Consider the following 57,671-nt stretch of genomic DNA (forward strand, 5'->3'; position numbering starts at 1 on the left):
CAGGTCGAGCAGGCCCGACTCCATCCACGCGGCGGCGGCCAGCGTGCCGGGCAGCAGGGACCGCTCGACGGTCGCGGCCCGGTGCAGCAGCGCCACGGTGACGTCGTGGTCGGGCCGGTGCACGACGGTGATCGGATCGCCCGCGCGTACCTCGCCCGGCACGATCACCCGCAGCAGCGCGCCCGGCCCCGCCTCCGAGCGCGTGAACCGCTTGACCCAGCCCTTCTCGCCGAGGAAGCCCGCGAACGTACGGCACGGGATGCGGCCGCCGGTCACCTCCAGGACCACCTCGTCGCCGATCCGCCACCGCTCACCGATCAGGGCGTTGTTGACGTCCAGGCCCCGGGTGGTGAGGTTCTCGCCGAAGGAGCCGTTGGCGAGCTCGCGGCCCAGCTCCCGCTCCCACAGGTCCATGTCCTCGCGGGCGAAGGCGTACGCGGCCCGGTCGGCGCCGCCGTGGAAGCGCAGGTCGCAGACGTCGTCCCCGGCGAGCCCGCTCCGCCCGACGCCGAGCGGCCCCGGCGCCTCGATCCGCACGGCCCCCTCGACGGGGCGCTTGTCGATGGCCGTACGGCCGGCGGGGGCGTCGGTGTAGTCCACGGCCCTGGCGCGGCCCACATTCACACTCAGCAAGGTCATGTGGGCACTTTACGGGCGTCTCTCTCAAAGCCGTTAAGCGGTATTCGAACCCTTTCCCAAGAATCGCTTATGCTGGATCCATGATCGAGGCCCGCCACCTCCGCGTCCTGCGCGCCGTCGCCGCCACCGGCTCCTTCTCGGCCGCCGCGCGCGAACTCGGCTGCACCCAGCCCGCCGTCAGCCAGCAGATGAAGGCGCTCGAAGCCTCCGCCGGCACGCCGCTGCTGATCCGCACGGGCCGCGAGATGCGCCTCACCCAGGCGGGCGAGGTCCTGGTGCGCCACGCCTCCGGCATCCTCGCCGGGCTCACCGCCGCCGAGGAGGAGGTCGCCGCGATCGCCGGGCTCCGCGCCGGCCGGGTCCGCCTGGTCTCCTTCCCGAGCGGCAGCTCCACCCTCGTCCCCACCGCCCTGGCCGCCCTGCGGGCCGCGCACCCCGGCACCCGGGTCTCCCTGGTCGAGGCCGAACCGCCGCGCTCGATCGAGATGCTCCGCGAGGGCGACTGCGACATCGCCCTCGCCTTCCGGTACGGGGCGGGGCGGGCCGAGTGGGACGACCTGGTCGTCCGGCCGCTGCTCGCCGACCGGCTCGTGGGCCTGGTCCCGGAGGGGCACCGGCTCGCCGGGGCCGGTTCGGTCGGCATCGCGGAGCTGGCGGACGAGTCCTGGATCGCGGGCTGCCCGCGCTGCCGCCGCCAGCTCGTGGACGTCTGCGAGGAGGCGGGCTTCACGCCCCGCATCGACTTCGCGACCGACGACTACCCGGCCGTGGTGGGCCTGGTGGGGGCGGGGCTGGGCGTGGCCGTCCTGCCGGCCCTCGCCATCGAGTCCGTACGGCCCAAGGGGGCGCGGACCGTGGCCGTGGAGCCCGCCGTGGAGCGGGAGATCGTGGCCCTGACCCTGCCGGACCTGGCGCAGGTCCCGGCGGTCGCCGCCACGCTGGACGAGCTGGCACGCGCCGCCACGCGCGCGTAGGCACCCGTCCGGTGCCCTCGCGCGCGTGGGCGCGGTGGGGGTCGCTGTTCTCGGTTCCTGGCTCTCGGATCTCGGTTCTCGTCGGACCCCGGAGCCGCCCGGGGCCTCAGGGCCCCGAAGCCGTTCGGGGCTGCGGGAAGCTACCCGGAGAAACGTTCCTTCACATGGACGCCGGCGCGGCCGTCGAGGCCGTGGGCGCCGTCGTGATCAGACGGTTGCGGGCGCGTCCCATGAGCTCTTCGCGTTCGTCCTCGGTGAGGCCGCCCCAGACGCCGTAGGGCTCCCGCACGGCGAGTGCGTGTGCCGCGCACTCCGCGCGCACCGGGCACCGCATGCAGACCTCTTTCGCCGAGTTCTCACGCGCACTCCGTGCCGCGCCGCGCTCTCCCTCGGGGTGGAAGAACAGAGAGCTGTCGACCCCGCGGCAGGCCGCGAGCAGTTGCCAGTCCCACAGATCGGCGTTGGGTCCGGGAAGGCGGGAGAAATCTGCCATTGCGCTTGTCCCCTTGAAACCGTGTCGAACGGATAGGTGGGCGGGTTGATGGCTGACGGCCGGGGCTCCTTCCGGTCCCCGACAGCTCGGGTCGTTACACCTACTGTCTAAGTAGATGTAAATATGACTCATTGCGAATCTAGGCACAGACACCTCGAAAAGGGAAGAAATCCCGCTAAATGGGGCATACCTTTTGATCTCCGGACGGAAGGGCCGCGTCGCTCTTCTCCGCGCACGGTCCCTCACGTAGAGTGCCGAAGCCTGCCGTCCGACCCGTAACTCTTTCGAGTGACCGTCGTTGAGAGTGCGGAGGCGGTTGGAGGAATAAGCGATCGGGCAGGTGTCCGAGAGCGTCAACCGCACAGGTGACGATACGTACAGCCCTGGAGGCTCAAGGTGACGCGCAACAGCTGCGAGAGCCGCGGAGGTCAGGCATGACATCCGTCCTCGTCTGCGACGACTCCCCGCTTGCCCGAGAGGCGCTCCGCCGCGCGGTCGCGACCGTGCCCGGCGTCGAGCGCGTGACCACCGCGGCCAACGGCGAGGAAGTCCTCCGCCGCTGGGGCGCGGACCGCTCGGACCTGATTCTGATGGACGTGCGCATGCCCGGCCTGGGCGGCGTGGAAACCGTCCGCCGGCTGCTCTCGGCGGACCCCGGCGCCCGCATCATCATGCTCACGGTCGCCGAGGACCTCGACGGCGTCGCACTCGCGGTCGCCGCGGGTGCCCGTGGCTATCTGCACAAGGACGCCTCGCGCGCCGAGCTGCGGGCCACGGTCACCCAGGCGCTCGCCGACCCGACCTGGCGGCTCGCCCCGCGCCGCCTCCGCTCGGCCGAGATGGGCGCCGCGCCCACCCTCACCGCGCGCGAGATCCAGGTCCTCGAAGGCATGAGCCACGGCCGGTCCAACGCGGAGATCGGGCGCGAGCTCTTCCTCTCCGAGGACACGGTCAAGACCCACGCCCGGCGCCTCTTCAAGAAGCTGGGCGCCTCGGACCGCGCCCACGCCGTCGCGCTCGGCTTCCGCTGGGGCCTGGTCCGCTGAAGTCGCAGGTCACCTGCCGCATCCCCGTCCCCGTCCGCGTCCTTCGCGGGGTGGACGGGGTGGGCTTGTGTCACTTCCCCGCCGGATGACGCATCCTTGAGATGTGGAGTTCCTCGGGGACGAGTCGATCGAGCGGGAGGGGAGGGCGCGGGAGATGAGTTCCGGCGCACCTGCTCATAACGCTTCGGTGCACAACTACGGACACGGTGCCACGAGCGCGGAAGCGTCGGGGCACCATGGAGCGATGCGCGACGACGAGACCGCGGGGTCCCCCATGCCTTCCGGGCAGGGGGAGATCGGCGCGCTCGTCCGCCGCGCGGTCGACGGCGACGCGCAGGCCACGCACGATCTCCTCGCGCGCGTGCATCCGCTCGCCCTGCGGTACTGCCGCACCCGCCTCAACCGGCTGCCCGGCGACGCCCGGCACTTCGTCGAGGACCTCGCCCAGGAGGTCTGCGTCGCCGTCCTGATGGCGCTGCCGCGCTACAAGGACACGGGCAGGCCCTTCGAGGCCTTCGTCTTCGCCATCGCCGGACACAAGGTCGCCGACCTCCAGCGGGCCGCCATGCGGCACCCCGGGTCCACGGCCGTGCCCTCCGACGAGATGCCCGAGCGGCCCGACGACTCCCTCGGGCCCGAGGAGCGGGCGCTGCTCAGCGACGACGCCGAGTGGGCCAAGAAGCTGCTCGCCAACCTCCCGGAGAACCAGCGCGAACTGCTCGTGCTACGGGTCGCCGTCGGGCTCACCGCCGAGGAGACCGGGCAGATGCTCGGCATGTCCCCCGGCGCCGTCCGGGTCGCCCAGCACCGCGCCCTCAGCCGGCTCCGCGCGCTGGCGGAGCAGTGACCCCGAGGCCTTCGGCGGCCCTGGCCGGTCGGTAAGCCCCGCCGGGTTCCGTCATCCCTTTCGTCCACGTGCGAACGTCCAAAGCTGCCCGCTGATCTTGATCGTGGAATGAGACACCGCTCGGGCCCGTTAGCATGGACATCCCGCACCGATCAAGGCCATTTGGGAAGGTGTCATGACTGCCAACGTCGACGGAGTGCCCGGTAAATTCGCGACACTCGGGCTGACCTACGACGACGTGCTGCTGCTGCCGGGAGCCTCCGAGGTCCTCCCCAACGCGGTCGACACCTCGTCCCGCATCTCGCGCAACGTCCGCGTCAACATCCCGCTGCTCTCGGCGGCGATGGACAAGGTGACCGAGTCCCGGATGGCCATCGCGATGGCCCGCCTGGGCGGCGTCGGCGTGCTCCACCGCAACCTGTCCGTCGAGGACCAGGTCAACCAGGTCGACCTGGTCAAGCGTTCCGAGTCCGGCATGGTCACCGACCCCATCACGGTGCACCCGGAGGCGACGCTCGCCGAGGCGGACGCGCTCTGCGCCAAGTTCCGCATCAGCGGCGTCCCGGTCACCACCCCCGCCGGCAAGCTGCTCGGCATCGTGACCAACCGCGACATGGCCTTCGAGAGCGACCGCGAGCGCCAGGTCCGCGAGGTCATGACGCCGATGCCGCTGGTCACCGGCAAGGTCGGCATCTCCGGCGTCGACGCCATGGAGCTGCTGCGCCGCCACAAGATCGAGAAGCTGCCGCTGGTCGACGACGAGGGCGTCCTCAAGGGCCTCATCACCGTCAAGGACTTCGTCAAGGCGGAGAAGTACCCGAACGCCGCCAAGGACGCCGAGGGCCGCCTGCTCGTCGGCGCCGCCGTGGGCGCCAGCCCCGAGGCCCTGGAGCGCGCCCAGGCGCTCGCCGCCGCCGGTGTGGACTTCCTGGTCGTCGACACCTCGCACGGCCACAACAGCAACGCCCTGAGCTGGATGGCGAAGATCAAGTCGAGCGTGGACGTCGACGTGATCGGCGGGAACGTCGCCACCCGCGACGGCGCGCAGGCGCTGATCGACGCCGGCGTCGACGGCATCAAGGTCGGGGTGGGCCCCGGCTCCATCTGCACCACCCGCGTGGTCGCCGGCATCGGCGTCCCGCAGGTCACCGCCATCTACGAGGCCTCCCTCGCGGCCCGCGCCGCCGGCGTCCCGCTGATCGGCGACGGCGGCCTGCAGTACTCCGGCGACATCGGCAAGGCGCTCGCCGCCGGCGCCGACACCGTGATGCTCGGCAGCCTCCTCGCCGGCTGCGAGGAGTCGCCCGGCGAGCTGCTCTTCATCAACGGCAAGCAGTTCAAGTCGTACCGCGGCATGGGCTCGCTCGGCGCCATGCAGTCCCGCGGCCAGGGCCGGTCCTACTCCAAGGACCGCTACTTCCAGGCCGAGGTCTCCTCCGACGACAAGCTCGTCCCCGAGGGCGTCGAGGGCCAGGTGCCCTACCGGGGCCCGCTCTCCAACGTCCTGCACCAGCTCGTCGGCGGCCTCCGCCAGACCATGGGCTACGTGGGCGCGGCCACCGTCGCGGAGATGGAGTCCAAGGGCCGCTTCGTGCGGATCACCGCGGCGGGCCTCAAGGAGAGCCACCCGCACGACATCCAGATGACGGTCGAGGCGCCGAACTACAGCAGGAAGTAACGCGCACGCGGGTGAGGGGCGGTTCCGGGACGTGGCCGGAACCGCCCCTCCCACGTGTGTCGGGGATACTGGTAGGCGCAGACGTAGAGGGAAAGGCCACACATCGTGACTGAGATCGAGATCGGGCGCGGCAAGCGCGGCCGCAGGGCGTACGCGTTCGACGACATCGCCGTCGTGCCCAGCCGGCGCACCCGGGACCCGAAGGAGGTCTCGATCGCCTGGCAGATCGACGCCTACCGGTTCGAGCTGCCGTTCCTGGCCGCTCCCATGGACTCGGTCGTCTCGCCGCAGACCGCCATCCGGATCGGCGAGATGGGCGGCCTGGGCGTCCTGAACCTCGAAGGCCTGTGGACCCGGTACGAGGACCCGCAGCCGCTCCTGGACGAGATCGCGGAGCTGGACGAGGCCACCGCGACCCGCCGCCTCCAGGAGATCTACTCCGCCCCCATCCAGGAGGAGCTGATCGGCAAGCGCATCAAGGAGGTGCGCGACTCCGGCGTCGTCACCGCCGCCGCGCTCTCCCCGCAGCGCACCGCGCAGTTCTCCAAGGCCGTCGTCGACGCCGGGGTGGACCTCTTCGTCATCCGCGGCACGACGGTCTCCGCCGAGCACGTCTCGGGCGCGGCCGAGCCGCTGAACCTGAAGCAGTTCATCTACGAGCTGGACGTCCCGGTCATCGTCGGCGGCTGCGCCACGTACACCGCGGCCCTGCACCTGATGCGCACCGGCGCCGCGGGCGTCCTGGTCGGCTTCGGCGGCGGCGCCGCGCACACCACCCGCAACGTCCTGGGCATCCAGGTCCCGATGGCGACCGCCGTCGCGGACGTGGCCGCGGCGCGCCGCGACTACATGGACGAGTCCGGCGGCCGGTACGTGCACGTGATCGCCGACGGCGGCGTGGGCTGGTCCGGCGACCTGCCGAAGGCGATCGCCTGCGGCGCCGACGCGGTCATGATCGGCTCCCCGCTGGCCCGTGCCACGGACGCGCCCGGCAAGGGCCACCACTGGGGCATGGAGGCCGTCCACGAGGACGTGCCGCGCGGCAAGCTGGTCGACCTGGGCATCGTCGGCACCACCGAGGAGATCCTCGCGGGCCCGTCGCACACCCCGGACGGCTCGATGAACTTCTTCGGCGCCCTGCGCCGCGCGATGGCCACCACGGGCTACAGCGAGCTCAAGGAGTTCCAGCGCGTCGAGGTCACGGTCGCGGACGCGCAGCACAAGCGCTGACCGTTCCCGACATGTGGAGGGGCCCCGCACCGACCGGTGCGGGGCCCCTCCGCGTGTCCGCTCAGAGGCGGTGGGCCGCGCCCGCCGGGGTGGCGCCGCGGGTGTCGAGGAGGAGCTGCGCCTTCACCGAGAGGCCCTGGAGGTCGTAGGTGCGGTGGTGCTGGAGCAGGACCGTCAGGTCGGCGTGGGCGGCGGCCTCGTAGAGGGAGTCCGGGCGGGGGACGGGGAGTTCGCGGACGCGCCAGTCGGGGACGTACGGGTCGTGGTAGCTGACGGCCGCGCCCAGGTCCATCAGGCGGCGGGCGATCTCGTCGGCGGGCGAGCCCTGCCGGTCGGGCAGGTCAGGCTTGTACGTGATGCCGAGCAGCAGGATCCTGGCCCCCCGCGCCGACTTCCCGTGCTCGTTGAGGAGGGCGGCGGCGCGTTGCACGACGTACGCCGGCATGCGCTCGTTGACCTGGCCCGCGAGTTCGACCAGGCGGAGCGGGCGGTGGGCGCCGACGGTGTCGACGGGGACGCCGTGGCCGCCGACGCCGGGTCCCGGGCGGAAGGCCTGGAAGCCGAAGGGCTTGGTCTCGGCGCAGCGGATGACGTCCCAGAGGTCGACGCCGAGTTCGTGGCAGAGGACCGACATCTCGTTGACGAGGGCGATGTTGACGTGCCGGAAGTTGGTCTCCAGGAGCTTGACCGTCTCCGCCTCGCGGGGTCCACGCGCGCGTACCACCTTGTCGGTGAGGCGTCCGTAGAAGGCGGCGGCCGACTCGGTGCAGGCGGGGGTGAGGCCGCCGATGACCTTGGGGGTGCCGGCGTAGCCGTGGGTGCGGCTGCCGGGGTCGAGCCGGCCGGGGGAGTACGCGAGGTGGAAGTCGCGGCCCGCGCGCAGTCCGGAGCCCGTTTCGAGGACGTCGCGGAGCAGGCCCTCGGTGGTGCCCGGCGGGACGGGGGACTCCAGGACGACGGTGGTGTGCGGGCGCAGCCGGCCGGCGAGCGCGCGGGCGGCGTCGGTGACGGCGGTGAGGTCGAGGGCCCGGTCGGGGCCGAGGGGGGTCGGGGGGCAGAGGACGGCGGTGCGGACCCGGCCGAGTTCGGCGGGGTCGTGGGTCGGGCGGAAGCCCCCCGCGAGCATCCGGCGGACCTCCGGGACGGTGAGGGGGCCGTCGGCCGGTGTGCGGCCCGCGGCGAGTTCGGCGGCGGGCCGCGGGTCGGTGTCGTAGCCGATGGTGTCGATGCCCGCGGCGGTGGCGGCACGGGCGAGGGGGAGTCCGTGGTGGCCGAGGCCGATGACGGCGAGATCAGCGGGCATGGGGGGTGGGCCGTCCTTCCCAGTAGCCGTAGGGGGCGCGACGCGCAAGCCCGGTGGGCGGAACGGGTCGCGCGCAATGTCAGACTAGGCGTAAATATGACCGTTATGTCGCATTGAGGCGGTTGTGGATCACCGAGTGTTGTCCACAGGTTGGTGGTGAGGCGGTGGCTGAAGTCGCCGGGGCGGGACAGAATCGAGCTGTGAGCCGGACCGCACGGTCCCGGCTCGCTCGCGGGAAGGGCCGTGCGCTCGTTCGCGGGACGGGCGCGCACCCGTCCGGGACGGGCGCGTACCCGCTCGCGGGAAGGGCCGTGTACGGGAGCCGGACGCGGGAAGCCGCGTGCGGAGAGGCCCGTGCGCGGGACGGACGGGGGACGACGGGAGGCGGCACACGTGAGGACAGCGACACTGGGACCGGCCGAGCGCGTCGAGGCGCTCGCCGCCATGGCCGAGCGCGAGCTGGACGTGCTGGTCGTCGGCGCCGGAGTGGTCGGCGCGGGAACGGCCCTCGACGCCGTCACGAGAGGACTCTCCACCGGCATCGTCGAGGCCCGCGACTGGGCCTCGGGCACCTCCAGCCGGTCCAGCAAGCTCATCCACGGCGGCCTGCGCTACCTGGAGATGCTGGACTTCGCCCTGGTCCGGGAGGCGCTCAAGGAGCGCGGACTCCTCCTGGAGCGGCTCGCCCCCCACCTGGTGAAGCCGGTCCCCTTCCTGTACCCCCTCCAGCACAAGGGCTGGGAGCGGTTCTACGCCGGATCGGGCGTCGCGCTGTACGACGCGATGTCGCTCTCCTCCGGGCACGGCCGGGGCCTCCCCGCCCACCGGCACCTCTCCCGGCAGGGCGCCCTGCGCGTCGCCCCCTGCCTCAAGAAGGACGCCCTCGTCGGCGCCCTCCAGTACTACGACGCCCAGATGGACGACGCCCGCTTCGTCACCACCCTCGTGCGCACGGCCGCCTCCTACGGCGCGCACGCCGCGAGCCGGGCCCGCGTCGTCGGCTTCCTGCGCGAGGGCGAGCGGGTCGTCGGCGCGCGCGTCCAGGACGTCGAGGCCGGGGCCGAGTACGAGATCCGGGCCAAGCAGGTCGTCAACGCCACCGGCGTGTGGACCGACGACACCCAGGCCCTCATCGGGGAGCGCGGCCAGTTCCACGTCCGCGCCTCCAAGGGCATCCACCTCGTCGTGCCCAAGGACCGCATCCACTCCACCACCGGCCTGATCCTGCGCACCGAGAAGTCCGTCCTCTTCGTGATCCCCTGGGGACGCCACTGGATCGTCGGCACCACCGACACCGACTGGGACCTCGACAAGGCCCACCCGGCCGCCTCCAGCGCCGACATCGACTACCTCCTGGAGCACGTGAACACCGTGCTCGCCACCCCGCTCACCCGCGACGACGTCGAGGGCGTCTACGCGGGCCTGCGCCCCCTGCTCGCCGGCGAGTCGGAGGCCACCAGCAAGCTCTCGCGCGAACACACCGTCGCCCACCCGCTCCCCGGCCTGGTCGTGGTGGCCGGCGGCAAGTACACGACGTACCGCGTGATGGCGAAGGACGCCGTCGACGAGGCGGTCCACGGCCTCGACCAGCGCGTCGCCCCCTGCGTCACCGAGGACACCCCGCTCCTCGGCGCCGAGGGCTACCGGGCCCTGTGGAACGCGCGGGCCGGGATCGCCGCCCGGCACGGACTGCACGTCGTGCGGGTCGAGCACCTCCTCAACCGGTACGGCTCCCTGACGCAGCAGCTCCTCGACCTGATCGCCGAGGACCCCCGGCTCGGCGAACCCCTCCCGGCGGCCGACGACTACCTGCGCGCCGAGATCGTCTACGCCGCCTCGCACGAGGGCGCGCGCCACCTCGACGACGTCCTCACCCGGCGGACCCGGATCTCCATCGAGACCTTCGACCGGGGCACGCGCAGCGCCCGCGAGTGCGCGGAGCTGATGGCCCCGGTCCTCGGCTGGGACGCCCGCCAGATCGACAAGGAGGTCGAGCACTACGAGAAGCGGGTGGAGGCCGAGCGCGAGTCGCAGCGCCAGCCCGACGACCTGACGGCGGACGCGGCGCGGCTGGGGGCGCCGGACATCGTGCCCATCTGACCACGACCGGATCCGACCGCGAGTGAACGTCCGTGTCCGTATGCCCGCGCCTGAACGCCCGCGTCCGAACGCCGGTATCCGTACGGCTGTGGACAACTGACGGAACGTCCGGTCCCGCGGGGCGTCCGGGTCGTCCGCATACCGGCGGGAACCTCGGAGGGGTGCGGCGGCGTCGTCATCCCGGAGTACGGACCCGGGGGCGCCGCCGGTCCCGAGGTGAGGGACAATGGGCTCTCTTCCAGGGCGGGTTAACGCATCACGCGGGAAGCGGCAGACGCGGCGAAGACCAGGGATCGCAGAGGGGACGCATGTCGGAGGCGGAGCAGTCGCGGGACACGGCGAAGGACCCCGGGCGGGACGCCGCCGCGGGGGCCGCGACCGACGGCGACCGAGGAACGGTCCCGGCCGCGCGTGAGCCGGAGCGGGACGCGAAGGACGCGCAGGTCGGACGGGGTGCGCAGCCCACGGAGGACGGCGCGGAGCCGGGACCGGGCGGCGGGGCCGCCCCGGACGCCGGTGCCGGTGACGGGCCGGCCCCGGACGGCGGTTCGGCTTCGGACGCCGGGTCGGCCGCGGACGCGGTGTCCGGTTCGGGCGCCGAGTCCGGTTCGGGTGGCGCGTCGGGTTCGAGCGGTGCGGGCGGGAAGTCCGCTTCGGGTGGCTCGGGTGGCTCGGGTGGCTCGGGTGGCTCGGGCGTTTCGGTCGTGAAGGGCCACGGGGATCCGCGGTCTGACGGCGCGACGGTTTCCGGAGCGGGTGACGGCGGTGCCGACGCGGCCGGACGGCTGCGGGGGACCGAGCCGTCGACCGGACGGGCCGGGTTCGGCGCCGGGGACGGCGACGGCGGAAGCGGTCGCGGGACGGCCGCGACCGGCGCTGCGCGCGGCGGCGACAGGCTCCGCAAGGCCCCCGCCGGCGAAGGACGGCTGCTCGCCGGGCGCTACCGGCTCGGCGCGGTCCTCGGCCGCGGCGGCATGGGCACCGTGTGGCGCGCCGTCGACGAGACCCTCGGCCGCACCGTCGCCGTCAAGGAACTCCGCTTCCCCAGCAGCATCGACGAGGACGAGAAGCGCCGCCTCATCACCCGGACCCTGCGCGAGGCGAAGGCCATCGCCCGGATCCGCAACAACGGCGCCGTCACCGTCTACGACGTCGTCGACGAGGACGACCGCCCGTGGATCGTCATGGAGCTCATCGAGGGCAAGTCCCTCGCGGACGCCGTGCGCGAGGACGGCACGCTCACGCCCCGGCGCGCCGCCGAGGTCGGCCTCGCCATCCTCGACGTGCTGCGCTCGGCCCACCGCGAGGGCATCCTGCACCGCGACGTGAAGCCGTCCAACGTGCTGATCGCCGAGGACGGCCGGGTCGTCCTCACCGACTTCGGCATCGCCCAGGTGGAGGGCGACCCCTCGATCACCTCCACCGGCATGCTCGTCGGCGCCCCCTCGTACATCTCGCCGGAGCGCGCCCGCGGCCACAAGCCCGGCCCGGCCGCCGACATGTGGTCGCTCGGCGGCCTCATCTACGCGGCGGTCGAGGGCAGCCCGCCGTACGACAAGGGCTCCGCCATCGCCACCCTCACGGCGGTGATGACCGAGCCCGTCGACCCGCCGAAGAACGCGGGCCCCGACCTGGAGAAGGTCATCTACGGCCTCCTCGCCAAGGACCCGGCGCAGCGCCTCGACGACGCCGGCGCCCGGGTCCTGCTGCGGGCCGTGCTCGACGCCCCGGAGGCGGCGCCCGCGCCCTCCCCCGAGGTCACCAGGGTCGTACCGCTGCCGCCGAGCCCCGAGCAGGCGCCGGCGGCCCGGGCGGCCGACCGGGCCGGAGCCCCCGACGCGGCCGCGGACCGGGTGCGGGGCGCCCTGAAGTCCGTGCGCAACGCGGCGGCCTCCGCGAAGGCCGAGCCGAGGCCGAGGACCGTGCCGGTCCAGGGCGGCGGCAGGCAGACCCCGGCCCGCGCGCCGCTGACCGACGTCGTACCGCGCCGCACCCTCGTCATCATCGCCGCGGTCGTGGTCGTCGCCCTGCTCGGGACGATCCTGGCGGTCTCCCTCGGCGGCGGAGGGGACGAGGGCGACCAGGGCAAGGGCAAGGAGGGCACCACGGCCTCGGCCGGCGCCTCGGCGGGCGGAGAGTCCAACGGTTCGGGCGGCTCCGACGGCGGCAAGGGCCAGGGCTCGGCCGACCCCGGCCAGCAGGGCGGCGCGCAGCCCGGCGACAACGGCTCGGCGGGCACGGACGGCGCGACGGGTGCGCCGGGTTCGACGGGGACGACCGACGGCGGGAACGGCGCCACGCCGTCCGGCAAGCCCGGCGGCGGCACCGGTACCCAACTGCCCGCCGGGTACGCCCTCGTCACCAGCGACCGCTTCCACTTCTCCATGGCGATGCCGTCGACGTTCAAGCTGAGCACCATCCCGGGGTACTCCCTCGGCGGGATCTTCAGCGAGAACGGCGGCTTCCCGCGCGTCCAGGTCGACTACAACAACAGCCCGAAGGACAACGCCGCGAGCGCCTGGGAGCTGGCCAAGGTCGGCGTGGCCGCCACCAGCAAGGACTACAAGCACCTCGGCATACGGCCCGTCTCCTACAAGGGGTACCCGACCGTCGCCGACTGGGAGTTCGAGCGCACCCAGAAGGGCGTGCGCGTCCACGTGCTCAACCGCGGCTTCAAGGCGGACTCCGCGCGGGGCTACTCCATCATGATCAGCTGCAAGGCGGACGAGTGGAACGGCGAGGAGTGCCGGACCCTGCGGGAGACGGCGTTCGCCACGTTCAGCCCCAAGGACTGACCGGTGCCCCGTATCGTGGGGAACCGGGTGTCGTACGCAATCGAACAGAGCCGTTGACCGCACGGCCCCGGACCGGACCGACCGGACCCGACGGACTCGCGTGATCCCGCACGTTCCGGGGTACCCGCGGGTCCACGGGGGACAGCGCGGGCGTGGGGAGGCGTCGTGGACGACTACGCGGGAAGGGTGCTCGCGGACCGCTACCGTCTGCCGCTGCCGCCGGAGGACGGGTCCGGGGACGGACACGACCTGACGGAGACGCGGGCCTTCGACACGTACAGCGGCCAGGAGGTGCTGGTCCGTCAGGTCCCGCTGCCGGAGTTCGTCGACGCCGAGGTGCTCGACGGCCCCGGTCCCGGAGGCCCCGGCGGCCCCGCCGGCCTCCACGGCGGCGCGGGGCGGGCCACCCGCCGGCCCGCCGAACCGGTCGTGCGCCGGGCGATCGAGGCGGCCCAGGCCGCCGCCCAGATCCCCGACCACCCCTTACTGGACCAGGTCTTCGACGTCTTCGCGGAGGCCGGTTCGCTGTGGATAGTCAGCGAACGCGTACCGGCCCGCCCGCTGGCCGCGCTCCTCGCCGAACGGCCGCTCAACCCGTACCGGGCGGCCGAGATCGGCGCCGACGTCCTCACCGCCCTGCGCGCCCTCCACGCCCACGGCTGGGTGCACCGGAACATCACCTCCCGGACCGTACTCGTCTGCGACGACGGCCGGGTGGTCCTCTCGGGCCTCGCGGTGGGCGCCGCCGAGGAGGCCCTGTGCGGCTACGCGCCGGTACCGGAACAGGACCTGCCCGACGAGTTCGCGCACCCGGGGCCCTCCTCGTCGTACGAGACGGAGGAGACCGCTCCGGAGACGTACGAACCGGGGGTGTACGAGGCCGAGACGTACGAGCCTGAGGCGTACGGGGACGGGACGTACGGATCCGGGGCGTACGAGGCCGAGGACTACGGGCCGGAGACGGACGAAACCGAGGCGCGCGGGGACGGGACGCGTGGGACCGGGACCGAGACGTACGGGACCGGTGCGTACGCCCTTGAGACGTACACGCCGGGCACGTACGCGCCGGAGACGTACGTGCCCGAGGTGTACGCGCCCGAGCCGTACGAGCCGGAGGCGTACGCGCCCGAAGGGCCCGCGCCCGCCGAGGAGTACGGCCCCGCCCCGTACGGGTCCGGAACATACGGATCAGGGGCTTACGGGTCGGGGGAGTACGGGTCGGGGGAGTACGGCCCCGATGCGTACGAGCCCGATCCATACGGCCCCGAGACGTACGGCTCCGAGGAGCACCGGCCCGGGCAGCACCCTCCCGAGCCGCACCGTCCCGAGCCGTACGCGCTGGAGGCCCCCGAGGGGGCGGGGCAGGGCGATGACGCGCCGGGCGACGGACCGGACGAAGCGGCGCCGGACGAGAGGCCCGGACCCGGCCCCGACGCCTACGGTGCCGACCCCTACGGGAAGTCGGCGCCGGCCCCCTCCGGGCCGCGGCCCCCGGTCACGCCGCCGACCGCCGACGTACGGGCCGCGCGGGCCGGTGCCATCGCCGCCTACCGGGCCGGCGCGCGGGCCGCCGCCCGGCTCGGCGAGACGGGGGCGCTGCCCGTGCAGCGTCCCGCGCCCCCGGAGCCGCAGGGCCCGCCCCCGCCGCCCCCGCCGCCGCCGACGGCACCGGCGGCCGGTTCGCCCGAGCCGCAGTGGTGGGCGCGGGTGGCGGATGACGACGAGGACGACGAGGACGACGGCGACGAGCCGTACGGCGACGGCCCCCGGAACGGTCCGCCGCCGCGCGCGATGCTGACCGGAAGCTGGAGCGACGGCCCGCACGCCGCGCGGGACGGCTCCGGGCCGATACCGGCCGGGGGCGGTTCGGTGCTGCCCGGTTCGGGGCGCCCGGCGCTGCCCGCCGGATACCGGGCGGCGGCCCCGGACCCCGACCGCCTTCCGGTCCCCGCCGGTGTCCCGGAGCCCCGGCGGGGGGAGGCGGCGGTCCCGGCCGAGTCGTACCGGGGCCCGACCACGCGCCTCGCCGCGGAGCGGGCCCGCCAGACCCGGATCGCGGTCGTCGGCGCCGTCACCGAGCGCTGGGCGCCCGAGCAGGCCGGTCCCGTCCACGAGAACTGGCGCCTCGCGGCGCCCATCGGCCCGGCCACCGACCTGTGGGCGCTCGGCGCGCTCCTCTACCGGGCCGTCCAGGGCCACGCCCCCTATCCGGAGGACAGCGCGGTCGAGCTGGTCCAGCTCGTCTGCGCCGAGCCGCCCGCCTTCGCCGAGGAGAGCGGGCCCCTGCGCCCGGTCGTGGAGTCGCTGCTCCGTCAGGACCCGACCGAGCGGCCCGACTTCGAGGAGCTGCGCGGCTGGCTGCGCTCCCTCGTCCGCTCGGCGCCGGAGCCGGACGCCGGTGTCGGCGTCGTACCGCTGCCGTCCTTCGACGAGACCCGGCTGCCGATCGTGCGCCGGCGCGGCGAGCTGGTGCGCCGACGGCGCAAGGGGGAGGGCGCGGGCCGCCGTCGCCACAAGCGCGGCAAGGACCCGCGCGCGGCGGCCGGGTACGGGGCCGAACGCGCGCACGTCCACGAGCACGCGCGCGTACGGGACGATTTCCGCGAGGAGGCCGACGCCGGATACCACGAGGAGCTTCCGCAGCGCGCCCCGCGCGCGCCCCGGCCCCCGCGCGCCCCTTCCGGCTCCTCGGGCTCCCCGCGCGCCCTGGGGCGCACGCTCCTGATCCTGATCTTCCTCCTGCTCGCGGGGGCCGTCGCGTACGCCGTCCTCTTCATGCCGCGCGAGGGGGAGGCGCCCGCCGGGCAGGGCAGGCCCACGGCCGGTCCGACCCCCGGCACCACCGCGCCGGGCACGGGCGGCGGCACTCCGGAGCCGACCGGCGGCACCCCCTCCACGGCCGGCCCCTCCGCGACCACCCCACCGGCCACGACCCGGCCCCCGGCGGACCCGTCGGCCCCCGCGCTCGCCGCCGGGTACGCCCTGCGCCAGGACCCGGAAGGGTTCCGGATCGGGGTGCCGGACGGCTGGCGGCGCAGCCCGGTCAACGACTCCGGGCAAGTGCGCTACACGGGCGGCGACTTCACGATGATCGTGGTCCCCGGCCGGGACAGCGTGAAGGACAACGGCTCCGACCCGCTGGTGTACCAGAACGCCAGGGAGCGCGAGCTGGAGCCGTGGCGGGCGTCCAGTTGGTCCGGTGCGGAGCGGACGCTCCGGGTCGACATCGGCAGCACGGCGACGGCCACGGGCAGTTACTGGTGGCTGGACGGCACGGGGCGCGAGGTGTTCGTCCGCAACCTCGCCCTGATCGACGGCGGCCGCTACCACGTCGTCCAGGTCATCGGCCCGTACACCGAGCGGGACAAGGTCTCCGAGATCTACGACGAGGCCACGAAGGCGTTCCGCCCCGGCCGCTGAACCCGGACCGGTCCACCGGCCCCCGGTCACAGTGCTGTTCCTATGACCGCCCCGAGGTTTCGCGGTCCGTGCTCCCCTCCGTAACCTGGCGTCAGAAGGAACGGGCGGGGGCAAGTGGAACATTCACAGGGCACAGGGGCGGGGCTGCTGCTCGCCGGACGCTACCGGCTGGGCGAGTCCATCGGCCGCGGCGGGATGGGCAAGGTCTGGCGCGCGCACGACGAGGTGCTGCACCGCGTGGTGGCGGTGAAGGAGCTGACGGCGGGCCGGTTCGTCGCCGAGGCCGACCGGCTCGTGCTGCACGCCCGTACGCAGAAGGAGGCGCGGGCGGCCGCGCGGATCACGCACCCGGGCGTGGTGACCGTCCACGACGTGCTCGAACACGACGACCGCCCGTGGATCGTCATGCAGTACGTCGACGGGCCCTCACTCGCCGACGCCGCCAAGGAGACGGGCAGCATCGAGCCGCGCGAGGCGGCCAGGATCGGGCTGCACGTCCTCGGCGCGCTGCGCGCCGCGCACGCGGCCGGAGTGCTGCACCGGGACGTCAAGCCGGGCAACATCCTGCTCGCGCGCGACGGGCGCGTCCTCATCACCGACTTCGGGATCGCGGCGATCGAGGGGGACTCGACGATCACCCGGACCGGTGAAATCGTCGGCTCCATCGACTATCTGGCGCCCGAGCGGGTGAAGGGCGGCGATCCGGGCCCCGCCTCCGACCTCTGGTCGCTCGGGGCCACGCTCTACACGGCGGTGGAGGGCACCTCGCCGTTCCGCCGCACCTCCCCGATCAGCACCATGCAGGCCGTGGTGACCGAGGAGCCGCCGCACCCGGAGAAGGCCGGGGCGCTGGCCCCCGTCATCGTGGCCCTGCTGCGCAAGGACCCGGAGCAGCGGCCGCGCGCGGACGAGGTCGGGCGGATGCTCCTGGAGGCGATGGAGGGGCGCGCGTCGGCGTCGGCGCAGGCGTACGTACCGACCCAGCGGGTGACCAGGGAGGACCTGGACCCGGCGGAGGACCCGGGCGACCGGAACGCGCGGACCGGCGAGGCGGGCACGGCGGACCGGCCGGACCAGGCGCATCAGCCGCACCCGGCGCACCCGGCGCACCCGGCCGACCGGCCGGACCGGACGCAGCACCGGCCCGAGCCGGGGACCTCGGGGGCCGCCCCGCGCGGCTCCACCGCCCAGTGGCCCCAGCCGCCCCGAAGCCTCCCGCAGTCCCCGCAGTCCCGGCCGCCCCTGGTCTCCCCGCCGTCCCCGTCGTCCCCCACCCTGGTGCCGGGCCCCGCCCATCCGCCGTCCGGCCGGGGCCGCCGGCGCACCGTCGTCCTCGCGGCCCTGCTCGCCGGACTCGTCGCGGGCGGCGCCGTCTTCGCCGCCATGAACTACGCGGGCGGCGACCGCGGCACCGGCGCCACGGGGGGAACGGCCACCGCCACGGCCCCGACCCCCTCGGCCGGGGGCGACGGGAAGGCCGGGAAGGCCGGGATTCCGGCCGGCTGGCACCGCGTCGACGACCCGGAGGGCTTCAGCCTCCTCGTCCCGGACGGCTGGAAGCGCCAGACGGAGGGCGACCAGATCGACTACACCCCGGACAACGGCAACCACCGCATCCGGATCAGCATCGACCGCAGCCCCGACTTCGAGAACCCGTACATGCACGCGCTCGACCTGGAGCGCGTGCTGGCGAAGCGGATGGACTACGCCCGGATCAAGCTCCTCCCGACCACCTACCGCGACCAGACCCTCTCCTGCCTGTGGGAGTTCACCTGGACGGAGAGGAAGACCTTCCCGGGGCCCCGGCGCGCGATCGACCAGATGTACTACGGCGACGACGGCACCGAGTACGCCATCTACATGTCCTCGCCGGAGTCGAGCTGGGAGACCACCCGGGAGCAGTTCGACATCGTCCTCCGGCACTGGCGGGAAGCGGGGGAGCAGGGAGGGGAGCAGGCGGGCGGGTAAAGGGCGGAAAAATCTCCGTGACCGGCCCCCGGCAGCCGTAAGCCGCTGATCAGGGCTTATGTGCCAGTGATCGCTGGCGCTATGTGCACCCCCGGTGAAAACGCGTTACCGACGGGTACCCAAAGGGCGGACGGCGGCTTACGCTCGCCCTCATGACGGACTCGCAGGCCCCCGCCGCCCCTTCGGCTCCCGACGCCACCGCCCCCGACGCGCCCGCCGCCCCGGCCGGGGCGACCAATCCGGTCGCGCCCGCGCCCGCCGGTGTCCGGACCGCCGCCGACGTCGTGACGCCCGACCTGGTCGCCCGGTTCTCCCGCGGCGTGGTCGGCTCCGGCCGGACCGCCAACCACACCCCCTTCACCGGGGAGAAGCTGGCGGACCTGCCCGAGTCCACCCCCGAGGACGTCGCCGAGGCCTTCGCCCGCGCCCGCGCCGCCCAGCCGGTCTGGGCCGCGACGCCGGTACGGGCCCGCGCCGCCGTGCTCCTCCGCTTCCACGACCTGGTCCTCGAACGGCAGGCCGAGGTCCTCGACCTCATCCAGCTGGAGACGGGCAAGGCGCGCCTGCACGCCCACGAGGAGGTCATGGCGGTCGCCGTCGCCGCCCGCCACTACGGCCGCAAGGCCTCCTCCTACCTGCGCCCCCGCCACCACACCGGCGTCGTGCCGACCCTCACCAAGGTCACCGAACTGCGCCAGCCGCGCGGGGTCGTCGGCCAGATCGCCCCCTGGAACTACCCGCTCGAACTCTCCGTCGGCGACGCGCTGCCCGCCTTCGTCTCGGGCAACGCCGTCGTCATGAAGCCCGACACCGAGACCGCGCTCACCGCCCTGTGGGCCCGTGACCTGCTTATCGAGGCCGGACTGCCCGCCGAGGTCTTCCAGGTCGTCCTCGGCGAGGGCCCGGTCGTCGGTCCCGAGGTCGTCCGGCACGCCGACTACGTCTCCTTCACCGGCTCGACCCGCACCGGCCGCGAGGTCGCGCAGGGCGCCGCCGCCCGCCTCGTCGGCGTCTCCCTCGAACTCGGCGGCAAGAACGCCATGCTCGTCCTGGCGGACGCCGACGTCGAGAAGGCCGCCGCCGGCGCCGTCCGCGCCTGCTTCTCCTCCGCCGGCCAGCTCTGCATCTCCATCGAGCGCCTGTACGTGCACGAGTCCGTCGCCGACGACTTCGTCGCCCGGTTCGCCGCCCGCACCAAGGCGATGCGGCTCGGCACCTCCCTCGCGTACGGGGCCGACATGGGCTCCCTCGTCGGCGAGCGGCAGCTGGAGACCGTCAAGCAGCACGTCGAGGAGGCCGTCGCCAAGGGCGCCAGGCTGGTCGCGGGCGGCGTCGCCCGCCCCGACGTCGGCCCCCTCTTCTACGAGCCGACCATCCTCGACGGCGTCGAGGCCCCGATGGCCGTCTGCAACGAGGAGACCTTCGGCCCGGTCGTCTCCATCTACCGCTTCACGGACGAGGACGAGGTCGTCGAGCTCGCCAACGCCACCCCGTACGGCCTCAACTCCTCAGTCTGGACGAAGGACTCGCGGCGCGGCCACGCCGTCGCGGCCCGGCTGCGCACCGGCACCGTCAACATCAACGAGGGGTACGCGCCCGCGTACGGCAGCGTGCAGTCCCCGATGGGCGGCATGAAGGACTCCGGGCTCGGCCGCCGCCACGGCTCCGAGGGCATCCTCAAGTACACCGAGGCCCAGACCGTCGCCCAGCAGCGGCTGATCCCGCTCGCGCCCTCCTTCGGGATGGACGACGAGAAGTACGCGGCGTTCATGAGCCTGTCCCTGAAGGCGATGAAGGCCCTGCGCCTGCGCTGAGGCCTCCGGGCCCCCGCTCGCGGCGGGGGCCCGCGCCCCTCCCCCTTCCACCCCTTTCCGTACTCCGTACGAGGAGAGCCATGACCGCGGTACCCCCTACCCAAAATCAGGAGCAGGCGGAGGACGGCGCGTACGACTACGACGTCCTCGTCGTCGGCTCCGGCTTCGGCGGTTCGGTCACGGCCCTCCGCCTCACCGAGAAGGGCTACCGGGTCGGCGTCCTGGAGGCCGGGCGCCGCTTCACCCGCGAGACCCTGCCGAAGAACTCCTGGGACCTGAAGAACTTCCTGTGGGCCCCCGCCCTCGGCCTCTACGGGCTCCAGCGCATCCACCTGCTCGGCAACGTCATGGTGCTCGCGGGCGCCGGCGTGGGCGGCGGCTCCCTCAACTACGCCAACACCCTCTACGTACCGCTCAAGGCGTTCTTCGACGACCCGCAGTGGAAGGACATCACGGACTGGGAGGACGAGCTGCGGCCGTACTACGACCAGGCCAAGCGGATGCTGGGCGTCCGGCTCAACCCGACGATGACCCCCTCCGACGTGCACCTGAAGTCGGCCGCCGAGGCGATGGGCATCGGCGACACCTTCCACATGGCGCCGGTCGGCGTCTTCTTCGGGGACGGCGAGGACGCCGACGGCAAGGCGCGGACCAAGCCGGGCGGCGAGGTCCCCGACCCGTACTTCGGCGGCGCGGGCCCCTCCCGGCGCGCCTGCGCCGAGTGCGGCGAGTGCATGACCGGCTGCCGCCACGGCGCCAAGAACACCCTCAACGAGAACTACCTCCACCTCGCCGAGAAGGCGGGCGCGACCGTCCACCCCATGACGACCGTCGTCACCGTCACCGAGGACTCGCGCGGCGGCTTCGCCGTGAAGACCCTGCCCACCGACAACCGGAAGAAGGGGAAGGGCCGCACGTTCACCGCCCGCCGGGTCGTGATCGCCGCCGGCACGTACGGCACGCAGACCCTGCTCCACCGGATGAAGGACACCGGCCTGCTGCCCCGGATCTCCGACCGGCTCGGCGAGCTGACCCGCACCAACTCCGAGGGCCTGGTCGGCGCGCAGACCACCGACCGCCGCTACCGGAAGAAGCACGGCAGGGAGAAGGCCGACTTCACCCGGGGCGTCGCCATCACCTCCTCCGTCCACCCCGACGAGAACACCCACATCGAGCCGGTCCGGTACGGCAGGGGCTCCAACTCGATGGGCAGCCTCACCGTCCTCCAGGTGCCCTACGGCGCCCACCGGGTGCGCAACTGGTTCCTCAACATGCTCCGGCACCCCACGCTCGCCGCCCGCTCCCTCTCCAACCGGAAGTGGTCGGAGCGGACCATCATCGGCCTGGTCATGCAGTCCCTCGACAACTCCCTGACGACCTACCGCAAGCCCGGCGGCCTCGGAAAGGGCCTGCTCACGGCCCGCCAGGGCCACGGCGCCCCGAACCCGGTCCAGATCCCGGCGGCCACCCGGGCCGCCTCCCTCCTCGCCGAGGAGATCAACGGCTTCGCGGGCTCCAACGTCGGCGAACTGATGGGCACCCCGCTCACCGCGCACTTCCTGGGCGGCTGCCCGATCGGCGCGGACTCCGGGTCCGGCGTCATCGACCCGTACCACCGGCTCTTCGGCCACCCGGGGATCTCCGTCGTCGACGGGGCGGCCGTCTCCGCCAACCTCGGCGTGAACCCGTCCCTGACGATCACCGCCCAGGCGGAGCGGGCCATGTCCTTCTGGCCGAACAAGGGCGAGGAGGACACGCGCCCGGAGCAGGGGGAGGGGTACGTACGGCTCGCGGCGATCGAGCCGAAGTCCCCCGCGGTCCCGGCCGAGGCCTTCGGCGCGCTGCGCCTGCCGTTCCTGGGGATGCCGAAGATCCCGTCGAGGACCACGCCGGAGGTCCCGCTGGAGGTCCCGTCCAAGCAGGAGTGACGCGGGCCCCGGGCCGGGACGACAGAAAGGGCGCTGCATCCCCCTCCGAATGCAGCGCCCTTCCGGCTTTTTTGTGGTGCTGCATGGTTGACCCGCGATCCCCGCGATGGGTTGTAGCGGTTGCACGGGATCTTCGTGTGACGCGCGTCACGTCACGGAGGGGCGGGCGTACGCACGAGGGCCCCGTGCCGCGATTCCGGTCGCGGCACGGGGCCCTCGGGGGTCGGCACCGGTGCCGGGGAAGCCGCGGTGTCGAACGGAGCGGCGCCGGGGGCTGCGCCGCTGGGGGAGGGGAACGGAGTGGGGGGAACTGGGGGACGGGGTCTTCACGGGTCTTCGCGACGGTGCCGGGGCCGCGGGAACGCGGCCGGATGAGCCGGTTGCGGTCGGCCCCGGGCGTCCCCGGGACCGACCGCCCTTTCTGGGTGACCGGACCGCTGTCCCCTGCTGCCCGGTCACACGCGCTGGTGCGAGGTCCCACGACGTACCGGAGAGGTACGCCACACGCCCCAGCGAAGCCACGCGTGGTTTTCTTCGGGCCCGCCCCTGGCTGGCACGGACAACCGGACCAACGAAGCCGGCGCGGGGCCGGTCACGCGCCGTACGGGTGAGAGCGGGTCCGAACTCGGGTGCGGGCACCCACTCAGATGCGTCCCCGGCACGGCTCGGACACGTCCCGGCATCGCTCGGACACGTCCCGCACAGCTCGGACACGTCCCGGCACGGCTCAGGCGCGTCCTGGTGCAGCTCAGATGCGTCCCCGGCACAGCTCCAGCATCGTCATCGCGAGCGCCGTGCCCGGCTTGCCGAGGGCGTCCCTGTAGTGGCCGAGGACCTCCATCTCGCGGTTCAGGTTCACCCGGCGGCCGCCGGAGGAGATCCGCGCCTCCTGGATGACGGCCGAGACGGCCATCCGTTCCTGGATGAGACCGATGATCCGGTCGTCGAGCGCGTCGATGCGCTCGCGCGAGTCGCCGATCAGCGCCGCCGCCTCGTCGGTGCGGGCGCCGGTCTTCTCGGTGGTGGCGGTGTGTGCCGTCGTGGCGATGCGCGTCGTCGTGGCGGTGTGCGTCGTCATGGCAGGGCTCCTGTGTGAGGTCGGACGCCCTGGAGCGACATGGCCCGGAGCCAAGCAGAACGCCCCGGGCCTTGTCGGCCCGGGGCGCCTGGGAAGTCGCTTGTCAGTTGCTCAAGCAGCACGACCATGGCAGCCGGTGGGCCGGTTGCCATAGGTAAAGACGAAGGTCTGGTGCTTGCGCATGGCGACAGTATGGACCCCGGCCCGGGCCCGGGGCCAAACCGGGTTCGGATGGTGAGACGAAAAGTCCGACCGGCGCGCCGGTAGAATCGACAAATAGCACCCCTTTCGAGGGACCCCCTCCTACCGCCGGAAGGCCGCCGTAGTGTCATCAGCGACCCCCGCTGCCGCGCCCGACGTCACCAACCCGGACGTAGTCCTCGTTGTCGACTTCGGCGCCCAGTACGCCCAGCTCATCGCCCGCCGCGTCCGTGAGGCCCGGGTCTACAGCGAGATCGTCCCGTCCACCATGCCGGTGGCCGAGATGCTGGCCAGGAACCCGAAGGCGATCATCCTCTCCGGCGGCCCGTCCTCCGTGTACGCGGAGAACGCCCCCCGCCTCGACCGCGCGCTCTTCGAGGCCGGCGTCCCCGTCTTCGGCATGTGCTACGGCTTCCAGCTCATGGCGACGACCCTCGGCGGCACCGTCGACAACACCGGCGCCCGCGAGTACGGCCGCACCCCGCTGCACGTCTCCAAGGCCGGCTCCACCCTCTTCGAGGGCACCCCGGTCGAGCAGTCGGTGTGGATGTCGCACGGCGACGCCTGCTCCGCCGCCCCCGAGGGCTTCACCGTCACCGCCTCCACGGACGTCGTGCCGGTCGCCGCCTTCGAGAACGACGAGAAGAAGCTCTACGGCGTCCAGTACCACCCCGAGGTGCTGCACTCCACGCACGGCCAGCAGATCCTGGAGCACTTCCTCTACCGGGGCGCCGGCATCGAGCCGAGCTGGACCACCGGCAACGTGATCGAGGAGCAGGTCGCGGCCATCCGTGCCCAGGTCGGCGACAAGCGCGCCGTCTGCGGCCTCTCCGGCGGCGTCGACTCCGCCGTGGCCGCCGCGCTCGTGCAGAGGGCCATCGGCTCGCAGCTCACCTGCGTGTACGTCGACCACGGCCTCATGCGCAAGGGCGAGACCGAGCAGGTCGAGAAGGACTTCGTCGCCTCCACCGGCGTCAACCTCAAGGTCGTCGACGCGCAGGAGCGGTTCCTCACCGCCCTCGCCGGCGTCTCCGACCCGGAGACCAAGCGGAAGATCATCGGCCGCGAGTTCATCCGCGTCTTCGAGCAGGCGCAGCTGGAGATCCTCCAGGAGGAGGGACCCGAGGTCGCGTTCCTCGTCCAGGGCACGCTCTACCCGGACATCGTCGAGTCCGGCGGCGGCACCGGCACCGCCAACATCAAGTCCCACCACAACGTCGGCGGCCTGCCCGACGACATCGAGTTCGAACTCGTCGAGCCGCTGCGCCAGCTCTTCAAGGACGAGGTCCGCATGGTCGGCCAGGAGCTCGGCCTGCCCGAGGAGATCGTCCAGCGCCAGCCCTTCCCCGGCCCCGGCCTCGGCATCCGCATCGTCGGTGAGGTCACCAAGGAGCGCCTGGACCTGCTGCGCGAGGCCGACGCCATCGCCCGCGAGGAGCTGACCGCCGCCGGTCTCGACCGCGACATCTGGCAGTGCCCGGTCGTCCTGCTCGCCGACGTGCGCTCCGTGGGCGTCCAGGGCGACGGCCGCACCTACGGTCACCCGATCGTGCTGCGTCCCGTCTCCTCCGAGGACGCCATGACGGCCGACTGGTCGCGCCTGCCCTACGAGGTGCTCGCCAAGATCTCGACCCGCATCACCAACGAGGTCGCCGACGTCAACCGCGTCGTCCTCGACGTCACCAGCAAGCCGCCGGGCACCATCGAGTGGGAGTGACCGCTCCCCTGTGCGCGTGAGGAGGCCGCCGCCCCGGACGACCGGGCCGGCGGCTTCGTCGTTCCCGCCACCGCCACCGCTGTTGCCGCCACCGCCGCCACTGTCTGTGGGCGCCTCGACGACCGGCCGCTCCGGCGCGTGATCGGCCGAGCGGGGCCCGAACTCCTGTCGTAACACCATCGCTTCACCCTTCTGTACGTCAATCCGACGACGCGACAATCACTCCTGGGTGTGATGCGCGCGGCCCTCCCGGGATCCCTCGGTACGGCACAATTCCGTGGGACCAGCGGCAAGTTGGCCCTCCACGCCACACCGGAACGCACCAGAACGCGTCGGTACGTGCCGTGGAGCGAGCGCGGAAGTGAGCACCGTGGCGGTTCAAGAGGCGAGACAGCACGGCGAGCACGCGACGGCCTGCGCCGGCTGCGCCCACTGCGGGCGGACCGGCCACCGGCGCGCGGTCGCCGCCTTCCTCGCCCGGCGCGACGAGCTCGCCGCCGGCCACGGCGTCCCCGCCGCCGTCGCCCACTCCCCGGTCGCCGCCCGCCAGTGGGTCTCCGACGAACTCGCCCAGTCCGCCCGCGCGGTCACCGCCCACGGCCGGGCGGCCGGGCCCGCCCGGCTCGACCAGGTCCGGCGCGGCGGCCTCCGCGCCGTCTGGGGCGCCGTCCTCGTCCTCCTCCTCGGCCAGGCCCTCACCGCCGTCGGAGCCGGCTGGACCGGCGCCCGCACGGCCGGCCTCTGCACCGCCCTGGTCCTCGCCGCCCTCCTCAGCGCCGCCGCCCACACCCACCGGGCGCGCGGCGGCCTCCTCGCACCCCTGACCGGCGAGGACAACCGACTCTCCACCACCCGCGCCGTCGCCGCCGCCTGGCTCCTGCTCCTCTCCTTCTCCCTCCTCTTCCTGGCCGCCCGGTTCCTGCTCCTCCGATCACCGGCCGGTACTGGTCCCGGTACTGGTACCGGGACCGTGGCCGGGACCGGTGCTGCGGTCACGGTCCCGGCCGCGACCGCCTTCGGCCTGACCCGGGCCGCCGGCCTGCTCACCGTCCTGGCCCTGGTGGCGGCCGTCACCGTCACCGCCCGCCTCGTCGTCACCACCGGGATCGCGGCGGGCCGCCTCCAGAAGGTGCGCGCCGACCGCCCGCGCGCCGCCGACCTGCTCTGCGACGACAGCGGCCGGGCCTGCCTCGCCGACGTCCAGTACCTCCTGGTCTCCGGCACCGTCCTCCTCCTCGCGGCCGTCGGCCTCGCCCGCGACCCCGCCCGCCTCCCCGAGGTCCCCTGGTCCCTCGTGCTCCTCCTCGGCGTCTCGGCGGCCTGGCACCTCGCCGCGAAGCGCACGGAGGGCGTCCGCCCCACGATCCACTCCGTGGTCCGGTCCCGGGAGGCGGGCGACCTCGACGCCCCGATCCGCACGGGCGACGACATCGAGATCCGCGGCCGCGGCTTCGTCCCGCCGGGCGCAGGCGCCCCCGATCCGCTGACCCGCCTCGTCGTCCGCATCGGCCCCGTCCACGCCCACGTCCCCCTGGTCCCGGTCCCGGGCGGCTTCGCCAACCCCACCGACACCTCCCTGACCGTCCCCCTCCCGGCGGACGTGGAGCCGGGCCGGGCGGAGGTCTCGGTCGTGACGGCGGCGGGCGTGGAGACCAACCGGGTCACGATCGACGTCGTGGACTGACCGTCCGGCCCCTTCCCCGCGCCCCCGGGCCGCCGCTCGGAGGAGAATCGTTCCGCGAGCAGCCGTACGGGGCGTGAGAGGTGACCGACGATGACGGGACAGACGGACCGGACGGGCCAGGGCGACGACAGGACTCCGGGCAGGGCCGGTGGCGGCGACGGTGATCCCGGCGGCAGCGGCGGTGGCTCCGGCGGCGGTGGTGGCTTCGGTCGTGGTGACGGCTTCGGCCGTGGTGAGGGTGGTCCCGGCAGCGGTGACAGGGGCCCCGGCCGTGACGGTGGCTTCGGTCGTGGTGACGGCTTCGGCCGTGGTCACGGTGGTCCCGGCGGTGAGGCCGACGGAACCGGTGCCTGGAAGGCCTTCGCCTCCCGCTACGCCCTCCTTCCCCTGCGGATCTTCCTCGGGATCACGTTCGTCTACGCCGGGCTCGACAAGCTCACCGACTCCGCCTTCTTCGCCGACACCGGCAGCGGGTCCCTCGGGGAGACGATGCGCGGCGTCCGGGACGTCTCCGCCATCCCCGCTCTCGTCGACCTCGCCCTCAAGAACCCCGCCGGCTTCGGGTACGCCATCGCCTTCGGCGAGCTCGCCGTCGGACTCGGGACCCTCTTCGGCCTCTTCGCCCGGGTGGCGGCGCTCGGAGGCGCGCTGATCTCGCTGAGCCTCTGGCTGACCGTGAGCTGGCAGGTGTCGCCGTACTACCTCGGCAACGACCTCGTCTACCTGATGGCCTGGCTGCCGCTGCTGCTCGCCGGGGCCTCGGTGCTCTCGCTGGACCGGCTCCTCGCCGAACGGCGCCGTATTCGATAGGAGACCCAGGTCGCGACCGCGGCCGTGCCCAGGCCGCCGCAGAGGACGGGGACCACCGCGTACCAGGCGGCCGTCCAGGCCCCGGCCGCGTCGCCCGCGTACAGGGCCGCCACGGCGAGGGCGGTGAGGCCGACGACGAGCCGGCCGGGGCGGAACTCATGAAGCAGCACGGATGACCTCCACCTGTCCGAGCGCGACCTCCAGGGAGAGGTCCAGGGTGCCCGCCGGGACGGTCCCGGCCGGCGGTGCGAGCGTGCGGGTCTCCCTGCGGTCCGGCGCGATGTCGATGTCGCCGGGCGGCTGCCCCGGCAGTCGCAGGTCGCCCAGCGACACCTTGGCGTTCAGCTTCACGACCGCGTCCTTCGGGACGATCACCTCGAGCTGCCCTGCACCCACCTCGGCACGAGTGGTGACCGTCGTGCCGACGGGGAGCGGGAGGCGCGACAGATCGAGCGTGCCGACCCCGCTGCCCAGCTCGTAGTGCGGCTGCACGGCGGCGACCGACGCGGGCGCCCAGGTCTCGCGGACCCAGTCCGTGGTGATCCGGTCGGGCAGCGCCGTGGTCAGGGCGAGCACGCCCGCCGTGAGCACGGTCATGAAGACCGTGCCGAACCCGGTCCGTCCGAGGAAACTGCTGACGACCAACCCCAGGCCGAACACCGCGAGGGCGGCGGTCAGACCGATCTGCAGACTGGTGCCGAGCGGCTCGGTCTCCCAGGTCAGGCCCGTGCCGAGGCCGGCCGCCACCATCGCGAGCAGGAAGACGAGACCGCTGATGGAGAGCGGACTCTTCCGGACGGAGGGCGTCGGACGGCCGGGCGCCGGGGCCGGGGGACCCCACTGGCTGCCGGGCTTCGGCACCTCGCCGTTGACCTTGCCCTCCTCGTCCAGCACGCCGTGCGGACCCCACATGTAGCCGATGGCCACCCTGCCCGTCGAGCCGTCCTTGACTATCGGGTCCTTCCACCAGGAGGTGTACTCGATCAGCGGCGGGGCCTTCGTCTCGGGCGGGGCCTCGGCGACCGCGAGCGCCGCCGCCGTGTCCGTCCTGCCCTCGGTCTCGACCGCGCCCGTCTGTCTCCGCCGCGACCAGACCGCCGCCCCGCACGCCACGAACGCCACCAGCAGCGAGGAGCCCAGCATCGATCCGCTGCGCAGCATCGACAGGAAGACCCCGCAGCCGATCAGCGCCATCAGCAGGGCCGCGAGGGAGGAGCCGGAGACGCGGCCGGTCAGCAGCCTGCGCCCCTCGTTGTCCTCCTCGCCCGCGAGCGGGATCAGCAGCCACGCGAAGCCGTAGAAGATCAGCCCGAAGCCGCCCGTCACCGCCAGCACGCCGACCACGACGCGGAAGACCACCGGGTCGAGGTCGAAGTACCGGCCGAGACCGCCGCAGACACCGCCCACGACCTTGCTTCCGCGCGAGCGCCGCAGGGGCGCGGCGGACGCGGCGGAAGCGGCCTCCGCCGGCGGCGGGGCCTCGTGCTGCGAAGGCGTCGAACTCGTCATGCCTCCATGGTGACGGCCCGTGACGCCGTGCGGCACCGGGGACGACCCTGGCCCGACCCTGATATTCGGAGAGCCCTCCTCCCCGAGGCCGTACCAGGGAAGATCTCAGGGCCGACCCTGATGTCCCGGGCGGGCCGGACGTGTGACGATCGCTGCATGTCCGCATCCGCTCGTGTCACCGAGACCGACGAACCGCCCCTGCGCAGGCTCTATCGAAGCGCCGACGGGCGGTGGCTCGGCGGTGTCGCACGCGGTCTCGCGGGACACCTCGGACTGCCGGTCGTCTGGGTGCGCACGGCGTTCGCGGTCCTTGCCATGGCGGACGGCCTCGGCGCCGTGCTCTACGCGGTCTTCTGGATCGTCGTCCCGCTCGGCGTCGGCGGACGGACCGCCCCGCGCCCCGTCTTCGAGACCACTCCGGACGGGCGCCGCAGGCTGCGCAAGCCCGACCGGGGCCAGGTCTTCGCCCTGGCCGCGCTCGCCGTGAGCCTCGCGGTCGTCGCCGGGAACGCCAGCTTCGACGCCGAGACGGGACGGTACGTCTGGCCCGCCATCCTCACCGGCATCGGTCTCGCCGTCTTCTGGCGCCAGGCGGACAACGCCCGCCGGGCGAGCTGGACCGACCCCGGCCGGCACAGACGCGCGTTCCAGCTCGCCCGCGGCCTCGTCGGCGTCGCCCTGGTCGGCACGGGCCTCGCGGTCTTCGTGGTGGTCCGCGGCTCCGTCGCCCAGCTCGGCACGGCCCTCACCGCCGCCGTCGCCGTCCTCACCGGCATCGTGCTGCTCGCCGGCCCCTGGCTGGTCCGCATGTCGCAGGACCTCACGGAGGAGCGGACCATGCGCATCCGCGCCCAGGAGCGCGCCGAGGTCGCGGCCCACGTCCACGACTCGGTGCTGCACACCCTCACCCTGATCCAGCGCAACGCCGACGACCCGGGCGAGGTGCGCCGGCTCGCCCGCGCCCAGGAGCGGGAGTTGCGGAACTGGCTCTACAAGCCGGAGGGCACCGGCAGGGACGAGGAGCCCGAGACCCTCGCGGAGGCGGTGAAGAGAGCCGCGGCCGAGGTCGAGGACAAGCACGGCGTCCCGCTGGAGGTGGTCGTCGTCGGCGACTGCCCCCTCGACGAGGGACTGGTCGCGCAGATACAGGCCGCGCGCGAGGCGATGGTCAACGCCGCCAAGTACGGTGGCGAGGGAGGGGCGGTGCAGGTGTTCGCGGAGGTGGACGGCCGCACGGTCTTCGTCTCGGTGCGGGACCGGGGGCCGGGCTTCGACCTGGACGACGTGCCGGAGGACCGGATGGGCGTACGAGAATCGATCATCGGTCGGATGCAGCGCAACGGCGGTACGGCCCGGCTGCGGTCACCGCAGGGCGGCGGCACCGAAGTGGAGCTCGAGATGGAGAGGGCGGACGGATGAGCGACGAGACCGGGGCAGCGACCGGGAGCGGGGCGGACGCGGGGGCGGCGCCGGGTGCCGGGCGCCGGGTGCGGGTGGTGCTCGTCGACGACCACCGCATGTTCCGCACCGGGGTGCAGGCCGAGATCGGCCGGACCGAGGTCACCGGCGTCGAGGTGGTCGGCGAGGCCGCCGACGTCGACCAGGCGGTCACGGTCATCACCGCGACCCGTCCCGAGGTCGTCCTGCTCGACGTGCACCTCCCGGGCGGCGGCGGGGTCGAGGTGCTGCGGCGCTGCGCGAGCCTGCTCGGCGCGCCCGAGGACCCGGTCCGCTTCCTGGCCCTTTCGGTGTCGGACGCGGCCGAGGACGTGATCGGGGTGATCCGGGGCGGGGCCCGCGGCTACGTCACCAAGACGATCACCGGCACCGACCTGGTCGACTCGATCTTCCGGGTCCAGGAGGGGGACGCCGTCTTCTCCCCCCGGCTCGCCGGCTTCGTCCTGGACGCCTTCGCCTCGACGGACGCGCCCCCGGTGGACGAGGACCTGGACCGGCTCACCCAGCGGGAGCGGGAGGTGCTGCGGCTGATCGCCCGCGGCTACGCGTACAAGGAGATCGCCAAGCAGCTCTACATCTCGGTGAAGACGGTCGAGTCGCACGTCTCGGCGGTCCTGCGGAAGCTCCAGCTCTCCAACCGCCACGAGCTGACCCGCTGGGCCACCGCCCGCCGCTTGGTCTGAGCCCCCGGCCCGGCCTGCGGTCTACGACGATGCCCCCCGTTTCCCGTCCCCCGTCCCTCGTCCCCGGTCCACGATCCCTGGCCCACGACCCGTGGCCCCCGCGCCGGGGCCGGAGACAGGGCCGGGGCCGGTTCCCGCGCCGGGCCCAGGCCGTCAGCTCACGCGGGTGGCTCCGGCGAAGGGCATCTCGTCGATCGGGGCGACCCGGATCGGGGCGCCCGGGCGGGGGGCGTGGATCATCTGGCCGCCGCCGATGTAGAGCCCGACGTGGCTGATCCCGGAGTAGAAGAAGACCAGGTCACCGGGGGTGAGCTGGGAGCGGGAGACCCGCTTGCCGGCGTTGATCTGGGTGTACGTCGTGCGGGGCAGGGAGACGCCGGCCGCGCGCCAGGCAGCCTGGGTGAGGCCCGAGCAGTCGTACCCGGACGGGCCCGTCGCCCCCCACACGTACGGCTTGCCGAGCTGGGCGCGGGCGAAGGAGACGGCCTGGGCGGCCCGGGAGTTCGGGGCGCCCACCGGTCCGCGCGCGCTGCCGGAGGAGCGGTCGGCCCGCGCGGGGGCCGAGGTGTCGGCCGGGTTCGTTCCGGCCGCCCGCGCCGAGGGGCCGGGGGCGTTCCGGGCGGCGGTGGCGGCCTCGTACCGGGCCCGTTCCTCGGTGGTCAGCCGGGCGAGCAGGGTCCTGGCCGCCTCCAGTCTGCCGAGGACGGTCGCCTTCTGCCGCCGCAGTTCGGCCTCGTGCCCGCGCAGGACGGCCAGCCGGTCCGCCGACTCGCCGCGCAGCTGCCCGATCGCGCCGAGTTCGCGCCGTACGGTCCGGATCGCGGCGGCCTGCCGGTCGCCGGCCTTCTCGGCGAACGCGGCCCGTGCCAGGTACTGGTCCGGGTCGGAGGTGAGGGCGAGCCGCAGCGCCGGGTCGAGCCCTCCGGAGCGGTACTGGGCGGCGGCCACGGCCCCGAGGGCGTCCCGCGCGTCGTTGAGGCGCTGGGTCCTGCGGGCGGCCTCGTCGCGCAGCCGGTCGAAGGCGCCGCGCGCCGCGTCCGCCTTCTCCTTCGCCCCGTTGTACCGCTCGGTCGCGACCTCGGCCTCCTCGTAGAGCCGGTCGACCTGCGCCCTGACCTGGGCGGTGGTGGGCCGGGGGTCCGCGTGTCCGGACCCTTCGAAGAGCGTCGCCGTCGCCGCCGAGGCGAGGGCGAGGGTGGCGGCGGTGCGGACCGCCTGACCGCCGAGGAGGGACTGGGTGGACTTTCGGTGCGCTGCCACGAGGGCGGTTCACATCCTCTTCCCTGGGGGACGGTGTGCGCCGGGCCGGCGGCGGTCCGCACAGGGGGACGGGCCGCCGCCGGTTTTCTCGGCGGGGGTGACCGACGACCGCCGACCTGCCGGCGGTGGTGGGGAGCCGGTCACCTGGTGGAGGACGCTAGGCCCGGGGTCACGCCCGGATGACGGGATGACCGCTATTGGCGCCAGTTGACGGGGGAGGGACCGAACTCTTTCGCCGGGTGACGGGGTGCGGCCCTTCCGGCGGGCGTACGAACGTATCGACGTACGGATGTGTCGACGTACGGATGTACGGGCTGTGCGGGCGTATCGCCGTGTCTCCGTATCGGTGCACGGGTGTATCGGCGTACGGACGCGCGGGCGGTCGAAGGGGTGGGACGGGCGGGACCCGCCCGGAAGGGGGTCGCGGAGGCCCGGTTAGGCTCCGCCCCATGGACGTACTCATCAATGTCTTCGTCGCCCTGCACATCATCGGTATCGCCTCCCTCCTCGGCGGCTTCCTCACCCAGATGAAGGCGATGGGCGCCGGTACGGCCCGCTTCAGCCCCGCGATGCTGCACGGCGCGCTGACCATGCTGGTCACGGGCGTCGCGCTCGTCGGCCTGAACCAGGCCGACGACCAGACCGTGAACAACCTCAAGATCGGCATCAAGCTGGCGATCCTCGTCGTGATCCTCGGCCTCGTCTACGTCAAGCGGGACGACGAGAAGGTCGACAAGGGCCTCTTCGCCGCCGTCGGCGGCCTGACCACGGCGAACATCTTCATCGCGACCCTCTGGACCTGAGTCCCGGTTCCGGATCCGAGCCGCCCCGGCCAGGTCCGCAGCCCCCGGATGTGACCCGTTCCGCACCCCGGCCGCACGGACCGGCCTCCAAACACGGGCCCGGATGTCTGCGAGGCGTCCTAGACTCGTGAGGCGATGAGCAGCCTCTTTGACGACAGCTTCCTGGCCGGTCTCCAGAACCACTCCTCGGAGGAGCCCCCGCACCGCCCCGAGGACGACGAGCACGGCTCCCCGGCGCCGGAGGAGGTCCCGCACGACCTCTTCGGGGAGCACTTCGACGCGCCCCCGCCCCGGGACGCGTACTACCGCGACGGCGCCCCGCGCCCCGTCGTGGACCCCGCCGCGCTCCTGGAAGGGCTGAACGAGCAGCAGCGCGCCGCCGTCGTGCACACCGGCACCCCGCTGCTCATCGTCGCCGGCGCCGGCTCCGGCAAGACCCGGGTGCTCACCCACCGCATCGCCCACCTCCTGGGCACGCGGCACGTCCACCCCGGCCAGATCCTGGCGATCACCTTCACCAACAAGGCCGCCGGCGAGATGAAGGAGCGCGTCGAGCAGCTCGTCGGCCCGCGCGCCAACGCCATGTGGGTCATGACCTTCCACAGCGCCTGCGTCCGGATCCTGCGCCGCGAGTCGAAGAGGCTCGGCTTCACCTCCTCCTTCTCGATCTACGACGCCGCCGACTCCAAGCGCCTGATGGCCCTGGTCTGCCGCGACCTGGACCTCGACCCGAAGAAGTTCCCGCCGAAGTCGTTCAGCGCCAAGATCTCGAACCTCAAGAACGAGCTGATCGACGAGGAGACCTTCGCCGACCAGGCGCAGGACGGCTTCGAGAAGACGCTCGCCGAGGCGTACCGGATGTACCAGGCGCGGCTGCGCGAGGCCAACGCCCTGGACTTCGACGACATCATCATGACGACGGTCCACCTGCTCCAGGCGTTCCCCGACGTCGCCGAGCACTACCGCCGCCGCTTCCGCCACGTCCTCGTCGACGAGTACCAGGACACCAACCACGCCCAGTACACCCTGGTGCGCGAGCTGGTCGGCACCGGCTACGAGGACCTCGGCCCGGCCGAGCTGTGCGTAGTGGGCGACGCCGACCAGTCGATCTACGCCTTCCGGGGCGCCACCATCCGCAACATCCTCCAGTTCGAGGAGGACTACCCGGACGCGACCACGATCCTCCTGGAGCAGAACTACCGCTCCACGCAGACGATCCTCTCGGCCGCCAACGCCGTCATCGAGCGCAACGAGTCCCGCCGCCCCAAGAACCTGTGGACCAACGCGGGCGAGGGCGCGCGGATCACCGGCTACGTCGCGGACACCGAGCACGACGAGGCGCAGTTCGTCGCCGACGAGATCGACCGGCTCACGGACGCGGGCGAGGCCAAGGCCGGGGACGTCGCCGTCTTCTACCGGACCAACGCCCAGTCCCGCGTCTTCGAGGAGATCTTCATCCGCGTCGGCCTGCCCTACAAGGTCGTCGGCGGCGTGCGCTTCTACGAGCGCAAGGAGGTCCGGGACGTCCTCGCGTACCTGCGCGTCCTCGCCAACCCCGAGGACAACGTCCCGCTGCGCCGCATCCTCAACGTCCCCAAGCGGGGCATCGGCGAGCGCGCCGAGGCGATGATCGACGCCCTCTCGCTCCGCGAGAAGATCACCTTCCCGCAGGCCCTCAAGCGGGTCGACGAGGCGTACGGCATGGCCGCGCGCTCCGCGAACGCCGTCAAGCGCTTCAACGCGCTCATGGACGAGCTGCGCACCGTCGTCGAGTCCGGCGCCGGACCCGCCGTCGTCCTGGAGGCCGTCCTGGAGCGGACCGGCTATCTGGCCGAGCTCCAGGCCTCGACCGACCCGCAGGACGAGACCCGGATCGAGAACCTCCAGGAACTCGCCGCCGTGGCGCTGGAGTTCGAGCAGGAGCGCGGCGAGGAGCCCGCGACCCTCGCCGAGTTCCTGGAGAAGGTCGCGCTCGTCGCCGACTCCGACCAGATCCCCGACGAGGACGAGGAGGGCCGGGGCGTCATCACCCTGATGACGCTGCACACCGCCAAGGGCCTCGAATTCCCGGTGGTGTTCCTGACGGGCATGGAGGACGGCGTCTTCCCGCACATGCGCGCCCTCGGCCAGACGAAGGAGCTGGAGGAGGAGCGCCGCCTCGCGTACGTGGGCATCACGCGCGCGCGTGAGCGGCTCTACCTCACCCGCTCGGCGATGCGCAGCGCCTGGGGCCAGCCCTCGTACAACCCGGCCTCGCGCTTCCTGGAGGAGATCCCGCCCACGCACCTGGAGTGGAAGCGGACCGGTCCGATGGCGAAGCCCGCCGGGCCGACCTCGGGCATCACCTCCTCGCTCTCCTCCTCCCGCGCGCGCTCCGGCCCCTCGGGCTTCGCCACGCGGCGGGCCGGCGAGAAGCCGGTGATCTCGCTCCAGGTGGGCGACCGGGTCACGCACGACCAGTTCGGCCTCGGCACGGTCACGGCGGTGACCGGCACGGGCGCCGACGCCCAGGCGACGATCGACTTCGGTGACGACAAGCCGAAGAGGCTGCTGCTGCGGTACGCGCCGGTCGAGAAGCTGTAAGCGGGTACGTGGACACGGAAGAGGGCCCCGACTTCGGTCGGGGCCCTCTTCCGTGTGCCGGTGGAGCGATCAGCTCGTCGGGTCCAGGCCGTGGCTGCGCAGCCACGCCAGCGGGTCGATCGCGTAGCCGCCGCCCGGCCGGACCTCGAAGTGGAGGTGCGGACCGGTGGAGTTGCCGGAGTCGCCCGAGTACGCGATGACCTCGCCGGCCTTCACGGAACCGGAGCGGATCTTGGCGCTGCTGAGGTGGCAGTACCAGGTCTCGGTGCCGTCCGGGGCGGTCACGATCACCATGTTGCCGTACGCGCTGTTCAGCTGGGTGCGGACGGTGCCGTCCGTCGCGGCCATCACGGGCGTGCCGTTGAACACGGGGAAGTCGATGCCGGTGTGCACGGACATCCAGTTGACGCCCGACTGGCCGAAGCGCGCGCTGAGCCGGTGGAGCTTCACCGGCAGCGCGAACTTGGGGCGCATCGCCTCCTTGCGGATCGCCTCCTCCTCGCGCTTCTTCTTCTCGGCCTCCTGACGGACCTTGAGGTCGATGCGCTCCTGGGCGCGGCTGGCGCGGCTGCCGAAGTCGCGGGCGTCGGTGGCGAGGGCGTCGAGCTGGGTGTTGAAGGCGTTGTTCGCTGCGACCGGCTTCACGGCGTCCGGGGCGGCGGCGAGCGCGGTCGTGTTGTCCTTCTTCTCGCCCCCGGCGCCGGTGCCCGGGAGCCCGCCGACGGACGCGGCGGCGATGCCGGCGACCCCCATGACGCAGGCGGAGGGGACGGCGACGGTCAGCAGCGCGGACCGCTTGGCGGGAGTACGACGCCGGCCGCGACCGCCGCCGGAGGAACGGCGTACGGGGCGGCCGGCGGCGGGAGCGTCGGTGCGGACCTCGACGGCGGGCTCGTCGCGGGGCTCGTCGTGGGGTTCCTCGTCGGTCCCGTAGGTGTCCTCGTACGAGGTCTCGGCGGCCTCGGCGTCTTCGAGGAGTTCGGCGTCCTCGGAGTCCTCGGCGCCGCCGGTCTCCGCCTCGGGCGCGTAGTCGAAGGAGAACTCGGCGGTGGGCTCGGGGAGTTGCTCGGACTGCGGGGTGTACTGGTGGGGGACGACCGGCTCGGGCTCCGGAGCGGCGTGGTTCCACGCGGTCGCGTCGTAGGCGCCGGTCTCGGTCGCGAAGGCGGGGGCGGCCCACTGGCCGCTGCTGTCGTAGGCCTCGTAGCCGTACGTGCCCTGGGCGGCGTACGCGCCGGAGTGGGCGGTCTCGTACCGGCCGGTGTGCTGGGCCTCGGTCCAGGCGGAGGCGTCCCACTGACCGGTCGTGTCGTACGGGTCGCTCGCCCCGTACGGGCCGGCCGTGCCGTACTGGCCCGTCGTGTCGTACCGGCCGGTCGTGTCGTACTGCGCCGCGCCGGTCTCGTAGGAGTCGGTCGTCGGGTAGGCGCCGGTCGCCTCGTAGGAACCGCCGGTCCCGTAGGAACCGCTGTTCTCGTGGACGGGCGTCCCGTAGGCGGGGGTTCCGACGTTCCACTGCCCCGAGGTGTCCCACTGGCCGGTCGTGTCGTACTGCCCGGCGGTGCCGAGGGTTCCGGTGGTGCCGTACTGACCGAGGTCCCACTGGCCGCTGTGGTCGGCCCGACCGGCGGGGTACGTGCCGAACAGCGGGTCTGCGGCGAAGCTGCCAGTGGTGTGGGCGTCGTCTCCGACGTACCCGGCGTGGGGGTGCTGGTCGTTCACCAACGTCTCTCTCGCCTCGGCAGCAGGACCAGTCCGGGGCGGCCCGACGAGGGGTGTCCCGGGGGTAAGCAGTGGCGCGACTGTACCCGGCGGTATGCGCGGCGGACAATCTTCGGCGGGGTTTGCAGCCGTAGGAAACGGGCAATCGGTCGCGTTTCACCAGCTCGTGGAGACACCTTTGGCCTTGTGTTCGAGAAACGTTCGAACAGGGGTGTCGCGTGGTCGGACGGCACACGTGTTGACGACGGTGATGTCGTGTGATCGGACGATCGCGGGGCGTCGACGGAGCGGCCGGGCCTCCGGTCGGGCGACGGAGGGCGCGTCCGTCGGGCGATGGAGGACACGTCCGTCAGGCGGCCACGGAGGACACCTCCGTCATGCCACGGAGGACGCGTCCGGTTCCTCTCCCCGCCCGGCCTGGATCCCGGGTCCGTCGGCGTCGAGCGCTTCGCGGACCCCGGTGGCCACCGTCGGGTGCACGGGCAGCGCGAGGTGGCCGACCCCGCTGACCCGCACGTTGTGCACCACCAGGTCCGGGTGGTCGAGGCGGGCGGTCTCCACCGGCACCATCACCTGGTCGAGGTCGCTCCAGAAGCTCACGAACCTGGTCCGGCAGCCGGGCGCGGGGCCGGCCAGCTCCCGCAGCACCTCGGAACCGGGCCGCATCTGCCGCACCAGCGGATGGGCGGCGGCGAGCCGGGCCACGGTCGTGCCCGCGTGCGGGGTGCCGAGCGTGACCAGGGTCCGCACCCGTGCGTCACCCCCGAGGCACTGCACGTAATAACGGGCGATCAGCCCGCCGAGGCTGTGTCCGACGATGTCGACCTCGGCGTGTCCCGTACGGGCGCGGATCTCGTCCACCCGGCGGCCGAGCAGCTCGGCGGCGGCCCGCAGGTCGCACGTGAGCGGTGAGTAGTTGAGCGACTCGATCCCGTCACGGCCGTGCCGGGCGAGGGAGCGGCGCAGCAGGACGAAGACGGAGCGGTTGTCCACGAAGCCGTGCAGGAGCAGGACGGGGCGCCTGCCCCGGACGGACCCCTCGGGCGGCACGTCGGACGGGGCGGGCGAGAGGCGCTCGGCCACGATCCCGGTCGGGTAGAGGACGAGATGGCCGGTGAGGATCGCCAGCTCGAGCGCGGTGGCCTTCATCAGGGTGGTGACCTTGGCGAACTCCATGGCCGGCCTCCCGAACGGCATGCGGGGCCGGACGGCGTGGCCGGTGCGCCGCGCCCCCGCGCCGCACGGACGGCGGCACGGAGGCGCGGCGACCTCGTCGCGGCTCCCTTCGCGACCGGTCCCGCTGCGGCTGACGGGCCCAGGAGGAGGGCCCTGAAGCGGGGACGGCGCGGAGCGAACATGTCCCACGTGTGATTTCCCCCTCGCTCGCTGCCGCGAAACAGCCGCTTGCGGGATGCTGGGGATAACGTTCGTTCACCTCCCCGGCAAAGAAGCGCGGGGGTCGCATGTGGAGGCAGTGATGGGTGTGACCGGTCCGATCCGCGTGGTGGTCGCCAAGCCGGGTCTCGACGGCCACGATCGCGGGGCCAAGGTGATCGCGCGAGCGCTCCGGGACGCCGGTATGGAGGTCATCTACACCGGACTCCACCAGACGCCCGAGCAGATCGTCGACACGGCGATCCAGGAGGACGCCGACGCGATCGGCCTCTCCATCCTCTCGGGCGCGCACAACACGCTCTTCGCGAAGGTCCTGGAGCTGCTCAAGGACCGCGACGCGGAGGACATCAAGGTCTTCGGCGGCGGCATCATCCCGGAGGCGGACATCGCGCCGCTGAAGGAGAAGGGCGTGGCGGAGATCTTCACGCCGGGCGCGACGACGGCGTCCATCGTCGACTGGGTGAACGCGAACGTCCGCGTGGCCGCGTAGCGCTCGGGCCGCGTGGCGTACGGCCACGTGGTGCGCGAGCCGCGTGGCGCACGGGCCACACAGTACGCGGGCTGCGTAGCGCACGGGCCGCATGGCGTGCGGGCCGAGCAGCGCGCGGGCCGCATGGCACAAGGGCCGTGAAGCGTTCCGCCCCTCATCGTCCAGGGCCCTCCCTCGGGAGGGCCCTTCGCCGTCCGTGCGCCCTCAAGCGGGCGGTACGAGCTCGGCGCGGATCGACGCGCGCAGGCGGAGCGTGGAGACCAGGCGCTGGAAGGCCTCCGACCAGTAGCCGCCGGCGCCGGGGACGACGTCCTCCGCCTCGTCCGGACGGGCCGCCAGGGGTTCGAGGCGCCGGGCCGCCTCCGGGGCGAGGCAGCGCTCCGCGAGGCCCATCACCCCGCTGAAGCTCCACGGGTAGCCCCCCGCCTCCCGCGCGATGTCCAGCGCGTCGATCACCGCTTCGCCGAGCGGCTCCGCCCACGGCACGGCGCAGACCCCGAGGAGCTGGAACGCCTCCGACAGGCCGTGGGCCGCGACGAACCGGGCGACCCAGAGCGCCCGTTCCTCCGGGGACAGCATCGACAGGAGCCGGGCCCGCTCGGCGAGCGACGAGGTGCCGGGCCCCGTCGCGGGCGGGACCGCGGGCGAACCGAGCAGCGCCCGCGACCAGGCCGCGTCCCGCTGCCGCACGGCCGCCCGGCACCAGGCGGCGTGCAGCTCGTCCCGCCACTCGTCTGCGACCGGCAGGGCCACGATCTCCTCCGGGCCGCGCCCGCCGAACCTGGCCGGCCAGCAGGAGAGCGGCGCGGACTCCACGATCCGGGCCAGCCACCAGGAGCGCTCGCCCCGGCCCGCCGGAGGGACCGCCACGACGCCGTCCCGCTGCATCGCCGCGTCGCACTCGTGCGGCGCCTCGACGCCGATCGTCGGCACGTCGGCCGTCCGGTCGAGGCCGACGCAGGTCAGGGCCCGGGCCGCCATCCGGCCCGCGAGGGCGGAGGACGGCAGGGCGGAGAGGAGTTCGGCGGCGGTCGCGCGGACGTTCCGGCCGCGGTCGCCGAGGGCCGCCTCCAGGAACTCCTCGTCCGCGTCGGAGAGTTCGGCCCGCAGCGAGTCGAGGAACATCAGCCGGTCCTCGGCCCGCTCGGTGGCCCAGGTGGAGGCGAGGAGGGCGAGACCGGCGGCCGGATCGTCGTTCCGTACGGCGGTGAGCAGGGCGACCCGCTCGGCGAACAGGCCCTCGTCCCACAGGGCCCGCACCCCCTCCGCGTCCCGGAGGGACGGGAGGGAGCCGGCCGCCCCCGTGCCGCGGAGGGCGAACCGCCACTCGGGGTTGAGCCGGGCCAGCCACAGCCCGCGCGGTCCCGCGAACCGGAGGGCCGGAGGGCGCAGATCGGTGCGGGCCCGGGCCGCGTCGAGGAGTGCGGGCAGGGCGGCGGACGGCGCCTTGTACCCGTGTTCCTCGGCGAGGGCCAGCCACTGGGGGAGCAACTCGGCGAGGTCGGGCGCGGTTCCGCGCCGCCCGGCGGGCGCGGGCGCGGTCCGGCCGGCGAGCAGTTGGTCGAGGCGCCGCCGGGCCGCCTCGGGCAGCGGCGCGCGCGGGTCCTCGGGGGCGGGCTCCGGCGGGGGCGCGGCGGGCCCGGGTCGCAGCCCGGCCCTGCGCCGTACGGTGTGCAGCGCGGCGGCGTCGAGCAGCGCGCCCGCCGCGTCACCACCCCTCATGTCACCGCCCAGCACGTCACCGCCCAGCACGTCACCATCCGTCACCTCGCCATCCATCACGTCGCCGTGCGCCGTGCGCGCGAGCCGGGCGGGTTTCCGTCGGTCCGTCCCGAGCAGCGCCGAGGTGACGAGCTCCTCCCAGAGACGGTCGGAGGCGGGATCCGGAGCGGGCGTGGTCGTGGTGGTGTCCATCGGGCTCCTCCGGTCGGTGGTCGATGGTCGGTGGTCGGCGATCGGCGATCGGTGGTCATCGGGCGTCGGGCGTCGGTCGGCGGGCGGTGTTTCGGTGACTGGTGGTCGGCGGTGCCGACGGCGGCGGGGCGGGCGCGTACGAAGTCACGAAGTCACGGGGTCACAGGGTCACGGGGTCATACGAGCGGGACCGTCTCGGCCGGGGCCTCCGGCGACCAGGCGGCGAGCGGGGTGAACCCCCGGTGCCCGCACTCCCCGAAGACGGTCACCGGAGCCCCGCCGGACAGGGCGACGAGCCGCCACAGCCCCGGGCGGGACTGGGCGTCGGGCGTCAGGGGCAGCGCCTCGCGGCCGTCCGCGTCGGCGAGCTGCCAGCCGTACTCCGCCCGCGCCGGTACGACCCCGCGCAGCGTCACCGGCCACGCGTCCAGCCACGGGTCCTCGCGCAGCGCGCTCCCGTACGCGTCGAGGGCCGCGCCGACCGGGCCGCCCGGCGGCGGGGCCGCGGGACCGGCGACCGGGGTGAAGCGCTCGCCCGGCTCCGCCCGCAGCTGCCCGGAACCGGTGTGCGGGGTCAGCTCGCCGTCGAGCACCGCGCCCACGGGAAGGGACAGCCGGGGCGCCCGGCCCGCCGCCCCGTACGAGAGCACGAGCGCCGTGCGCCCGCAGGCCGTCCCGTACAGCCAGACGCGCCGGGTGGTCAGCCGCGCGTCGCCCGTGTCGTACTGCGCGAGGACGAGCCAGTGGTCGCGGACCGGGGCCCCGGCGACCGGGGACGGGAGGCCGACCCGGGTCCGTACGGTCGTCGCGAAGGGCGCGGGCAGCCGGTCGGCGGTCAGCCAGGCCCGGTCGAGGAGGTGGGTCAGCGCGCACTCCTCCAGGAGCCGCACGGGCCAGCCGGGCCCCGACCCCGGTATCGCCCCCAGCTCCCGCACCCGGCCCGCGAGACCGGGCGCCTGGGCGTCGACCATGCGGGCCGCCGTCTCCTCCCACAGGCCGTATCCGGACTGCCCGGCCGCCGCCAGGCCGCCGCGCAGCAGGTCGGTGAGCCGCTGCTCCAACTCCCGCGCGCCCGAGGTGATCCGTGCCGCCCGCCGCTCGGCCCTGCGACGGGCCGCCTCGGGATCGGCCACCTCCCCGACCGCCCCGGGACCGGCCACCTCCCCGACCGCCCCGGAATCGGCCCCGCCCCCGACCGCGTCGCCGTGCTCGCTTCTGCTCCCGCCCCCGTCCCCCGTGCTGCGCGAAAACCCGTCAGGAGCCGGTGCCGGCACCGGCTCGATCGTCGAACGCACCCCCATGCCTTTCATGTCCACGACGGTAGAGGGCGCCACTGACAATGCCCTTGACCTGCGAATTCGTTGTGCAGCAGGGGAGTTGAGGGAAGGTCAGGAGGAGGCCGGGGTGTGTCGGTCCAGGAGTGACGGGGTGAACCCGGAGGATTTGACTTTACCCTCCCTTTACGATTCTCTGCGCGGGATCCACGATCGACTCCACGCATCAGGGGGACCCTCATGAAGCGCACCGCCCGCACCGCCCGCACCGCCGTCTCGGCCCTCGCCGTCACCGGTCTCGCCCTCGGCCTCGGCGCCTGTTCGGAGGCCGCCGAGAAGGCCGTCGAGCAGGCCGACAAGTCCGTGAACGAGACCTACGAGGTCACGTACGAGGTCACCGGCAGCGCGATCGAGTCCATCGACTACCACGCCGGCGGCGGCACCGCCCTGGAGCCGAAGATCGAGTCGGAGAAGAAGCCCGCCGCCCCGTGGAAGAAGACGGTGACGCTGAAGGGGATCATGCCGCCGGCCGTCATGCCGGTCTCGCTCAACCCCTCCGACCTCACCTGCAAGATCACCTACAACGGCAAGGTCATCAAGGAGGCCAAGGCCGAGCAGGCGATGGCGGGCGGCTGCGTCGCCGTCTCCCCGGTCGTCGGCTGATCCCCGGCGGGGGGCGGGCCCCTCCACCCGTGGAGGGGGCTTCTCACCGGCGGGCGGACCCCTCCAACCGCCCCCGACCAGCGCCGACATCGGATTGTCAGTGCCATGGTGCACGGTGGATCGCACAGCAGGTCGAACGATCTGGAGGGGGATCCATGCCCGTGCCCGAAACCATCGCGAAGCCCGGTGACGGTGCCGAGACGGACACCGCACCGGGCCTCCCGCAGACCTCCACCGAGGTCCTGCGGCCGCACGCCGAGCACGCCTTCGCCGCCGAACTCGCGGCGCTCGCCGCGGCCGACGACCGGCCCCGGCCCGCCCGCTGGCGCCTCTCGCCCCGGGCCGTCGCCACCTACCTCCTCGGCGGCACGCTCCCCGACGGGACCGTGATCACGCCCAAGTACGTCGGCCCGCGCCGCATCGTGGAAGTCGCCGTCACCACCCTCGCCACCGACCGGGCGCTGCTCCTCCTCGGCGTCCCCGGCACCGCCAAGACCTGGGTCTCCGAGCACCTGGCCGCCGCCGTCAGCGGCGACTCCACCCTCCTCGTCCAGGGCACCGCCGGCACCCCGGAGGAGGCGATCCGGTACGGCTGGAACTACGCCCGGCTCCTCGCCCACGGCCCCGACCGGGACGCGCTCGTGCCGAGCCCCGTCATGCGGGCCATGTCCCGGGGCGCGACGGCCCGCGTCGAGGAGCTCACCCGCATCCCCGCCGACGTGCAGGACACCCTCATCACGATCCTGTCCGAGAAGACCCTGCCCGTCCCCGAACTGGGCGAGGAGGTGCAGGCCGTCCCCGGCTTCAACCTCATCGCCACGGCCAACGACCGCGACCGGGGCGTCAACGAGCTCTCCGGCGCGCTGCGCCGCCGCTTCAACACGGTCGTGCTGCCGCTGCCCGCGACCCCCGAGGACGAGGTCGACATCGTCGCCCGGCGCGTCAAGCAGCTCGGGCGCTCCCTGGAGCTGCCGGTCCCGCCGGACGGGGCGGCCGAGATCCGCCGGGTCGTCACCGTCTTCCGCGAACTGCGGGACGGCGTCACCACCGACGGGCGCACGAAGGTCAAGTCCCCCTCGGGGACGCTCTCCACGGCCGAGGCCATCTCCGTCGTCACGGGCGGCCTCGCCCTCGCCGCCCACTTCGGCGACGGCGTCCTGCGCCCCGCGGACGTCGCCGCCGGCCTCCTCGGTGCCGTCGTCCGCGACCCGGCCGCCGACCGGGTCGTCTGGCAGGAGTACCTGGAGACGGTCGTCCGGGAGCGGGACGGCTGGAAGGACTTCTACCGCGCCTGCCGCGAGGTGAGCGCATGAGGACGTCCGCCGCCACGACGCCGCGCACTGCCGTGGCGACGTCCACCACCGTGATGTCGTCCACCGCCACGACGATGTCCAGCGCCGCAACAGCATCCGCCGCCACGACGCCGTCCATCACGACGACACCGTCCACCCCCGCCGATTCGCCCGCCGTCGCAGCCCCGCACCGGGCCCTCGTCCCGCGCACGTCCCCGGGCGGGCCCTTACTGCTCGGAGTGCGGCACCACGGGCCCGGCTCGGCGCGGGGGGTGCGGGCCGTGCTCGACGCGGAGCGGCCCGCCGCGGTGCTGATCGAGGGGCCCGCCGAGGCCGACGCGCTGGTGGAGCTCGCGGGGGACCCGGGCATGCGGCCGCCCGTCGCCCTGCTCGCCCACGCCGTGGACGACCCCGGGCGGGCCGCGTTCTGGCCGATGGCCGAGTTCTCGCCCGAGTGGGTCGCGATCCGCTGGGCCCTGGACCGGGGCGCCGCCGTCCGGTTCGTCGACCTGCCCGCCGCCCACACCCTCGCCGCCGACCCCACCTGGGACGAGAGCGAGGAGGTCGCCGGGGACGGGGTGCGGATCGACCCCGTCGCGGAACTGGCCGCGGCCGCCGGGTACGAGGACGCCGAGCGCTGGTGGGAGGACGTCGTCGAGCTGCGCGGCGACGGCGACCCCGCCGCCCCGTTCCGGGCCCTCGCCGAGGCCATGGGCGCCCTGCGCGAGGCGTACGGGCACGGCGGCCACCCCCGCGACCTCGTCCGCGAGGCGTACATGCGGCTCCGGCTTCGTGCGGCGAGGAAGGAGTTCGGGGACTCCGTCGCCGTCGTCTGCGGCGCCTGGCACGTCCCCGCCCTCGCCCTGCGCACCACCGTCGCCGCCGACCGGGCCCTCCTCAAGGGCCTGCCCAAGGTGCGGACCGGGACGACCTGGGTCCCCTGGACCCACCGCAGGCTCGCCCGCCGCTCCGGCTACGGCGCCGGCATCGAGGCCCCCGGCTGGTACGGGCACCTCTTCACCGCCCCCGACCGGCCCGTCGAGCGCTGGATGACCCGGGTCGCCGGGCTCCTCAGGGCCGAGGACCACCCCGTCTCCTCCGCCCACGTCATCGAGGCCGTCCGGCTCGCGGAGGCCCTCGCCGCCTTGCGCGGCCGCCCGGGTCCCGGCCTCGACGAGACGACCGACGCCGTCCGCGCCGTCCTCTGCGAGGGCTCCGACGTGCCGCTCGCCCTCGTCCGGGACCGCCTCGTCGTCGGGGACGTCCTCGGAGAGGTGCCCGACGGCGCCCCCGCCGTCCCCCTCCAGCGCGACCTGACCCGGCGACAGCGCTCCCTCCGCCTCAAGCCCGGGGCGGAGGAGCGCGAGCTCGCGCTCGACCTGCGCAAGGAGACGGACGGCGACCGCAGCCGCCTGCTGCACCGGCTGCGGCTCCTCGGCGTCCACTGGGGCGAGCCGGCCCCCGGCCGGACCGGCACCGGCACCTTCCGCGAGACCTGGCGGCTGCGCTGGGAGCCCGAGCTGCACGTCCGGGTCGCCGAGGCCGGCGTCTGGGGCACCACCGTCGAGACCGCCGCCACCGCCCTCGCCGAGGCCCGGGCCCGGACCGCCACCGCCCTCGCCGACGTCACCGCCCTCGCCGAGGACTGCCTCCTCGCCGGGCTCGCCGACGCGCTCCCCGCCGTCATGCGGGCCCTCGCGGACCGGGCCGCGCTCGACACCGACGTCGTCCACCTCGCCCGGGCCCTCCCGGCCCTCGCCCGCGCCCTGCGCTACGGCGACGTCCGGGGCACCGACACCGCCGCCCTCGGCGAGGTGGCCACCGGGCTCGCCGAGCGGATCTGCGTCGGCCTGCCGCCCGCCTGCGCCGGACTCGCCCCCGACGCCGCCGCGCCCCTGCGGGAGCGGATCGACGAGGTCCACCGGGCCCTCGGCCTGCTGCCCGACGCCACGGGGACGCGCGAGCGCTGGACCGGCGTCCTGCACCGGCTCGCCGCGCACGACCGGGTGCCCGGCCTCCTCCGGGGCCGGGCCGCCCGGCTCCTCCTCGACGAGGGACGGACCACCGACGCCGGGGCCGCCCTCCTCATGGGCCGCGCCCTCTCGCCCGGCACCCCGCCGCCCGACGCCGCCGCCTGGATCGAGGGCTTCGCCGGCGCCGCCTCCGGCGGCGGACTGCTCCTCGTCCACGACGAGCGCCTCCGCGGCCTCGTCGACGCCTGGCTCACCTCCGTACCGGCCGAGGCGTTCACCGACGTCCTGCCCCTGCTGCGCCGCACCTTCTCGGCGTACGAGCCGGGCGTGCGCCGCACCCTGGGCGAGCTGGCCGCCCGGGGCCCCGGGACCGGCGGCCCCGGCGCCTCCGCACCCGGCGCGCCCGGCTTCGACCCCGTCCCCGACCGGGAGCGCGCGGACGCCGTCCTCCCCCTCCTCCACCTCGTCCTCGGCACGGAGGCCCCCGTATGACCCCCATGACCCCCATGACCCCCATGACTCCCGTGACCCCCATCACCCCCATGGCACCCGCGGCCCCCACGACCCGTACGAGCGACGACCCGAGCGCATCCGTCCCCACGTCCCCCGCCCCCGCACCCCCCGACCCCACGTCCCCCGCCCCCGCGCCCCCCGACCCCATGCCCTCCGACCTCGCCGAGGACGAGCGGCTGCGCCGCTGGCGGCTCGTCCTCGGCGGGGGCGACGCCGACGGCACCGGACGCGCGCTCACCGGGACCGACACCGCCGTGGACGGAGCCCTCACCGCCCTCTACGGCCGGAACCCGGACGACCGCGACCGCGACGGCACCGGGCGGGGCCGTACGGCCGGGCTCGGCGCCTCCGCGCCCTCCGTCGCCCGCTGGCTCGGCGACATCCGCACGTACTTCCCCGCCCCCGTCGTCCAGGTCATGCAGCGCGACGCGATCGACCGGCTCGGCCTCGCCGCCCTCCTCCTGGAGCCGGAGATGCTGGAGGCCGCCGAGGCCGACGTACACCTCGTTGGCACCCTCCTCTCCCTCCGCGAGGCCATGCCCGAGACCACCCGGGAGACCGCCCGCGCCGTCGTGCGCAAGGTCGTCGCCGACCTGGAGGAGCGCCTCGCCGCCCGCACCCGCGCCACCCTCACCGGCGCGCTCGACCGCTCCGCCCGGACCAGCAGGCCCCGCCACCGGGACATCGACTGGGACCGCACGATCCGCGCCAACCTCAAGAACTACCTGCCCGAGCACCGCACGGTCGTCCCCGAGCGGCTCGTCGGCCACGGGCGCGCCTCCCGGGCGGTGCGCAAGGAGGTCGTGCTCTGCGTCGACCAGTCCGGCTCCATGGCGGCCTCCGTCGTCCACGCCGCCGTCTTCGCCGCGGTCCTCGCCTCCCTGCGGACGGTCGCCACCCGGCTGCTCGTCTTCGACACCGCCGTCGTCGACCTGACCGACCTGCTCGACGACCCCGTCGACGTCCTCTTCGGCACCCGGCTCGGCGGCGGCACCGACATCGACCGCGCCCTCGCCCACTGCCAGGCGGGCATCACCCGCCCCGCCGACACCGTCGTCGTCCTCATCAGCGACCTGTACGAGGGCGGCGTCCGCGACGGGACGGTGAAGCGGGTCGCGGCGATGAAGGCCGCCGGCACGCAGGTCGTGGTCCTGCTCGCGCTCTCCGACGAGGGCACCCCCGCCTATGACCGCGACCACGCGGCGGCCCTCGCCGCGCTCGGCGTCCCGGCCTTCGCCTGCACCCCCGACCTGTTCCCGGAGATCATGGCCGCCGCCCTGGAGAAGCGGCCCCTGCCGATACCCGCCGGCTGACCCCCGGCGCGCGCCCCCGGGGTGCGGAATCCGTCGTCGCGGACCACTCGCACGGGTGGACGGAGAGCGACTGAGTTCCATATCACAGCGGCCCCCGGAGGCCCCTCACTCCGCCGCTCCGCGCGCCGTGAGCCGCCGGGATCCCGGGCCCCGCCTGCCACGACCGCTGCGGGCGGCCCTCCCGCGACCTCCGCGGACCGTCCCGCCGTCCTCACGCGCTGTGACCCGTATCACCGCTCTCCTGTGATCTGCGATTTAGGGACCCACGGCACACGGCGATAACCTGCGAGACGGACATGCCGCGTCCACGGACACCGTGTACGCCTCCCTTGTGACAGAGCAGTCACGTTGCCCTCCGCGGCACGCCCACGCAGACAACGAACCGCGATCATCAGAAAAGGGACGGACGCGCGTGGACCTGTTCGAGTACCAGGCGAGGGACCTCTTCGCCAAGCACGGTGTACCGGTGCTGGCCGGTGAAGTCATCGACACGCCTGAGGCGGCGCGCGAGGCCACCGAGCGTCTTGGCGGCAAGTCGGTCGTCAAGGCGCAGGTGAAGGTCGGCGGCCGCGGCAAGGCCGGCGGCGTGAAGCTGGCGGCGAACCCGGACGAGGCCGTCGCCCGCGCGACGGACATCCTCGGGATGGACATCAAGGGCCACACGGTCCACAAGGTGATGATCGCCGAGCTGTCCCCGGAGATCGAGGCGGAGTACTACGTCTCGTACCTCCTCGACCGCACCAACCGCACCTTCCTCGCGATGGCGTCGGTGCAGGGCGGCATGGACATCGAGGAGGTCGCGGAGAAGACCCCCGAGGCCCTCGCGAAGGTCCCGGTCAACGCCGTCGACGGCGTGAGCATCGAGAAGGCCCGCGAGATCGTGGCCCTGGCGAAGTTCCCGGCCGACGTGGCCGAGGGCGTCGCCGAGGCCCTGGTGACCCTGTGGAAGACCTTCGTCGCCGAGGACGCGCTCCTCGTCGAGGTCAACCCGCTGGTGAAGACCAAGGACGGCCGCATCCTGGCCCTGGACGGCAAGGTGTCTCTCGACGAGAACGCCGACTTCCGCCAGCCCGAGCACGAGGCGCTCGAGGACAAGGCCGCAGCCAACCCGCTCGAGGCTGCCGCCAAGGCCAAGAACCTCAACTACGTCAAGCTCGACGGCGAGGTCGGCATCATCGGCAACGGTGCCGGTCTGGTCATGTCGACCCTGGACGTCGTCGCGTACGCCGGTGAGAACCACGGCGGCGTGAAGCCGGCCAACTTCCTCGACATCGGCGGCGGCGCCTCCGCCGAGGTCATGGCGAACGGCCTGGAGATCATCCTGGGCGACCCGGACGTCAAGTCCGTGTTCGTCAACGTCTTCGGTGGCATCACCGCCTGTGACGAGGTCGCCAACGGCATCGTCCAGGCCCTGGAGCTCCTCGCCTCCAAGGGCGAAGAGGTCACCAAGCCGCTGGTCGTGCGCCTCGACGGCAACAACGCGGAGCTGGGTCGCAAGATCCTGTCGGACGCGAACCACCCGCTCGTGCAGCGTGTGGACACCATGGACGGCGCGGCCGACAAGGCCGCCGAGCTCGCGGCTGCGAAGTAAGGGACGAGGTCAGAACACCATGGCTATCTTCCTGACCAAGGACAGCAAGGTCATCGTCCAGGGCATGACCGGTGCCACGGGCATGAAGCACACCAGGCTCATGCTGGGTGACGGCACCAACATCGTCGGCGGCGTGAACCCGCGCAAGGCCGGCACGACCGTCGACTTCGACGGCACCGAGGTCCCGGTCTTCGGCTCCGTCGCCGAGGCGATGAAGGAGACCGGCGCCGACGTCTCGGTCCTCTTCGTCCCGCCGGCGTTCGCGAAGGCCGCCGTCGTCGAGGCGATCGACGCGGAGATCCCGCTGGCCGTCGTCATCACCGAGGGCATCGCCGTCCACGACTCCGCCGCCTTCTGGGCGTACGCGCAGGCGAAGGGCAACAAGACCCGCATCATCGGCCCGAACTGCCCCGGTCTCATCACCCCGGGCCAGTCCAACGCCGGCATCATCCCGGGCGACATCACGAAGCCGGGCCGCATCGGCCTGGTCTCGAAGTCCGGCACGCTGACGTACCAGATGATGTACGAGCTCCGTGACATCGGCTTCTCGTCCGCCGTCGGCATCGGTGGCGACCCGGTCATCGGCACCACGCACATCGACGCCCTGGCGGCCTTCGAGGCCGACCCGGAGACCGACCTGATCGTGATGATCGGCGAGATCGGCGGCGACGCCGAGGAGCGTGCGGCCGACTTCATCAAGGCCAACGTCACCAAGCCGGTCGTCGGCTACGTCGCGGGCTTCACCGCGCCCGAGGGCAAGACCATGGGCCACGCCGGCGCCATCGTCTCCGGCTCCTCCGGCACCGCCCAGGCGAAGAAGGAGGCCCTGGAGGCCGCGGGCGTCAAGGTCGGCAAGACCCCGACCGAGACGGCCAAGCTGGCGCGCGCGATCCTCGCGGGCTGACGCCGCCGCGACCGCACAGCGAGTGGGCCCCGCCCCTCCCGGGAGACCGGGCGGGGGCGGGGCCCACTCGCGTACGGATCCACTCGCGTACGGATCCACTCGCGTACGGATCCACTCGCGTACGGATCCACTCGCGTACGGATCCATGCGGGTACGGACCACCCATGCGGGTACGGCGCGGGGGCGGCTATCCGGCCACCGGGACCAGTCGCTCGGGGCCCGGGTTCGGCTCGGAGCGCAGCCGGTCGCGGAGCTCCACGTCCTCGGGCCTGAGCTTCTCCGGGCCGCCGCGCACCGGCACGCCGTTGACGGTCTCGCCGGGCGCGTTCACCGGGACGTACCGGGTCGGCGCGGTCACCGCCGTGAAGCCGGTCATCGCGATGAGGACCGCCGTCACGCCGACCACCGCCCGCGTCCAGGTCCTGGTCCGGTGCTCGCTGCCGGTCCGGACCGCGCGGGCCGCCGGGAGCGCCGCCGCCGGCTCCTCCGCGACCAGCGCGTTCAGCCGCCGGTGCAGCTCCTCGGGCTCGGCGAGGTCGGGGTCCTTCCCGCCGAGGACCGTGCGCGCGTGCAGCAGCCGGTTGGCGGCGGCGGGGGTGCTCGCCTCCGTCTCGGCCGCCGTGTCCGGCAGGTCGAGGCCGAGACCGTCGTAGAGCAGCACGGTCCGGCGGTACGGCGGCGGCAGTTCGAGCAGTGCGGAGAGCAGCTCCTGCCCCCGCCGGCCCGCCTCGGCCGGTGCGGCGTCGGGGTGCTTGTGGGCGCGGCGCAGCCGGTGCCAGGGGGAGAGGGCGTACTCGTACGCCGTCGCCCGCACCCAGCCCACCGGGTCCGCGTCGACCGCGACCTCGGGCCAGCGCTGCCACGCCTGCTGGAAGGCGCGCTCGACGGCCTCCCGGGAGAGCGCCCGGCGCCCGGTGAGCAGGTACGTCTGGTGGACCAGGCCGGGCGCGGCGTGCGCGTAGAGCGCGTCGAACGCCTCCTCGGGGGTGAGCCCGCCGGGCTCGGCGGGAGCCTCGACAGGCGCAGCCGGCGACGCCGGTTCCGTCGGTGCCACCGGTTCCGTCGGCTCCACCGCCTCCGGCGTCTCCGGTTTCAGGCGTTCCGCCGGCATGGAGACCCCGTCGCCGGCCGGAGTGGCGGGCGGCCGGGAGGAAACCGGGGAGGAGGGGGCCGAAGGAGTGAGGGCGGACCCGGAAACCGCTTCCGCCCGCCCGGCGGGGTCCGGGGACGGCGGCGGGCCCTCGGGCCCGCACGCGCCGAGCAGTCTCGCGTACGCCTCGCGCTTGCGGCCCCGGGGCGCCGAGCGCCCGGCCTCCCACGCCTTGACCGTGGCTTTCGTGACGCCCATGGCCTCGGCGACCTGCTCCTCGCTCAGGGCGAGGGCCTCGCGCAACCTGCGCCGCTCCTTGGGGGTCGGCAGGGTGACGGAGGGGGTGGAATCCGCGGTGCTCCGGCTCATGGGCGTCGACCTCCCGCAGAGCTTCTCTGGGCGGAAAAGTACATAAACGTATCTTGAGCGACACAACGGATGTTTGCCTGTTACGCGGTGAAAGCGCGTGTCGTTGGGAGCATGGCCCCGTGACCCACGTGACCGAGCATCCCCTGGTCCAGGGCGGCCGCTCCGCCGCGCTCGCCGCCGCCTGCGTCCGGGGCGGGGTCGCCGCCGGACTCGGCCTCGGCGCCCTCGCGGTCCTGGTGATCGCGGCCTGGATCAGTTCCCCGTTCCCCGACGGCGGCCCCAACGACGTCCTCCACGCCGCCGCCGGGCTCTGGCTGCTCGCCCACGGCGTGGACCTGATCCGCACGGACACCCTCTCCGGCGTGCCCGCGCCCCTCGGCGTCGTCCCGCTCCTCCTGACCGCCCTGCCCGTCTGGCTCGTCCACCGGGCCGCCCGCGACGCCCTCGACCCGGGCCCCGGCGGCCGGGACCGGCCGCGCCCCTCCCCGAGCGGCGCGATCGTCTCGGTGGCCGGCGGATACCTCCTGGTCACGGCGGTGGTCGTGCTCTACAGCGAGAGCGGCCCGTTCCCCGCCGAACTGGTCACGGCCGGGCTCTGGCCGCCCGCCGTCGTCACCGGCGCGGCGGCCGCGGGGGTCTGGACGGCCCTCGGCCGCCCGTTCCCCGGGCAGCGGTGGGCGGTCCTGCCGCGCGCGGCGGGGCTCGGGCTCGTGACGCTGCTCGTCGGCGGCGCGGCGGCCGCCGCGGCCTCGCTGACCTGGCGCGCGGGCCGGGCGGAGACCGTCTTCCTGGGCCTCGCGGGGGAGTGGTCGGGGCGGACCGTGGTCCTGCTCCTCGTCCTGGCGCTGCTGCCGAACGCGGCCGTGTGGGGGGCCGCGTACGGCCTCGGGCCCGGCTTCGCCCTCGGTACGGGCGCCCTCGCGACCCCGCTGGGCCTCGCCGGGGACCCGGCCGTGCCGCCCTTCCCGCTCCTGGCCGCGGTGCCCGCCGAGGGGCGCGGCACCTGGCTCCACTGGTCGGTCGCGGCGGTCCCGCTGGTCGCGGCCGTGCTCCTGGGGCACCGGGTGGGCCGCTCGGCGCGGACCTGGACGGCCCGGGACACGGCGCTGACGGCGCTGGGCGCGGCCGGCGCGTGCGCGGCGGCCGTCGCCGCCCTCGCGGGAGCGGCGGGCGGCCCGCTGGGCTCCGGCCGGCTGTCCGCGTTCGGCCCGGTGGGGTGGCAGACGGGCGCGGCGGCGATGCTGTGGGGGACCTGCGTGGGCGTTCCGGCGGCCCTGGGGGTACGGGCCTGGGGCCGCCGTTCCTCGCGCCCGAAGCGCGTACCGGCTCCGGTTCGGGCTCCGGTGCCGACCCCGACCCCGATTCCGGCCCCGGCCTCCATGAGGGCGACGGACGAGGCGGACGCCGCCGACCGGAAGCCCTCCCGGGCGTGGACGCGGCGCCCGGCCCTGGCCTTCGGCCGGCTCCGGGGCCTCCTCCGGCGGACCGGAGCGGCTCCCGGAGCCCCGGGCCCGGACGGCGACTCGTACGGCGATCCGTACGGACGCTCCTGCGCCGGCCCGTACGGCGACCCCCTCGGCGACACCGGCTACGAGCCGTACGACTTCCTCCCGGCGTCCTGGGAACCCTCCCCGGAGCCGAAGCCGAAGTCGGACCCGAAGCCGGAGCCGAAGCCGGAACCGGAGCCTCAGCCGGATCCGAACCCGGACCCGGCTCCCGGCACTGAGGGCTTCGGGGGCTCCGAGAGCTCCGGGGGCTCCGGGGAATCCAAGGCCCCCGGCAAGTAGGCCCTGCCTACTCCCGCACCCCGAACGTCGCCCGCAGCGGCTTCGGCAGGAGTTCGTTGCAGGAGAGCCGGCCCGCCTGGGTGAGGGCGTCGTCGCGGCACTCGTAGAAGTCGCGGTAGACGATCTGCATGGTGAAGCCGCCCGCCACGAGCGCCAGGGCCATGCCCGACGCGACCAGACCGCTGATCGCGGCCGTCCGCATCGCCCGCACCGGGGCGGCCACCGGAGAGGCGCCCGGGCCCTGCGCCGGGGTCCGTCCCGAGGGCTGGGACGCCGGCTGTGACGTCGGCGACACCCCGCCGGTCCCGCCGGCCCCGTCCGCCGCCCGCTCCTCGCCCTGCTTCGGCCTGGTCCGCAGCGAGCTGATCGCCCAGTAAAGACCGAGGGCGCCGAGCAGCAGCGCCAGTTCCGGGATCTCGAAGAGGGCGAAGAAGAGGCCCCACATGCCGGCGAGGATCGCGTACCGCGCCCGCCGCTGCGCCGGGTCCGTCGGGTCCCAGCGGAGCCCCGGGCCGCGCCCGGAGCCGCCCTGCCCGGGACCGCCCTGGCCCCCCTGACCGCCCTGGCGCTCGGGTCCGCGCCCGAAGCCGTCCTGGGAGGGGCCCGGCTGGCGCGGGCTCCAGCGGCCGTCGGACGGGCCCGACGGGTCCGGGGTCCCGGACCCGTCGTCGTCCGGGCCCTCCGGCCGCCGCGGCTGCCACGGCTGATCCGGCCGCCCCTCGGGCGGCGGCGCGAACGGGTTGTTGTCGTCCGTGGACTGGCGTTCCGGCATCTGCTGAACGTCTTCCCTCTGTCGTCTCGACCACGGCCGCACCCGTGGTCTCCGCTGCTGACTCGTGCTGTCCGTATGCTGCCCGGTCCCCCGACCCGGCCCGGTCTCGGACCCTGACGCTACCGCTCTGCTCCGCCCCCGTCCCGTGGGGGCCGTCCGGTGTGCCGGTATCGTTGCTGACGGTCGAGCCATTCGTAGGGTTCCCCGTATCGAGCGGCACGATTCGTTCGTACGACCGCACAAACACCACGGAAAGAGTGACCCAGTGGCTGCCGCCCGCCTCGTCGTCCTGGTCTCCGGTTCCGGTACCAACCTCCAGGCCCTCCTCGACGCCGTCGCCGCCGACCCCGAGGGGTACGGCGCCGAGATCGTCGCCGTCGGCGCCGACCGCGACGGGATCGCCGGTCTGGAGCGCGCCGAGCGCGCCGGGCTCCCGACCTTCGTGTGCCGGGTGAAGGACCACGCGAGCCGCGAGGAGTGGGACCGCGCCCTGACGGAGGCCACCGCCGCGTACGAGCCGGACCTCGTCGTCTCGGCCGGGTTCATGAAGATCGTCGGCAAGGAGTTCCTCGCCCGCTTCGACGGCCGGGTCGTCAACACCCACCCGGCCCTGCTCCCCAGTTTTCCCGGTGCCCACGGGGTGCGCGACGCCCTCGCCTACGGCGCGAAGGTCACCGGGTGCACCGTCCACTTCGTCGACGACGGCGTCGACACCGGCCCGATCATCGCCCAGGGCGTGGTCGAGGTGCGGGAGACGGACGATGAAGCCGCTCTGCACGAGCGCATCAAGGAAGTCGAGCGCTCGCTGCTCGTCGACGTCGTGGGGCGTCTCGCCCGGCACGGCTACCGCATTGAGGGACGAAAGGTTCATGTCGGTGAACACGGACACCGTTAAGCCCATCCGCCGCGCGCTGGTCAGCGTCTACGACAAGACGGGGCTCGAAGAGCTGGCCCGCGGTCTGCACGAGGCCGGTGTCGAGCTCGTCTCCACCGGCTCCACGGCCGGGAAGATCGCCGCGGCGGGCGTTCCCGTCACCAAGGTCGAGGAGCTGACCGGCTTCCCCGAGTGCCTGGACGGGCGCGTCAAGACCCTTCACCCGCGCGTGCACGCCGGCATCCTTGCCGACCTGCGCCTGGAGTCGCACCGCGAGCAGCTCGCCGAGCTCGGCGTGGAGCCGTTCGACCTGGTCGTCGTGAACCTCTACCCGTTCCGCGAGACGGTCGCCTCCGGCGCCACCCCGGACGAGTGCGTCGAGCAGATCGACATCGGCGGCCCCTCCATGGTCCGCGCCGCCGCGAAGAACCACCCGTCCGTGGCGATCGTCACCAGCCCCGAGCGGTACGGCGACGTGCTCGCCGCCGTCCGGTCCGGCGGCTTCGACCTGACCGCCCGCAAGCGGCTCGCGGGCGAGGCCTTCCGGCACACCGCCGCGTACGACGTGGCCGTCGCCTCCTGGTTCGCCGACGACTACGCGGCGGCCGACGACAGCGGCTTCCCGGACTTCCTGGGCACCACGTACGAGCGGAAGAACGTCCTGCGGTACGGCGAGAACCCGCACCAGGGCGCCGCGCTCTATGTCGACGGCACCGGCGGCATGGCCGAGGCGGAGCAGCTGCACGGCAAGGAGATGTCGTACAACAACTACACGGACACCGACGCCGCGCGCCGGGCCGCGTACGACCACGACGAGCCCTGCGTCGCGATCATCAAGCACGGCAACCCGTGCGGCATCGCGATCGGCGCCGACGTCGCCGAGGCCCACCGCAAGGCGCACGCCTGCGACCCGGCGTCCGCGTTCGGCGGCGTCATCGCCGTCAACCGCCCGGTGACGGTCGAGCTGGCCGAGCAGGTCGCGGAGATCTTCACCGAGGTCATCGTCGCCCCGGCCTACGAGGACGGCGCGGTCGAGGTCCTGGCCAGGAAGAAGAACATCCGCGTGCTGCGCACCGAGGGCGCCCCGGCCAACCCGGTCGAGGTCAAGGCGATCGACGGCGGCGCCCTCCTCCAGGTCACCGACCGCCTCCAGGCCGACGGCGACGACCCGGCGAACTGGACCCTGGCGACCGGCGAGGCCCTCTCCGCCGAGGAGCTGGCCGAGCTGTCCTTCGCCTGGAAGGCCTGCCGCGCGGTCAAGTCCAACGCGATCCTGCTCGCCAAGGACGGCGCCTCGGTCGGCGTCGGCATGGGCCAGGTCAACCGCGTCGACTCCGCGAAGCTGGCCGTCGAGCGGGCGGGCGAGGAGCGGGCGCGCGGCTCGTACGCCGCCTCCGACGCCTTCTTCCCCTTCCCCGACGGCCTGGAGATCCTCACCGCGGCCGGCGTGAAGGCGGTCGTGCAGCCCGGCGGCTCGATGCGTGACGAGCTGGTCGTCGAGGCGGCGGCCAAGGCCGGCGTGACGATGTACCTCACGGGCACCCGCCACTTCTTCCACTGACGCGGATCCGCGCGACGCGAACGGCCCGCCGTCCCTCCCCGGGGCGGCGGGCCGTCCGCGTCACGTCGGCGGATCGGCCGATCGGGCGGTCTCTGTTCTAATGGACTGCTCTTCTGTCGACCGCCGGTGATGAGGGCGTGATGTTGGACGTAG

The 57,671-nt window shown here is 73.8% G+C and carries 41 protein-coding genes and 1 pseudogene (2 of these 42 cut by a window edge); 29 read left to right on the plus strand and 13 right to left on the minus strand.

Annotated elements, in window-relative coordinates:
* A protein-coding gene (locus ACWGSR_RS05765) for an MOSC domain-containing protein (RefSeq protein WP_453563779.1) crosses the window boundary here: on the minus strand, nucleotides 1-639 show its 5' portion. Its footprint begins 84 nt before the window's first position; the window shows 639 of its 723 coding nt (coding positions 1-639); it begins with the start codon at nucleotides 637-639; its stop codon lies beyond the left edge, outside the window.
* An 80-nt stretch (nucleotides 640-719) separates the two neighbouring features.
* On the opposite strand from ACWGSR_RS05765, the gene ACWGSR_RS05770 reads away from it, so the two are divergent.
* Nucleotides 720-1,613, plus strand: coding sequence for a LysR family transcriptional regulator (locus ACWGSR_RS05770; RefSeq protein WP_376232348.1), 894 nt, complete (start codon nucleotides 720-722; stop codon nucleotides 1,611-1,613).
* Between the two features lie 160 nt (nucleotides 1,614-1,773).
* Here the strand turns inward: ACWGSR_RS05770 and ACWGSR_RS05775 are convergent, their stop codons facing one another.
* Complete coding sequence (locus ACWGSR_RS05775; RefSeq protein WP_366371089.1) at nucleotides 1,774-2,106, minus strand: WhiB family transcriptional regulator; 333 nt, start codon at nucleotides 2,104-2,106, stop codon at nucleotides 1,774-1,776.
* A 434-nt stretch (nucleotides 2,107-2,540) separates the two neighbouring features.
* On the opposite strand from ACWGSR_RS05775, the gene ACWGSR_RS05780 reads away from it, so the two are divergent.
* The 4 genes from ACWGSR_RS05780 (at nucleotide 2,541) to ACWGSR_RS05795 (ending at nucleotide 6,907) form a co-directional block, all read left to right on the plus strand.
* Nucleotides 2,541-3,152, plus strand: a complete 612-nt coding sequence (locus tag ACWGSR_RS05780) for a response regulator transcription factor (RefSeq protein ID WP_003948568.1) — start codon at nucleotides 2,541-2,543, stop codon at nucleotides 3,150-3,152.
* Between the two features lie 244 nt (nucleotides 3,153-3,396).
* The gene (locus tag ACWGSR_RS05785) at nucleotides 3,397-3,999 is read left to right on the plus strand and encodes a sigma-70 family RNA polymerase sigma factor (protein WP_376232346.1); all 603 of its coding nucleotides are present in this window, start codon (nucleotides 3,397-3,399) and stop codon (nucleotides 3,997-3,999) included.
* A 175-nt stretch (nucleotides 4,000-4,174) separates the two neighbouring features.
* Nucleotides 4,175-5,677: an IMP dehydrogenase gene (gene guaB, locus ACWGSR_RS05790; protein ID WP_376232345.1), complete on the plus strand. Its 1,503-nt coding sequence runs from the start codon at nucleotides 4,175-4,177 to the stop codon at nucleotides 5,675-5,677.
* Nucleotides 5,678-5,782: 105 nt separating this feature from the next.
* Entirely contained in the window at nucleotides 5,783-6,907 is a 1,125-nt protein-coding gene (locus ACWGSR_RS05795) for a GuaB3 family IMP dehydrogenase-related protein (protein WP_376232343.1), read from the plus strand.
* Nucleotides 6,908-6,968: 61 nt separating this feature from the next.
* Here the strand turns inward: ACWGSR_RS05795 and ACWGSR_RS05800 are convergent, their stop codons facing one another.
* Nucleotides 6,969-8,210, minus strand: coding sequence for a nucleotide sugar dehydrogenase (locus tag ACWGSR_RS05800; protein WP_376232342.1), 1,242 nt, complete (start codon nucleotides 8,208-8,210; stop codon nucleotides 6,969-6,971).
* Between the two features lie 393 nt (nucleotides 8,211-8,603).
* Here ACWGSR_RS05800 and ACWGSR_RS05805 point away from each other — a divergent pair, with 393 nt between their 5' ends.
* From ACWGSR_RS05805 to ACWGSR_RS05830, 6 genes are all read left to right on the plus strand, one after another.
* Complete coding sequence (locus ACWGSR_RS05805; RefSeq protein ID WP_376232340.1) at nucleotides 8,604-10,310, plus strand: glycerol-3-phosphate dehydrogenase/oxidase; 1,707 nt, start codon at nucleotides 8,604-8,606, stop codon at nucleotides 10,308-10,310.
* Nucleotides 10,311-10,618: 308 nt separating this feature from the next.
* The gene (locus ACWGSR_RS05810) at nucleotides 10,619-13,105 is read left to right on the plus strand and encodes a serine/threonine-protein kinase (protein ID WP_453563784.1); all 2,487 of its coding nucleotides are present in this window, start codon (nucleotides 10,619-10,621) and stop codon (nucleotides 13,103-13,105) included.
* Between the two features lie 165 nt (nucleotides 13,106-13,270).
* The gene (locus ACWGSR_RS05815) at nucleotides 13,271-16,525 is read left to right on the plus strand and encodes a protein kinase (RefSeq protein ID WP_453563786.1); all 3,255 of its coding nucleotides are present in this window, start codon (nucleotides 13,271-13,273) and stop codon (nucleotides 16,523-16,525) included.
* 114 nt (nucleotides 16,526-16,639) lie between these two features.
* Complete coding sequence (locus ACWGSR_RS05820) at nucleotides 16,640-18,493, plus strand: serine/threonine-protein kinase (RefSeq protein ID WP_453563789.1); 1,854 nt, start codon at nucleotides 16,640-16,642, stop codon at nucleotides 18,491-18,493.
* A gap of 152 nt (nucleotides 18,494-18,645) precedes the next feature.
* Nucleotides 18,646-20,307, plus strand: coding sequence for a succinic semialdehyde dehydrogenase (locus ACWGSR_RS05825; protein ID WP_376232333.1), 1,662 nt, complete (start codon nucleotides 18,646-18,648; stop codon nucleotides 20,305-20,307).
* 80 nt (nucleotides 20,308-20,387) lie between these two features.
* The gene (locus tag ACWGSR_RS05830; RefSeq protein WP_453563792.1) at nucleotides 20,388-22,235 is read left to right on the plus strand and encodes a GMC family oxidoreductase N-terminal domain-containing protein; all 1,848 of its coding nucleotides are present in this window, start codon (nucleotides 20,388-20,390) and stop codon (nucleotides 22,233-22,235) included.
* A gap of 748 nt (nucleotides 22,236-22,983) precedes the next feature.
* Here ACWGSR_RS05830 and ACWGSR_RS05835 read toward each other — a convergent pair.
* Nucleotides 22,984-23,313, minus strand: coding sequence for a chorismate mutase (locus ACWGSR_RS05835; RefSeq protein ID WP_376232330.1), 330 nt, complete (start codon nucleotides 23,311-23,313; stop codon nucleotides 22,984-22,986).
* A 325-nt stretch (nucleotides 23,314-23,638) separates the two neighbouring features.
* Between ACWGSR_RS05835 and guaA the strand changes: the two genes are divergently transcribed.
* The 3 genes and pseudogenes from guaA to ACWGSR_RS05850 form a co-directional block, all read left to right on the plus strand.
* Nucleotides 23,639-25,231, plus strand: a complete 1,593-nt coding sequence (gene guaA / locus ACWGSR_RS05840) for a glutamine-hydrolyzing GMP synthase (RefSeq protein WP_376232329.1) — start codon at nucleotides 23,639-23,641, stop codon at nucleotides 25,229-25,231.
* Nucleotides 25,232-25,601: 370 nt separating this feature from the next.
* Nucleotides 25,602-26,915, plus strand: a complete 1,314-nt coding sequence (locus tag ACWGSR_RS05845; protein ID WP_453564198.1) for a hypothetical protein — start codon at nucleotides 25,602-25,604, stop codon at nucleotides 26,913-26,915.
* Nucleotides 26,916-27,254: 339 nt separating this feature from the next.
* A pseudogene (locus ACWGSR_RS05850) lies at nucleotides 27,255-27,725 on the plus strand (DoxX family protein); the annotation flags it as partial.
* On the opposite strand, the gene ACWGSR_RS05855 reads toward ACWGSR_RS05850, so the two are convergent.
* Together ACWGSR_RS05855 and ACWGSR_RS05860 are read right to left on the minus strand one after the other, a co-directional pair.
* The gene (locus tag ACWGSR_RS05855) at nucleotides 27,635-27,895 is read right to left on the minus strand and encodes a hypothetical protein (RefSeq protein WP_376232327.1); all 261 of its coding nucleotides are present in this window, start codon (nucleotides 27,893-27,895) and stop codon (nucleotides 27,635-27,637) included. The pseudogene ACWGSR_RS05850 and the gene ACWGSR_RS05855 sit on opposite strands and share 91 nt — an antisense overlap.
* A complete protein-coding gene (locus ACWGSR_RS05860; RefSeq protein WP_376232325.1) occupies nucleotides 27,882-29,234 on the minus strand; it encodes a PspC domain-containing protein in 1,353 nt (450 codons plus the stop codon). Before ACWGSR_RS05860 ends, ACWGSR_RS05855 begins: the two co-directional genes overlap by 14 nt.
* Nucleotides 29,235-29,390: 156 nt before the next feature.
* Between ACWGSR_RS05860 and ACWGSR_RS05865 the strand changes: the two genes are divergently transcribed.
* Both ACWGSR_RS05865 and ACWGSR_RS05870 read left to right on the plus strand, forming a co-directional pair.
* Entirely contained in the window at nucleotides 29,391-30,653 is a 1,263-nt protein-coding gene (locus tag ACWGSR_RS05865) for a PspC domain-containing protein (protein WP_376232323.1), read from the plus strand.
* Nucleotides 30,650-31,375, plus strand: coding sequence for a response regulator transcription factor (locus ACWGSR_RS05870; protein ID WP_366371120.1), 726 nt, complete (start codon nucleotides 30,650-30,652; stop codon nucleotides 31,373-31,375). Before ACWGSR_RS05865 ends, ACWGSR_RS05870 begins: the two co-directional genes overlap by 4 nt.
* A gap of 153 nt (nucleotides 31,376-31,528) precedes the next feature.
* Here the strand turns inward: ACWGSR_RS05870 and ACWGSR_RS05875 are convergent, their stop codons facing one another.
* The gene (locus ACWGSR_RS05875) at nucleotides 31,529-32,635 is read right to left on the minus strand and encodes an NlpC/P60 family protein (RefSeq protein ID WP_453563796.1); all 1,107 of its coding nucleotides are present in this window, start codon (nucleotides 32,633-32,635) and stop codon (nucleotides 31,529-31,531) included.
* 449 nt (nucleotides 32,636-33,084) lie between these two features.
* On the opposite strand from ACWGSR_RS05875, the gene ACWGSR_RS05880 reads away from it, so the two are divergent.
* Nucleotides 33,085-33,438 carry a hypothetical protein gene (locus ACWGSR_RS05880; RefSeq protein ID WP_376232319.1) on the plus strand — a complete coding sequence of 118 codons (354 nt, stop codon included), beginning with the start codon at nucleotides 33,085-33,087 and terminating at the stop codon, nucleotides 33,436-33,438.
* Nucleotides 33,439-33,573: 135 nt separating this feature from the next.
* Nucleotides 33,574-36,021 carry a DNA helicase PcrA gene (pcrA, locus tag ACWGSR_RS05885; RefSeq protein WP_453563798.1) on the plus strand — a complete coding sequence of 816 codons (2,448 nt, stop codon included), beginning with the start codon at nucleotides 33,574-33,576 and terminating at the stop codon, nucleotides 36,019-36,021.
* Between the two features lie 69 nt (nucleotides 36,022-36,090).
* Here pcrA and ACWGSR_RS05890 read toward each other — a convergent pair whose 3' ends face one another.
* Entirely contained in the window at nucleotides 36,091-37,743 is a 1,653-nt protein-coding gene (locus ACWGSR_RS05890) for a M23 family metallopeptidase (protein ID WP_453563800.1), read from the minus strand.
* 375 nt (nucleotides 37,744-38,118) lie between these two features.
* Complete coding sequence (locus ACWGSR_RS05895) at nucleotides 38,119-38,919, minus strand: esterase/lipase family protein (RefSeq protein WP_376232314.1); 801 nt, start codon at nucleotides 38,917-38,919, stop codon at nucleotides 38,119-38,121.
* A 301-nt stretch (nucleotides 38,920-39,220) separates the two neighbouring features.
* On the opposite strand from ACWGSR_RS05895, the gene ACWGSR_RS05900 reads away from it, so the two are divergent.
* Nucleotides 39,221-39,628 (plus strand): cobalamin B12-binding domain-containing protein, encoded by a 408-nt coding sequence (locus ACWGSR_RS05900; protein ID WP_056552186.1) that lies wholly within the window; start codon nucleotides 39,221-39,223, stop codon nucleotides 39,626-39,628.
* Between the two features lie 204 nt (nucleotides 39,629-39,832).
* On the opposite strand, the gene ACWGSR_RS05905 is transcribed toward ACWGSR_RS05900, so the two are convergent.
* Nucleotides 39,833-41,542, minus strand: a complete 1,710-nt coding sequence (locus ACWGSR_RS05905; RefSeq protein ID WP_453563803.1) for a DUF5691 domain-containing protein — start codon at nucleotides 41,540-41,542, stop codon at nucleotides 39,833-39,835.
* A 176-nt stretch (nucleotides 41,543-41,718) separates the two neighbouring features.
* On the minus strand, nucleotides 41,719-42,852 hold the full coding sequence (locus ACWGSR_RS05910; RefSeq protein WP_453563805.1) for an SWIM zinc finger family protein: 1,134 nt from the start codon (nucleotides 42,850-42,852) through the stop codon (nucleotides 41,719-41,721).
* Between the two features lie 204 nt (nucleotides 42,853-43,056).
* On the opposite strand from ACWGSR_RS05910, the gene ACWGSR_RS05915 reads away from it, so the two are divergent.
* From ACWGSR_RS05915 to sucD, 6 genes are all read left to right on the plus strand, one after another.
* Complete coding sequence (locus ACWGSR_RS05915; RefSeq protein WP_453563808.1) at nucleotides 43,057-43,479, plus strand: MmpS family transport accessory protein; 423 nt, start codon at nucleotides 43,057-43,059, stop codon at nucleotides 43,477-43,479.
* A gap of 155 nt (nucleotides 43,480-43,634) precedes the next feature.
* On the plus strand, nucleotides 43,635-44,792 hold the full coding sequence (locus ACWGSR_RS05920; protein ID WP_453563811.1) for an ATP-binding protein: 1,158 nt from the start codon (nucleotides 43,635-43,637) through the stop codon (nucleotides 44,790-44,792).
* A 74-nt stretch (nucleotides 44,793-44,866) separates the two neighbouring features.
* The gene (locus ACWGSR_RS05925) at nucleotides 44,867-47,236 is read left to right on the plus strand and encodes a DUF5682 family protein (protein ID WP_453564201.1); all 2,370 of its coding nucleotides are present in this window, start codon (nucleotides 44,867-44,869) and stop codon (nucleotides 47,234-47,236) included.
* A gap of 167 nt (nucleotides 47,237-47,403) precedes the next feature.
* Nucleotides 47,404-48,570 carry a VWA domain-containing protein gene (locus tag ACWGSR_RS05930; protein WP_453564203.1) on the plus strand — a complete coding sequence of 389 codons (1,167 nt, stop codon included), beginning with the start codon at nucleotides 47,404-47,406 and terminating at the stop codon, nucleotides 48,568-48,570.
* A 412-nt stretch (nucleotides 48,571-48,982) separates the two neighbouring features.
* Nucleotides 48,983-50,161, plus strand: a complete 1,179-nt coding sequence (gene sucC, locus ACWGSR_RS05935) for an ADP-forming succinate--CoA ligase subunit beta (RefSeq protein ID WP_453563814.1) — start codon at nucleotides 48,983-48,985, stop codon at nucleotides 50,159-50,161.
* A gap of 19 nt (nucleotides 50,162-50,180) precedes the next feature.
* On the plus strand, nucleotides 50,181-51,065 hold the full coding sequence (gene sucD, locus ACWGSR_RS05940; protein ID WP_053641201.1) for a succinate--CoA ligase subunit alpha: 885 nt from the start codon (nucleotides 50,181-50,183) through the stop codon (nucleotides 51,063-51,065).
* A 187-nt stretch (nucleotides 51,066-51,252) separates the two neighbouring features.
* Here sucD and ACWGSR_RS05945 read toward each other — a convergent pair whose 3' ends face one another.
* Nucleotides 51,253-52,524 carry a sigma factor-like helix-turn-helix DNA-binding protein gene (locus ACWGSR_RS05945; RefSeq protein ID WP_453563818.1) on the minus strand — a complete coding sequence of 424 codons (1,272 nt, stop codon included), beginning with the start codon at nucleotides 52,522-52,524 and terminating at the stop codon, nucleotides 51,253-51,255.
* A 119-nt stretch (nucleotides 52,525-52,643) separates the two neighbouring features.
* On the opposite strand from ACWGSR_RS05945, the gene ACWGSR_RS05950 reads away from it, so the two are divergent.
* Complete coding sequence (locus tag ACWGSR_RS05950; RefSeq protein ID WP_453563820.1) at nucleotides 52,644-54,311, plus strand: cell division protein PerM; 1,668 nt, start codon at nucleotides 52,644-52,646, stop codon at nucleotides 54,309-54,311.
* 7 nt (nucleotides 54,312-54,318) lie between these two features.
* On the opposite strand, the gene ACWGSR_RS05955 is transcribed toward ACWGSR_RS05950, so the two are convergent.
* Nucleotides 54,319-55,083 carry a hypothetical protein gene (locus tag ACWGSR_RS05955; protein ID WP_453563823.1) on the minus strand — a complete coding sequence of 255 codons (765 nt, stop codon included), beginning with the start codon at nucleotides 55,081-55,083 and terminating at the stop codon, nucleotides 54,319-54,321.
* A 265-nt stretch (nucleotides 55,084-55,348) separates the two neighbouring features.
* Here ACWGSR_RS05955 and purN point away from each other — a divergent pair, with 265 nt between their 5' ends.
* The 3 genes from purN to ACWGSR_RS05970 form a co-directional block, all read left to right on the plus strand.
* Nucleotides 55,349-55,978, plus strand: coding sequence for a phosphoribosylglycinamide formyltransferase (purN, locus tag ACWGSR_RS05960; protein ID WP_030218228.1), 630 nt, complete (start codon nucleotides 55,349-55,351; stop codon nucleotides 55,976-55,978).
* Nucleotides 55,953-57,518, plus strand: a complete 1,566-nt coding sequence (gene purH, locus ACWGSR_RS05965; RefSeq protein ID WP_376232302.1) for a bifunctional phosphoribosylaminoimidazolecarboxamide formyltransferase/IMP cyclohydrolase — start codon at nucleotides 55,953-55,955, stop codon at nucleotides 57,516-57,518. The genes purN and purH overlap by 26 nt, the downstream gene beginning before the upstream one ends.
* A 140-nt stretch (nucleotides 57,519-57,658) precedes the next feature.
* On the plus strand, nucleotides 57,659-57,671 hold the 5' end (the start) of the coding sequence (locus ACWGSR_RS05970; RefSeq protein ID WP_453563827.1) for a DUF2079 domain-containing protein. Its footprint extends 1,511 nt past the window's final position; the window shows 13 of its 1,524 coding nt (coding positions 1-13); the start codon lies at nucleotides 57,659-57,661; its stop codon lies beyond the right edge, outside the window.

It is taken from the genome of Streptomyces sp. NPDC055632 (assembly GCF_053618675.1).

Bases quoted from the DNA above. Each gene is read 5' to 3' on its own strand.
- ACWGSR_RS05770 (WP_376232348.1), top strand. From the start codon at position 720: ATGATCGAGGCCCGCCACCTCCGCGTCCTGCGCGCCGTCGCCGCCACC.
- ACWGSR_RS05775 (WP_366371089.1), bottom strand. From the start codon at position 2,106: ATGGCAGATTTCTCCCGCCTTCCCGGACCCAACGCCGATCTGTGGGAC.
- ACWGSR_RS05780 (WP_003948568.1), top strand. From the start codon at position 2,541: ATGACATCCGTCCTCGTCTGCGACGACTCCCCGCTTGCCCGAGAGGCG.
- ACWGSR_RS05785 (WP_376232346.1), top strand. From the start codon at position 3,397: ATGCGCGACGACGAGACCGCGGGGTCCCCCATGCCTTCCGGGCAGGGG.
- guaB (WP_376232345.1), top strand. From the start codon at position 4,175: ATGACTGCCAACGTCGACGGAGTGCCCGGTAAATTCGCGACACTCGGG.
- ACWGSR_RS05800 (WP_376232342.1), bottom strand. From the start codon at position 8,210: ATGCCCGCTGATCTCGCCGTCATCGGCCTCGGCCACCACGGACTCCCC.
- ACWGSR_RS05810 (WP_453563784.1), top strand. From the start codon at position 10,619: ATGTCGGAGGCGGAGCAGTCGCGGGACACGGCGAAGGACCCCGGGCGG.
- ACWGSR_RS05825 (WP_376232333.1), top strand. From the start codon at position 18,646: ATGACGGACTCGCAGGCCCCCGCCGCCCCTTCGGCTCCCGACGCCACC.
- ACWGSR_RS05830 (WP_453563792.1), top strand. From the start codon at position 20,388: ATGACCGCGGTACCCCCTACCCAAAATCAGGAGCAGGCGGAGGACGGC.
- ACWGSR_RS05835 (WP_376232330.1), bottom strand. From the start codon at position 23,313: ATGACGACGCACACCGCCACGACGACGCGCATCGCCACGACGGCACAC.
- ACWGSR_RS05860 (WP_376232325.1), bottom strand. From the start codon at position 29,234: ATGACGAGTTCGACGCCTTCGCAGCACGAGGCCCCGCCGCCGGCGGAG.
- ACWGSR_RS05865 (WP_376232323.1), top strand. From the start codon at position 29,391: ATGTCCGCATCCGCTCGTGTCACCGAGACCGACGAACCGCCCCTGCGC.
- ACWGSR_RS05870 (WP_366371120.1), top strand. From the start codon at position 30,650: ATGAGCGACGAGACCGGGGCAGCGACCGGGAGCGGGGCGGACGCGGGG.
- ACWGSR_RS05880 (WP_376232319.1), top strand. From the start codon at position 33,085: ATGGACGTACTCATCAATGTCTTCGTCGCCCTGCACATCATCGGTATC.
- pcrA (WP_453563798.1), top strand. From the start codon at position 33,574: ATGAGCAGCCTCTTTGACGACAGCTTCCTGGCCGGTCTCCAGAACCAC.
- ACWGSR_RS05895 (WP_376232314.1), bottom strand. From the start codon at position 38,919: ATGGAGTTCGCCAAGGTCACCACCCTGATGAAGGCCACCGCGCTCGAG.
- ACWGSR_RS05900 (WP_056552186.1), top strand. From the start codon at position 39,221: ATGGGTGTGACCGGTCCGATCCGCGTGGTGGTCGCCAAGCCGGGTCTC.
- ACWGSR_RS05905 (WP_453563803.1), bottom strand. From the start codon at position 41,542: ATGGACACCACCACGACCACGCCCGCTCCGGATCCCGCCTCCGACCGT.
- ACWGSR_RS05910 (WP_453563805.1), bottom strand. From the start codon at position 42,852: ATGAAAGGCATGGGGGTGCGTTCGACGATCGAGCCGGTGCCGGCACCG.
- ACWGSR_RS05915 (WP_453563808.1), top strand. From the start codon at position 43,057: ATGAAGCGCACCGCCCGCACCGCCCGCACCGCCGTCTCGGCCCTCGCC.
- ACWGSR_RS05920 (WP_453563811.1), top strand. From the start codon at position 43,635: ATGCCCGTGCCCGAAACCATCGCGAAGCCCGGTGACGGTGCCGAGACG.
- ACWGSR_RS05925 (WP_453564201.1), top strand. From the start codon at position 44,867: ATGTCCAGCGCCGCAACAGCATCCGCCGCCACGACGCCGTCCATCACG.
- ACWGSR_RS05930 (WP_453564203.1), top strand. From the start codon at position 47,404: ATGCCCTCCGACCTCGCCGAGGACGAGCGGCTGCGCCGCTGGCGGCTC.
- sucD (WP_053641201.1), top strand. From the start codon at position 50,181: ATGGCTATCTTCCTGACCAAGGACAGCAAGGTCATCGTCCAGGGCATG.
- ACWGSR_RS05945 (WP_453563818.1), bottom strand. From the start codon at position 52,524: ATGAGCCGGAGCACCGCGGATTCCACCCCCTCCGTCACCCTGCCGACC.
- ACWGSR_RS05955 (WP_453563823.1), bottom strand. From the start codon at position 55,083: ATGCCGGAACGCCAGTCCACGGACGACAACAACCCGTTCGCGCCGCCG.
- purH (WP_376232302.1), top strand. From the start codon at position 55,953: ATGTCGGTGAACACGGACACCGTTAAGCCCATCCGCCGCGCGCTGGTC.